This is a genomic window from Microbulbifer halophilus (genome assembly GCF_026183675.1).
Classification (GTDB): Bacteria; Pseudomonadota; Gammaproteobacteria; order Pseudomonadales; family Cellvibrionaceae; genus Microbulbifer; species Microbulbifer halophilus.
In genome coordinates this window covers 1-57671 of the sequence record NZ_JAPIVK010000016.1, presented here as the reverse complement: position 1 = coordinate 57671, position 57671 = coordinate 1, and the positions used below count along the sequence as shown (strand labels likewise).

General features: G+C 63.3%; 50 protein-coding genes and 1 riboswitch (1 of these 51 running past the window's edge). Of the genes, 33 read left to right on the top strand and 17 right to left on the bottom strand.

What is annotated here, in order from left to right:
* A protein-coding gene (locus tag OQE62_RS10245; RefSeq protein WP_265721936.1) for a TonB-dependent receptor crosses the window boundary here: on the bottom strand, window positions 1-243 show its beginning. The gene continues 2667 nt to the left of window position 1, outside the view; only the first 243 of its 2910 coding nucleotides appear in the window; the start codon lies at window positions 241-243; its stop codon lies off the left edge, out of view.
* Window positions 244-610: 367 nt separating this feature from the next.
* Here OQE62_RS10245 and OQE62_RS10240 point away from each other — a divergent pair, with 367 nt between their 5' ends.
* The 5 genes from OQE62_RS10240 (at window position 611) to OQE62_RS10220 (ending at window position 4963) form a co-directional block, all read left to right on the top strand.
* A complete protein-coding gene (locus OQE62_RS10240) occupies window positions 611-1180 on the top strand; it encodes an RNA polymerase sigma factor (RefSeq protein WP_265721935.1) in 570 nt (189 codons plus the stop codon).
* Complete coding sequence (locus OQE62_RS10235; protein WP_265721934.1) at window positions 1177-2160, top strand: FecR family protein; 984 nt, start codon at window positions 1177-1179, stop codon at window positions 2158-2160. The genes OQE62_RS10240 and OQE62_RS10235 overlap by 4 nt, the downstream gene beginning before the upstream one ends.
* Window positions 2161-2344: 184 nt before the next feature.
* Window positions 2345-3115 (top strand): SDR family oxidoreductase, encoded by a 771-nt coding sequence (locus tag OQE62_RS10230; RefSeq protein ID WP_265721933.1) that lies wholly within the window; start codon window positions 2345-2347, stop codon window positions 3113-3115.
* 25 nt (window positions 3116-3140) lie between these two features.
* Entirely contained in the window at window positions 3141-4220 is a 1080-nt protein-coding gene (gene ada / locus OQE62_RS10225; RefSeq protein WP_265721932.1) for a bifunctional DNA-binding transcriptional regulator/O6-methylguanine-DNA methyltransferase Ada, read from the top strand.
* Window positions 4217-4963: a 2OG-Fe(II) oxygenase gene (locus OQE62_RS10220; RefSeq protein WP_265721931.1), complete on the top strand. Its 747-nt coding sequence runs from the start codon at window positions 4217-4219 to the stop codon at window positions 4961-4963. The genes ada and OQE62_RS10220 overlap by 4 nt, the downstream gene beginning before the upstream one ends.
* A 65-nt stretch (window positions 4964-5028) precedes the next feature.
* Here OQE62_RS10220 and OQE62_RS10215 read toward each other — a convergent pair whose 3' ends face one another.
* The 6 genes from OQE62_RS10215 to OQE62_RS10190 form a co-directional block, all read right to left on the bottom strand.
* Window positions 5029-5451 carry a GNAT family N-acetyltransferase gene (locus OQE62_RS10215; RefSeq protein ID WP_265721930.1) on the bottom strand — a complete coding sequence of 141 codons (423 nt, stop codon included), beginning with the start codon at window positions 5449-5451 and terminating at the stop codon, window positions 5029-5031.
* Window positions 5452-5468: 17 nt separating this feature from the next.
* Window positions 5469-6020, bottom strand: coding sequence for a DinB family protein (locus OQE62_RS10210; protein ID WP_265721929.1), 552 nt, complete (start codon window positions 6018-6020; stop codon window positions 5469-5471).
* Window positions 6021-6044: 24 nt separating this feature from the next.
* Window positions 6045-6653, bottom strand: a complete 609-nt coding sequence (locus OQE62_RS10205; protein WP_265721928.1) for a DNA-3-methyladenine glycosylase I — start codon at window positions 6651-6653, stop codon at window positions 6045-6047.
* A 30-nt stretch (window positions 6654-6683) separates the two neighbouring features.
* Entirely contained in the window at window positions 6684-6971 is a 288-nt protein-coding gene (locus tag OQE62_RS10200) for a YciI family protein (RefSeq protein WP_265721927.1), read from the bottom strand.
* Window positions 6972-6986: 15 nt separating this feature from the next.
* On the bottom strand, window positions 6987-7556 hold the full coding sequence (locus OQE62_RS10195) for a TetR/AcrR family transcriptional regulator (RefSeq protein WP_265721926.1): 570 nt from the start codon (window positions 7554-7556) through the stop codon (window positions 6987-6989).
* Window positions 7557-7702: 146 nt separating this feature from the next.
* Window positions 7703-10306 (bottom strand): TonB-dependent receptor, encoded by a 2604-nt coding sequence (locus tag OQE62_RS10190; protein ID WP_265721925.1) that lies wholly within the window; start codon window positions 10304-10306, stop codon window positions 7703-7705.
* Between the two features lie 326 nt (window positions 10307-10632).
* On the opposite strand from OQE62_RS10190, the gene OQE62_RS10185 reads away from it, so the two are divergent.
* The 6 genes from OQE62_RS10185 to OQE62_RS10160 all read left to right on the top strand — a co-directional run bounded on the left by OQE62_RS10185 (window position 10633) and on the right by OQE62_RS10160 (window position 19518).
* Window positions 10633-11331: an FMN-binding negative transcriptional regulator gene (locus OQE62_RS10185; protein ID WP_265721924.1), complete on the top strand. Its 699-nt coding sequence runs from the start codon at window positions 10633-10635 to the stop codon at window positions 11329-11331.
* A gap of 131 nt (window positions 11332-11462) precedes the next feature.
* Window positions 11463-12455 carry a LysR substrate-binding domain-containing protein gene (locus OQE62_RS10180; RefSeq protein ID WP_265721923.1) on the top strand — a complete coding sequence of 331 codons (993 nt, stop codon included), beginning with the start codon at window positions 11463-11465 and terminating at the stop codon, window positions 12453-12455.
* Window positions 12456-12642: 187 nt separating this feature from the next.
* Window positions 12643-14073, top strand: a complete 1431-nt coding sequence (locus OQE62_RS10175; protein WP_265721922.1) for a P1 family peptidase — start codon at window positions 12643-12645, stop codon at window positions 14071-14073.
* 261 nt (window positions 14074-14334) lie between these two features.
* Window positions 14335-16665, top strand: a complete 2331-nt coding sequence (locus OQE62_RS10170; protein WP_265721921.1) for a TonB-dependent receptor — start codon at window positions 14335-14337, stop codon at window positions 16663-16665.
* 86 nt (window positions 16666-16751) lie between these two features.
* Window positions 16752-17891 carry a serine hydrolase domain-containing protein gene (locus OQE62_RS10165; protein ID WP_265721920.1) on the top strand — a complete coding sequence of 380 codons (1140 nt, stop codon included), beginning with the start codon at window positions 16752-16754 and terminating at the stop codon, window positions 17889-17891.
* 199 nt (window positions 17892-18090) lie between these two features.
* Entirely contained in the window at window positions 18091-19518 is a 1428-nt protein-coding gene (locus OQE62_RS10160) for a peptide MFS transporter (protein ID WP_265721919.1), read from the top strand.
* A 68-nt stretch (window positions 19519-19586) separates the two neighbouring features.
* Here OQE62_RS10160 and ppa read toward each other — a convergent pair whose 3' ends face one another.
* A complete protein-coding gene (ppa, locus tag OQE62_RS10155; protein WP_265721918.1) occupies window positions 19587-20123 on the bottom strand; it encodes an inorganic diphosphatase in 537 nt (178 codons plus the stop codon).
* 209 nt (window positions 20124-20332) lie between these two features.
* Between ppa and OQE62_RS10150 the strand changes: the two genes are divergently transcribed.
* Window positions 20333-21718 carry an aldehyde dehydrogenase family protein gene (locus tag OQE62_RS10150; protein WP_265721917.1) on the top strand — a complete coding sequence of 462 codons (1386 nt, stop codon included), beginning with the start codon at window positions 20333-20335 and terminating at the stop codon, window positions 21716-21718.
* Here the strand turns inward: OQE62_RS10150 and OQE62_RS10145 are convergent.
* Together OQE62_RS10145 and OQE62_RS10140 are read right to left on the bottom strand one after the other, a co-directional pair.
* Entirely contained in the window at window positions 21700-24087 is a 2388-nt protein-coding gene (locus OQE62_RS10145; RefSeq protein WP_265721916.1) for a GH36-type glycosyl hydrolase domain-containing protein, read from the bottom strand. The genes OQE62_RS10150 and OQE62_RS10145 overlap by 19 nt on opposite strands.
* 53 nt (window positions 24088-24140) lie before the next feature.
* Window positions 24141-25835 carry an MFS transporter gene (locus OQE62_RS10140; RefSeq protein WP_265721915.1) on the bottom strand — a complete coding sequence of 565 codons (1695 nt, stop codon included), beginning with the start codon at window positions 25833-25835 and terminating at the stop codon, window positions 24141-24143.
* Between the two features lie 494 nt (window positions 25836-26329).
* Here OQE62_RS10140 and OQE62_RS10135 point away from each other — a divergent pair, with 494 nt between their 5' ends.
* Window positions 26330-29203, top strand: a complete 2874-nt coding sequence (locus OQE62_RS10135; RefSeq protein WP_265721914.1) for an ExeM/NucH family extracellular endonuclease — start codon at window positions 26330-26332, stop codon at window positions 29201-29203.
* Window positions 29204-29453: 250 nt separating this feature from the next.
* On the top strand, window positions 29454-30050 hold the full coding sequence (locus OQE62_RS10130; protein WP_265721913.1) for a hypothetical protein: 597 nt from the start codon (window positions 29454-29456) through the stop codon (window positions 30048-30050).
* 294 nt (window positions 30051-30344) lie between these two features.
* Here OQE62_RS10130 and OQE62_RS10125 read toward each other — a convergent pair whose 3' ends face one another.
* The 4 genes from OQE62_RS10125 to OQE62_RS10110 all read right to left on the bottom strand — a co-directional run bounded on the left by OQE62_RS10125 (window position 30345) and on the right by OQE62_RS10110 (window position 34404).
* Window positions 30345-31229 carry a choline kinase family protein gene (locus OQE62_RS10125; RefSeq protein ID WP_265721912.1) on the bottom strand — a complete coding sequence of 295 codons (885 nt, stop codon included), beginning with the start codon at window positions 31227-31229 and terminating at the stop codon, window positions 30345-30347.
* Window positions 31226-31882, bottom strand: coding sequence for a nicotinamide riboside transporter PnuC (gene pnuC / locus OQE62_RS10120; RefSeq protein WP_265721911.1), 657 nt, complete (start codon window positions 31880-31882; stop codon window positions 31226-31228). Before pnuC ends, OQE62_RS10125 begins: the two co-directional genes overlap by 4 nt.
* The gene (locus OQE62_RS10115; protein ID WP_265721910.1) at window positions 31875-32138 is read right to left on the bottom strand and encodes a YkoF family thiamine/hydroxymethylpyrimidine-binding protein; all 264 of its coding nucleotides are present in this window, start codon (window positions 32136-32138) and stop codon (window positions 31875-31877) included. Before OQE62_RS10115 ends, pnuC begins: the two co-directional genes overlap by 8 nt.
* 121 nt (window positions 32139-32259) lie before the next feature.
* Entirely contained in the window at window positions 32260-34404 is a 2145-nt protein-coding gene (locus OQE62_RS10110; RefSeq protein ID WP_265721909.1) for a TonB-dependent receptor, read from the bottom strand.
* Between the two features lie 53 nt (window positions 34405-34457).
* Window positions 34458-34574: riboswitch (TPP riboswitch) on the bottom strand.
* A 184-nt stretch (window positions 34575-34758) separates the two neighbouring features.
* On the opposite strand from OQE62_RS10110, the gene OQE62_RS10105 reads away from it, so the two are divergent.
* Entirely contained in the window at window positions 34759-35757 is a 999-nt protein-coding gene (locus OQE62_RS10105) for an LLM class flavin-dependent oxidoreductase (protein WP_265721908.1), read from the top strand.
* Window positions 35758-36047: 290 nt separating this feature from the next.
* Window positions 36048-36686 carry an RpiB/LacA/LacB family sugar-phosphate isomerase gene (locus OQE62_RS10100; protein WP_265721907.1) on the top strand — a complete coding sequence of 213 codons (639 nt, stop codon included), beginning with the start codon at window positions 36048-36050 and terminating at the stop codon, window positions 36684-36686.
* A 125-nt stretch (window positions 36687-36811) separates the two neighbouring features.
* Here OQE62_RS10100 and OQE62_RS10095 read toward each other — a convergent pair whose 3' ends face one another.
* Entirely contained in the window at window positions 36812-38074 is a 1263-nt protein-coding gene (locus OQE62_RS10095; protein WP_265721906.1) for a 6-phosphofructokinase, read from the bottom strand.
* 295 nt (window positions 38075-38369) lie between these two features.
* Between OQE62_RS10095 and mpl the strand changes: the two genes are divergently transcribed.
* The 4 genes from mpl (at window position 38370) to OQE62_RS10075 (ending at window position 43511) form a co-directional block, all read left to right on the top strand.
* Window positions 38370-39755 carry a UDP-N-acetylmuramate:L-alanyl-gamma-D-glutamyl-meso-diaminopimelate ligase gene (gene mpl / locus OQE62_RS10090; RefSeq protein WP_265721905.1) on the top strand — a complete coding sequence of 462 codons (1386 nt, stop codon included), beginning with the start codon at window positions 38370-38372 and terminating at the stop codon, window positions 39753-39755.
* Between the two features lie 17 nt (window positions 39756-39772).
* Entirely contained in the window at window positions 39773-40393 is a 621-nt protein-coding gene (locus OQE62_RS10085) for a flavin prenyltransferase UbiX (protein ID WP_377535659.1), read from the top strand.
* 30 nt (window positions 40394-40423) lie between these two features.
* Window positions 40424-40705 carry a SelT/SelW/SelH family protein gene (locus OQE62_RS10080; RefSeq protein ID WP_265721904.1) on the top strand — a complete coding sequence of 94 codons (282 nt, stop codon included), beginning with the start codon at window positions 40424-40426 and terminating at the stop codon, window positions 40703-40705.
* Between the two features lie 199 nt (window positions 40706-40904).
* Window positions 40905-43511: an efflux RND transporter permease subunit gene (locus OQE62_RS10075; RefSeq protein ID WP_265721903.1), complete on the top strand. Its 2607-nt coding sequence runs from the start codon at window positions 40905-40907 to the stop codon at window positions 43509-43511.
* Between the two features lie 87 nt (window positions 43512-43598).
* On the opposite strand, the gene OQE62_RS10070 is transcribed toward OQE62_RS10075, so the two are convergent.
* Window positions 43599-43880: a peptidylprolyl isomerase gene (locus tag OQE62_RS10070; protein WP_265721902.1), complete on the bottom strand. Its 282-nt coding sequence runs from the start codon at window positions 43878-43880 to the stop codon at window positions 43599-43601.
* A 181-nt stretch (window positions 43881-44061) separates the two neighbouring features.
* Window positions 44062-44943, bottom strand: a complete 882-nt coding sequence (gene ypfJ / locus OQE62_RS10065) for a KPN_02809 family neutral zinc metallopeptidase (protein WP_265721901.1) — start codon at window positions 44941-44943, stop codon at window positions 44062-44064.
* A gap of 302 nt (window positions 44944-45245) precedes the next feature.
* On the opposite strand from ypfJ, the gene OQE62_RS10060 reads away from it, so the two are divergent.
* From OQE62_RS10060 to lipA, 13 genes are all read left to right on the top strand, one after another.
* Window positions 45246-45821 (top strand): LON peptidase substrate-binding domain-containing protein, encoded by a 576-nt coding sequence (locus OQE62_RS10060; protein WP_265721900.1) that lies wholly within the window; start codon window positions 45246-45248, stop codon window positions 45819-45821.
* Between the two features lie 98 nt (window positions 45822-45919).
* Window positions 45920-47209 (top strand): glutamate-5-semialdehyde dehydrogenase, encoded by a 1290-nt coding sequence (locus tag OQE62_RS10055; protein ID WP_265721899.1) that lies wholly within the window; start codon window positions 45920-45922, stop codon window positions 47207-47209.
* Between the two features lie 113 nt (window positions 47210-47322).
* On the top strand, window positions 47323-48009 hold the full coding sequence (gene nadD, locus OQE62_RS10050; protein WP_265721898.1) for a nicotinate-nucleotide adenylyltransferase: 687 nt from the start codon (window positions 47323-47325) through the stop codon (window positions 48007-48009).
* An 8-nt stretch (window positions 48010-48017) separates the two neighbouring features.
* A complete protein-coding gene (gene rsfS / locus OQE62_RS10045; protein WP_265721897.1) occupies window positions 48018-48380 on the top strand; it encodes a ribosome silencing factor in 363 nt (120 codons plus the stop codon).
* Between the two features lie 22 nt (window positions 48381-48402).
* Window positions 48403-48879, top strand: a complete 477-nt coding sequence (gene rlmH, locus OQE62_RS10040; protein WP_265721896.1) for a 23S rRNA (pseudouridine(1915)-N(3))-methyltransferase RlmH — start codon at window positions 48403-48405, stop codon at window positions 48877-48879.
* 107 nt (window positions 48880-48986) lie between these two features.
* Window positions 48987-50882: a penicillin-binding protein 2 gene (gene mrdA, locus OQE62_RS10035; RefSeq protein ID WP_265721895.1), complete on the top strand. Its 1896-nt coding sequence runs from the start codon at window positions 48987-48989 to the stop codon at window positions 50880-50882.
* Entirely contained in the window at window positions 50875-52020 is a 1146-nt protein-coding gene (gene rodA / locus OQE62_RS10030) for a rod shape-determining protein RodA (protein WP_265721894.1), read from the top strand. Before mrdA ends, rodA begins: the two co-directional genes overlap by 8 nt.
* A 60-nt stretch (window positions 52021-52080) precedes the next feature.
* Window positions 52081-53070: a lytic murein transglycosylase B gene (gene mltB, locus OQE62_RS10025; protein ID WP_265721893.1), complete on the top strand. Its 990-nt coding sequence runs from the start codon at window positions 52081-52083 to the stop codon at window positions 53068-53070.
* A gap of 249 nt (window positions 53071-53319) precedes the next feature.
* Window positions 53320-54186, top strand: coding sequence for a septal ring lytic transglycosylase RlpA family protein (locus tag OQE62_RS10020; RefSeq protein ID WP_265721892.1), 867 nt, complete (start codon window positions 53320-53322; stop codon window positions 54184-54186).
* Between the two features lie 57 nt (window positions 54187-54243).
* On the top strand, window positions 54244-55389 hold the full coding sequence (locus OQE62_RS10015; RefSeq protein ID WP_265721891.1) for a D-alanyl-D-alanine carboxypeptidase family protein: 1146 nt from the start codon (window positions 54244-54246) through the stop codon (window positions 55387-55389).
* Between the two features lie 238 nt (window positions 55390-55627).
* The gene (locus tag OQE62_RS10010) at window positions 55628-55912 is read left to right on the top strand and encodes an HP0495 family protein (RefSeq protein WP_265721890.1); all 285 of its coding nucleotides are present in this window, start codon (window positions 55628-55630) and stop codon (window positions 55910-55912) included.
* Window positions 55909-56601, top strand: coding sequence for a lipoyl(octanoyl) transferase LipB (gene lipB, locus OQE62_RS10005; RefSeq protein WP_265721889.1), 693 nt, complete (start codon window positions 55909-55911; stop codon window positions 56599-56601). Before OQE62_RS10010 ends, lipB begins: the two co-directional genes overlap by 4 nt.
* Entirely contained in the window at window positions 56601-57584 is a 984-nt protein-coding gene (gene lipA / locus OQE62_RS10000; protein ID WP_265721888.1) for a lipoyl synthase, read from the top strand. Before lipB ends, lipA begins: the two co-directional genes overlap by 1 nt.
* The last annotated feature ends 87 nt before the right edge of the window (window positions 57585-57671 follow it).

Genomic DNA, 57671 nt, shown 5'->3' with positions numbered 1-57671 from the left:
GGGCGGCAATATATCGGTGCGATAGAAAATCTGCAGGTCCGCCTGTTCGGCGAACTGTCGCAGGGCGCGGTCGAGTGGCCGCGCGTCGATATCGAATGCGACCGGCGCCTGTGCGAACGCCGGCGGCTTCCGGTCCGCAGACGCAAGGGCGCCGTCCGCGTCGGCGAGCAACAGTGCGAGCAGGGTACCGCACGCGACTGCGCGGCGGATCGCCCCGGGGGCTGGAGTGGGGGTTTCGGTCATTATTATCGTTCGAATGAAGTGCCCCGGGCTGCGGGCGCATCGGAACAGAAAATACTCGATAGCAGTGCGGGCCGGCAAGCGAATGGCGCCGGCCGGGCGCGAATAACTCAAGTTTCGGGGTTCAGTTCAGGGAGCTGGAGCGGGGTGCGCCTTTCTGGGACCGTCTGCGAGAGGGACCTCGCAGACAAGCCTACAGGGATGTATACACGGCGTGTCCCAGAAAGGCGTACCCCGCTCCAGCTTGTGCTCCCCCCAGGCACCACGAACTCCGAAACTTGAGATAAAAATAATCGGGGGAAACTGTCGGGAAAATGTTGTCGCTGTCGTTTACGCGGTTTACGGGAGAGCATTTTCCGACAGAAGGCCAATGGCAATATCCAAAGCAAACCTGCGCCTGGTAAGCAATAACCCGGATCCTGCGGATACCGGCGATCGGGCCTGTGTAGAGGCACTGTACAGCGCCCACCGCAGCGCCCTGTGCCGTTATATCGCGCGTATGCTGCCGGGTGGCCGCCAGGATGTGGAAGTGATCCTGCATGAAACCTATATCAGGCTGCTGCGCCAGGACAGCCTGCAGCACCTGCGGCAGAATCCGCGGGCCTATATCTACACCGTTGCCACCAACCTGGTCCGCGACAGCCTGCGCCGCCAGTCGCGCCGCTGTAGCGAACAGCACCACAGCTACGATGACAGCGAACACGAGAGCCGCGAGATCACGCCCCAAGGGGCCGCCGAGTGGCAGCAGAGTCTGGGTCGGCTGAAACAGTCCCTGCGCGGGTTGAAACCGGTGGTGCGCCGGGTGTTCCTGTTGAGCCGCTTCGAGCAGATGACCTACCCGGAAATTGCGGAGGCGCTGTCGATCAGCACGCGCAGCGTCGAGCGGCATATGCGCAAAGCGATTGAGCACTTGCAGAGAGAATTGAGCGATATTCTATGAAGCGCGTCGAGCGAGTGACGGACGAATCGATCGAGCGGGCGGCCGCGGACTGGCTGGCCCGCGAGGAGGGCGGCGCGCTGGGCCCGGCGGAGCGGCGCAGGCTCGATCACTGGCTGCGTCGGGACGAGCGCCACCGGCTCGCCTACGCCAACTGCCGGCAACTGTGCCTGATGACCGATTTTCTCGCCGGCGACGAAGAACTGCAGGCGGAGATCGCCGGTGCACGCCGGCCGGCCCGGCAGCGCGCCTTCGGCTGGAAGACGCTGCTGCAGCTGGCCGCGGTGATGCTGCTGGCGCTGGGTGCCGTGTGGCTGCAGCAGTATTTTGCCGTGGACTACTACCAGACGCAGATCGGCGAACAGCGGGTGGTGCACCTGCGGGACGGCTCCACCCTGATGCTGAATACCGACAGCCGCGTGGGGGTGCGCTATACCCGCGGGCAGCGCTCACTGTTCCTGGAGCGGGGCGAGGCTTTCTTTATGGTGGCCGGCAATCCCCAGCGCCCGTTTGTGGTGGATGTGCAGGGCAGTGAGGTGCGCGCCCTGGGCACCGCCTTCAATGTGGCCCTGCGGGCCGGCGACGCGCGTGTGGCGGTGACCCAGGGCGTGGTGGAAGTGCGGGCGGCCGGCGCCGGGCAGCGCCGTCTCGCCCGGATGCTGCCGGGAGAAGGGTTTCATTACAGCCCGGAGCAGCCGCGGCAGAACAGCGGCGTGGGGAAAGTGAACCTGGAAAAAGTCACCGCCTGGCAGACCGACAGGATTTATTTCGACAACGACCGCCTCGAGGATGCGGTGGCCGAATACAATCGCTATACCACTCGCAAGATGGTGCTGGTGGGTGACCAGCTGGCCGGGAAACGGATCAGTGGCGTATTCAATATCGGCGACGCCGACGCGCTGGCGTTTGCCCTGAAAGAGAGCTTCGGGGCGCGGATCAACAAAAGCGATCAGCGGATCCTGGTATTGCCGGGCCGGGATTGATGCCGGCTCCGCGGGAGCCTGTTCCCACTGGAGCGAGAGAATGGGCAGATATTCTCCGGGGTCGCGGGGACGCTCGTCGCGGCCATCGGAGAGTCGAATTTGACAGCAGGAACCGGATAGCGGATTTTCCCCACCGGAGGCAGATTAGATCCAACCCCATACGAAGTGAAGCAAGGAGTTGGAGATGAAATCGCTTTCCGGAAAAATTGCCATTGTCACCGGTGCCAGTTCCGGTATCGGCCGTGCCACGGCGAAGCTCTTCGCCGAAAAGGGGGCCCGGCTCGTGGTGGCCGCCCGCGGCCGATCCGCGCTGGATGGCCTGGTGGAGGAGATTGCGGCTGGCGGCGCCGAGGCCGTGGCGCTGGCCGGGGACGTGGCCGACGAGGCGTTTGCGCGGCGGCTGGTGGAGACGGCCGTGGACCGCTTCGGCGGTCTCGATATCGCCTTCAACAACGCCGGCGCGCTCGGCGAGATGGCGCCCGTGCGGGATCTGTCTCCGGGCGGCTGGAACGAGACCCTCGCCACCAACCTCACGGGCGCCTTCCTCGGCGCCAAGTATCAGATCCCGGCCATGGTGGAGCGAGGCGGCGGCTCGCTGGTCTTTACCTCGTCGTTCGTGGGTTGTGGCGTCGGCCTGCCCAACGTGGCCGCCTACGCGGCGAGCAAGGCCGGTCTCCTGGGCCTCGTGCAGGTGCTGGCCGCCGAGCTCGGTGAGCAGGGGATTCGCGCCAACGCGATTCTGCCGGGCGGTACCGACACGCCGTTGAACATGGCAAACTTCCCGGGCGCCGGCCCGGAAGTGCGGGATTTCGTCAATGGCCTCCACGCCCTGAAGCGGATGGCGACCCCCGGGGAGATCGCCCGGTCGGTGCTGTATCTCGCCTCCGACGACTCGAGTTTTGTGACGGGCGAGGCCCATCGGGTCGATGGCGGCGCATCGGTCAGCCGGACCTGAGCATCAGATGGTGGAGAATGCACCCATGAAGGCACCATCGAACACCACCCGGCGCCCGGAGTCCGGCGCCGCCGATCCCCGCTGGGCGGCGGTGGTCGCGCGCGACCCGGAAGCCGACGGCCGTTTCTACTACGCGGTGATCACCACCGGTGTCTACTGCCGGCCCTCCTGCCCGACGCGACTCGCGCGCGCGGAGCATGTGCGCTTCCACCCTACGCGGGAAAGCGCGGAGCGGGCCGGTTTTCGCCCCTGCAAGCGCTGCCGGCCGGATGAGCCTTCGCTGGCGGAGAAGCGCGTGTCTGCGATCGCCGCGGCCTGCCGGACCATCGAGGCGTCGGAGACACCGCCCGGCGTCGACGCGCTCGCGCGGGAAGCCGGTATGAGCAGCTCCCATTTCCACCGCGTCTTCCGCGAGCTCATCGGCCTGACGCCGCGGCAGTACGCTGCCGCCCGCCGCGACCGCCGGCTGCGCGACGGGCTCCGCGGCGCGAGGCGGGTCACCGACGCCATATTCGATTCGGGCTTCAATACCCTCAGCCGCTTCTACGAGCGTGCCGACGAGGTGCTCGGCATGGCGCCGGACCGCTACCGCAAGGGCGGGGCGAGCGCGATCATCCGCTTCGCCGTGGGCGAGTGCTCCCTCGGCTCCATCCTCGTTGCGGAGAGCGAGCGCGGTGTCTGCGCCATTCTCCTGGGCGACGACCCCGACGCCCTGGCCCGCGAACTGCAGGACCAGTTTCCCAATGCCACGCTGGCCGGTGGCGACCGGGCCTTCGAAGCGCTGGTGGCGACGGTGGTGGGGTTTGTCGAGGCGCCCCGCACCGGCCTGGACCTGCCCCTGGACGTGCGCGGCACTGCTTTCCAGCAGCGGGTCTGGCGGGCCCTGCGGGAAATTCCCGCCGGCGAGACGGCGAGCTATGCCGAGATCGCGCAGCGCATCGGCGCCCCCAGGGCGGTGCGGGCCGTCGCCGGGGCCTGCGCCAACAACCCGCTTGCGGTGGCCATCCCCTGCCATCGCGTAGTGCGGAAGGACGCCGGCCTGTCCGGTTATCGCTGGGGCGTGGAGCGCAAGCGCGCCCTGCTGGAGCGGGAGGCGGGCCAATGAGCGAACCGATGGAGAGTGTGGTGACGACGGCCCCGCCGGACGTTGCCGAGCGCGTCGAGGCGGTGAACTGGGCGCGCGTGACCGCCGAGCTCGATGCCCGGGGCTGTGCGACCATCGAGAATCTGCTCACCGACGATGAGTGCCGGTCGATCGCTGGGCTCTACAGTGAGCGCAGCGCGTTTCGCAGCCGGGTGGTCATGTCCTCCCACGGTTTCGGCAGCGGCGAATACCAGTATTTCGACTACCCGCAGCCCGGCCTCGTGGCCGGGCTGCGCACGGCGATCTATCCGTACCTGGTGTCAATCGCGAACCGCTGGCACGAGTCAATGCGCTTCGACACGCGCTTTCCGGCAACCCACGCCGAATACCTCGAACGCTGTCACAACGCCGGTCAGCGACGCGCCACGCCGCTGTTGTTGAGCTATGGGCCGGGTGATTACAACTGCCTGCATCAGGATCTCTACGGCGACCATGTCTTTCCCCTCCAGCTCGCGGTACTGCTCTCGGAGCCGGGGCGCGATTTTGCCGGCGGCGAGTTCGTGATGACCGAGCAGCGCCCGCGCCGGCAATCGCGGGCGGAGGTGGTGCCCCTGAGGCGCGGCGACGCCGTTGTCTTTGCCGTGCGCCACCGGCCGGTGCGGGGCAAACGCGGTTGCTACCGCGTGAACCTGCGCCACGGCGTAAGCCGTGTGCGTTCGGGGCAGCGCAGGGCGCTGGGGGTCATCTTCCACGACGCGTCCTGATTGCGGCCCCCCGGCACTTTCTCGCGGGGCTGGCGGCGGGCGCTCCCGAGCTCCGCGGTCCCGGGTTAAAGCCGGCTGGTGGAAAAGTGGTGGCTGGCGATATCGAAGCCCTCGCGCAGGTAGAAGCGGTCGGCGGAAAAGCGCTGTACACCGGAATCCAGGTGTATCTGCTTGCAGCCGATTTCCCTGGCGTAGTCTTTCAACCAGTCGATCAGGAAACGGCCGGCGCCGGTGGAGCGGTGGCTTTCGTCGGTCACCAGATCGTCGATATAGAGGTGCCTTCCCCAGGCCAGCTTTTCACCGACCACGAATCCGGCAACGCAGAGTATTCCATTGTTATCGGAGACGTAGGCCAGTTGATAGCCGTTCTGTCGCTGCTTGTGGATCCGGGCCTTGATACTCGCCAGGTGGTACTGCGGACGGAGCTGCAAGAGCACCGTCGCGATTGCATCGAGGTCCTGTTCCGGAGTGAATAGCTGGGCCTGCATCTTCCTGCTCCCGAATATTATTGATGGTCGGGGTCTTCAGTGTCTGGTATCAATGCCAGCAGGTCGGTAACGCCAATATCCTTCCCCGCCTGCATAAGAAGCGTGGAAACCTGGCCCCGGTGGTGGGTCTGATGGTTGAAAAAGTGCAGTACCAGGTTCGAGAGCCGTTTGCTGCCGGATATGCCTTTGATGGTGCGGTAATTCAGAACCTGTGCAAAATCCGGCTCCGAGAGGCCGTCGATCCATTCGATAATCCTGTTGTCGAGCCACTGGCGATGCGCTCGCAACTCTTCGATATCGCTGTAGATGATCTGGTCCAGGCTCCGTGGCCCGGGCAGCGCCGCGATTTCCCGCAGGCTGTGGCGGCAGGCGGGAAGTGTGGCGAAGCGCTGCAGCCAGATGGTGTCGCCGACGGCGATATGGTTCAGGGTACCGAGGATGGAGCCAAAAAAAGCGCCCCGATCCTTCTGGATTTCCATCTCGCTCAGCCCGCAGGCAGATTCGTAGACCTTTTCATTGATCCACTGGTTGTATGATGCCAGCAGTTTGAAGTGTTGTTGCAGTTCCATGGCAGCAGCTACCCTCACTCTCTGTTATCGGGGACGTTTGAAGTTTCGGCGCCGGCGCTCGGCCTCGGCGCGGCTCACACATTCCTCGGCGTGGTCGTTGATCAGTCCCATCGCCTGCATGAAGGCGTAGACGGTGGTGGGGCCAACGAATTTCCAGCCGCGTTTCTTCAGGTCCTTGGACAGGGCGATGGATGCGGGGGAGGTGGAGGCCGTCTGCGGCGGCGCCAGTTCGTCCGCTTTGGGTTCGTAGCGCCAGACGTAGGCGGCCAGGGAGCCCTCCTGTTGCACCAGTTCCCGGGCGCGCCTGGCGTTGTTGATCACCGCCTCGATTTTGCCCCGGTGGCGGATGATACCCTTGTCCTGCAGTAGCCGCTCCACATCCTTTTCGGTAAATTTTGCCATCCTGTCGAAATCGAACTGTCGGAAGGCTTTGCGGAAGTTCTCCCGCTTCGCCAGGATGGTGCGCCAGCTGAGGCCGGACTGGAAACTCTCCAGGCACAGCTTTTCGAACAGGCGCCGGTCATCGTCGACGGGAAAGCCCCATTCGTTGTCGTGGTAGTCGAAGAAATCCGGGGTGACGGTGCACCAGCCGCAGCGGGGCCTGCCGTCCGGGCCGGGGATGGCATTGCTCATTGTTACGCTCCCTGTTGAATTTGTATGGGCTCAGTCGAGCAGGAAGGCCAGCCGCTCATCGGTTTTCGCGGGGCTGATCTCCAGAATTTCGGCGGTGACAATCTTCTCGGCTACAAAAGGATCCCTGTCGACAAAGGCCTCGAGATTCCCGCGGTCAATATTGTGGGCCAGTATGCCACCGCCGAGCCCGGGCTGCAGGCTGCCGATCATCAGGAAGACGCCGTCGTCCAGGCCCTGTTTGGCCCAGGCCTTGTGCGCCTGCATAAACTCGCCCAGGCGCTCGCGGTCGTCGGTAAACTTCAACAATACGATAAACACGGTTTTCTCTCCCTGTCAGTGATCGATGACATCGTCCAGCCAGGCGCACATCTGTTGCACCTCGCGCTTGACGAATTTTTCTTCCTGAAAAGCGTTGAACAGCGTGGCCACGCCCTGGCTGCGGGCCAGCAGGTGCGCCGCCAGCTGGTCCGCATCGCGCCTGTGGCCGAGCTTTACAAACTGGGATTTGAGCCACCTGTGGAACAGGGTGAACAGCTCCCGGGCCTCCCCCTGAGCGGTGTGGTTCAGCTTGGCCAGTTCGCTGCTCAGGGTGCCCAGCGGGCAGCCGTAGTGCTTTATCTTGTCGCCATTGGTCAACAGGATCTGGATAAAGCAGCGGATTCTGTCCCGCGGTGTTTCCCCCCGGGCCTCCCAGCTCTCCAGGGTCTGTCGGGTACTGGCCAGGCGGTGGCGGATTACAGCCGAGAGAATCTCGTCCTTGGATTTGAAGTGGTAATAGAAATTGCCCCGGGATATCTGTACCGCATCGGCGATATGGGCGAAGGAGGTGTGTTCAAAGCCCTGCCGATAGAAAAGCCGGTCCGCGGCCTCGACAATCTGTTCCCGGGTCGGCTTTCCGCTCACTGGCCGGTCTCCTGCTGTGTTTATCGTGTAGGTCAAATGTCCTAGATGCTAGGTCGATTGTCCTACAGTGTCAACAATTGCCGGATGCGGATACAAAAAAGGCGCCCGAAGGGCGCCGAAGAGGGGGAAATAGCGATGGCTGTTGGTCAGAAGGACAGGTGCGCACCCAGGCTGTAGCGCGGGCCGTTTTCGTAGAAGCCCGTGGGAATGCCGTCGGCGGTACGCATGTAGATGATCTCGTTGGTGAGATTGACCGCCGTCAGGAAAACGTCGACATTCTCGGTGGCGGTCCAGTTGGCGGTGGCATCCCACTGGTCGTACTTCTCGGTGACCAGTTGCGAACCGGAGGTGAGGCCGCCGTAGGATTTGGAGCGCATGTTGTAGGACAGGCGCACACTGAAGGTGTCGTTTTCGTAGTAGGCGGAGGCATTGAACTGGTCGCGGGAGTTGCCTGGCAGTTCCAGCCTGGTGCCGTCCTCGTTGGCCGGCGCCTCGGCGTCTGTCCAGGTGTAGTTGGTGAGGGCGCCGAAGCCGCTACCGAAATCGTGCTGTACCTGGAGCTCGATCCCCTGGATATCCGCGCCCCTGTCGGCGTTGTAGGGGCGGGTGACGTTGATGCTCTCGCCGTCGATCTCCTCAACCTGGGTATCCTGGAACACGAAGGTACTCAGGTCCTTGTTGAAGTAGGTGGCGGCCAGCAGGCTGGCGTCGCCGAAATACCACTCGGCGCCGAACTCGAACTGGTCGGCAAACATCGGGTCCAGCTGCGGGTTGCCGGCGGTGGCGGTGCCGCTGGTGGCATTGATGACGATATTCGAGCTCAGGTTCTGGAAGGTGGGGCGGGCCATGGCGCGGGAGGCGGCGGCGCGCAGTATGATGTCCTCACCGAGATCGTAGATCGCGTTCACACTCGGCAGGGCCTCGCGATAGCTGCGGCCGACGGAGCCGCGCTCGCCGTCGATATAGGCGTTGGAGGTCTGGTCGGTTTCCACCAGGCGTACCCCGAAATTGCCGTGCAGCCGGCCCCGCTCGAATTCCGCCTGTACATAACCTGCGGTGATTTCCTCGTCGATTTTGTAATAGGCCCTTGTGTCCTCGTCATAGGTCATGACACCGCTGTCTAAAATGCTGTCGATTTTCTGTCGCGCCAGGCCGACATCCATAAAGGCGTATCGGGTCAGCGATTCCGCGCTGGCACTCTCGCCGTGCAGTTCCGGGCTGGGCCCGCTGGAGACATCCGCCAGGGTGATGGCATTCAGGGTCGCCACCTGATCGGCAATCTCGGGATTGGCGACATCCACGGAACCGTCCTGGCGATTGTTCTCGATGGTGTGGTCGCGGAGTTTGAGGCCGGTGCGGATGCCGGTGATGAATCCCAGTTCCAGATCGAAGCTGCCGTCCACCTGGAAGTAGCTTTCGTCGTCTTCCATGACCCGCACCCAGTCGCGCAGGTTGGCGGCATTCAGGTGCAGGGCGGTGCCGTCGAGGGGATCGATACCGGGGAAGTTGAATTCGTTGGTATCGGGGCCGAAATTCAGTTCCTCGGCGCCGTTGCCCTCGAACCAGTAGTTGCGGTCCTTGGTGCTGCCACCCTCGGCACTGGTCGTGCCCGCCTGCAGGTGCAGTTGCCAGCCGTCGCCCTCGTAGTCGGCGGCCAGGTCCAGCACTTCGGATTCGATAAAGGATTCGCGCACGATCGGCTCGTCGGCCACGCCGATGCTGTCGGGGTTCTCGATGGTACCGCCCACCAGGGCCCGGTTGCCGTCGCTGGTGGGGATAAACACCGGGTCGGTGACTGTATCGCCGTTGGGAATCTTGTAGCCGCCGGCGACGAACAGGTAGTTCTGGTTACTGTTGTCCATCTCCATATCGGAGGCGACATAGTTCAGTGTGGTGTCCCAGCGATCGGTGGGTCGGAACTGCAGGGTGATATTGGCGGTATCGCGCTGGCGGTCCTGGTTGAAAATGGCCGAGCCGCCGCCCCAGGGTACATAGACATTTTCCGTGGTATTGCCGTTCTGGTCGGTGACCGTGTACAGGTCGTTGGTGGGGAAAACCTCCAGGCCGTCGCGGCGCATGGTGCGGCCCTGGCTGTTGAAGGAGGCCAGTACGCCGAAGGTCTCGGTGTCGTTTTTCCAGCTCAACAGGCCGGACACCTGTGGATCCCATTCGCCCGGCAGGTCGCTGTAGACACCCTCGGTGGACAGGTTGACGGTCAGCGGGTCCAGGTCCATCGGCTTGCGGGTGCGCACATTCACCATGCCGCCGATACTGCCCTCATCGTGGCGCGCTTCCGGGCTCTTGTAGACCTCCAGGGAGGAAACCAGCTCGGAGGCGAGAATCGAATAGTTGAAACCGCGACTGGGGTTGTCGTTGGCCCACCAGTAGGCGGAGGCGACGTTCTGTCCGTTCATCAGGGTGCGGTTCAGGGTGCTGTCGGTGCCGCGCACAAAAATGTCCCGGCCCTCGCCCCAGATACGGTCGACGGAAATACCCGGCACCCGCTGCAGGGAATCGGCGACGTTCTTGTCCGGAAATTTGCCGATATCCTCGGAGTTGATGGCGTCGACAATAGAGGTGGCATCGCGCTTGACGTCCAGCGACTGCTGCAGGCTGCCGCGGATGCCGGTGACCATGACTTCCTCGAGTGTGTCGCTGTCCTGCGCCTGGACATTGACGGACAGCAGGGTCACTGCGGTTGCGAGCAGGGTTTTGTGAAATCGTTGCGATGGATTGTGCGAACTGTACATCGGGTTTCTCCAGTCTGTTTTTATTGAAATCGGCTGGAAGCTGTCTCGCAGCGCCGCGTATGCGTCGTACGGAACAGCTTTCAATATTCCTGATTGTCTTGGTGCAGGCACGGGGACCTACATGGGGGTAAACGCCGGCTCGCGACAAATCCCGACAGCGGCCGGTCAACTTTCTGCGTAACCGGTTTTGCCGCTGCGCCCGGCCCGGTGCTCTGGATGCACCGGGGATGCCGGTGAAGGCATCTCCCCGCTCACCGGGGATTGCCTTAATCTCTGGAGTGGAAATGGGCCCGCACGGCGCAGTACAGCAGCAGACAGGAGAGGCAATGTCGGACGACGAAAAGAAAAACCGCACGGGCCACTGGCGGGATGTGGGGGAGAATCTGTTTGTACCGGCGCACTACGGTTTTTCCGAGCGGGAATCGCAACTGGAATTTATTGCGCAGCAACCCTTTGCCCAGCTGGTTTCCCTCGCCGGCGGGGACCTGCGTATTACCGCCACGCCCCTGTTTCGCGACCCGGAAGCCGGCGGGCTCAACTTTATCGGCCATATCGCCCGCCGCAACGCTCACTGCGCGGCAATCGAGGAGGGCGAGCGCGCGGTGGCGCTCTTCTGCGGCCCGGATGCCTATATTTCCCCGCGCTGGTTCCGGGAGGAGCCGGGGGTACCGACATGGAGCTACCTGTCGGTGCAGTTGCGCGGGCGTTTCCGCGCGGTCCGCGGTCGGGACGAAACGCTCTCGATACTGCGGCGCAGCATCCGTGCCATGGAGGCGCTGGCCCACAGCGGCCCCCGGGTTCAGCCTTGGACGCTGGAAGAGGTGCCGGCTTCGCTGGTGGATCGCCTGAGCGAGGGAGTACTGGCTTTCCACTTTGCGGGAGAGAGCATTGAGGGAGTGCGCCGGCTCAACCAGGACAAGGGCGAGGGCGATTGGGAGGGGATCAGGGCGGGTCTGGCGGACTCTCCACAGCGCGGTGCCGCGGCGATTTCCGAGCTGATGTCGGCGGCCGGCCGGGCGCGGTGACAGCCACTGCCGGGGATTTCCGGAAGCGGCCAGTTCCCTTTTCCTTGACAGGTTAAAAAGTGCTGTGGCAGCCTCGAGTACAGTTGTCGGCCCCCTGTCCCGGGTAGAGGCTGTGTGCAGGAGGAATGAAAATGTCAGAAGAGGGCCTTCGTCCCGCATCGGCTACCTCCCACCTGCCGTCCCGCAAAGCTCTGCCCCCCTTCGAGGCACTGCGCGCTTTCGATATCGTCGCCCGACTCGGTGGCGTGCGCAAGGCGGCCCAGTACCTGTGCCGTGATCACGCGGTGATCAGCCGCCACCTGCGTACCATTGAAGACCGGGTGGGCTGTCGCCTGATCGAGCGTACGCCGGCGGGCGCGCTGCTGACCGAAGACGGTGCCCGCTATCACAAGCAGGTATCGGCGGCGATCGACGCCATTGCCAATGCCACCATTGATCTGATGAAGCGCAACGACGATCACCTGCTTTATGCCTGGTGCATGCCCGGCTTTGCACTGCAGTGGCTGGTGGGGCGCCTGGAGGCCTTCGAGACAGCCAATCCGGTGCTGGATATCGAGCTGCGCCCGGCGGATACGATTCCGGATTTCGATCGCTATGAGGCGGATGTGGATATCCGCTTTGCCCCGGCCTATGGATCACAATTGCAGCTTCCTCCCAGTGTACGTACCGCCGAAATAGCGCGGCCGCCGATCGTGCCGGTGGCGAGCCCCAAGTACCTGGCCCGCAGCCCGGAGATTGAACAGCCGCGGGACCTGCTGTACCACCAGCTGCTGCACGAGGAGAGTTACGATAGCTGGCAGGCCTGGCTCGAGGCCCACGGCCTCGGCAGTGACCTGGAGCTCTCCGGACCGAGGCTCTGGCACGGCCACCTGACCCTGGACGCAGCCCGGCGCGGGCGCGGCATCGCACTGACCAACCACTTCGTCGCCGCCGAGGATCTCGAATCCGGGCAGTTGGTGGAGGTGGGGGCCGGTGTGGCCGGCTTCGAACGGGTGCCGCTCGGCGCCTACCTCTTCATGGCCAGGACCGATCGCTGGAATGCGCTGCCGGTGCAGCGCTTTCGCGAGTGGTTGCTGAAGACCATTGCCTCAGAGTCACCAGCCGATCAAAATGTGGTCGCCTGAGTAATCCACGCTGCGCGCGTCGCTATTTCCCGCCCAGTTTGTCCTAATAATTCCTGGTCTTTGAGTATATGTTCATGGTCGGTGCTTTTTGCGCACCGCACTATGCGCATTTGTCATCTTCTGCCAACCCGCTGCCTGGCCCTATGATCGAAACATAAATCGATAAAACAACAACAGTGAGGTTTGTATGCGAATCCCCGTTCAACCGATGGCGGAGAAGAAGAGGCTCGGGGCACTGGGGCGACAGCTCGCCGCCGCCTCACTGGTATCCGCCGCGCTCCTGTCCCCCGCCATCCAGGCCGACCAGTCCGGGCTGGATATGGAGATCAATAAACACGGCGAGAAAACCCTCGAATTCGACTGGCCGATACTGCACGTGGGGACCGGAGAGTACCCGGCCGGCCCTACCGGTGTGACCGTATTCCACTTCCAGCGCAAGGTACTGGCCGCGGTGGATGTCAGCGGCGGTGCGCCGGGCACCGTCAACGCGGAATTCCTGAAGTTGGGGTACGACCTGCCGGAGCTGGACTCGGTGGTGTTCTCCGGCGGATCCTGGTACGGACTGGAAACGGCCACCGCCGTGGCCACCGCACTCAAGGACGACGGCATCCGCGACGGCTACGCCTTCGGCGAAAACCCCAATATCGCCCTGTCGGTGGGTTCGATCGTCTACGACTTCGGTTCGCGGCGGCTCAACGAAATCTATCCAGACAAGCGCCTGGCCCAGGCGGCCTTCCGCGCGGCAGAACCCGGCTGGTTTCCCCAGGGGGCCGCCGGTGCCGGACGCATGACCCTGAGCGGGGTTTTCTTCGGTTGCAATGCCCATTCCGGGCAGGGCGGCGCCTTCCGACAGTTGGGCGACCTCAAGGTTGCCGTCTTTACAGTGGTCAATTCCCTCGGCGTGATCACCGATCGCGAGGGCAACACCGTGGCCTGCTACCCCGGGGAGAACTGGCCCGAAGATCTGCGCACTGCGGACCTGATGCAGGATTTTCCGAGCAGCCGCGCCGAGGGGTGGGCCGGCGTCTCCGCCGATGATCGCAACAAAAACCACAACACTACCGTGAGCCTGGTAGTGGTCAACCAGAAGCTTCCCCACGCGCAGCTGGAACGGCTCGCCAAGCAGGTGCACGCGTCCATGTCGCGGGGGATCCAGCCGTTTGCCACCCAGTTTGACGGAGACGTGCTCTACGCCGTGTCCACCGGAGAGCTGGAGGCGACCGCCGACGACGCCATGTCGTCCGCCGACCTGGGAGCGGTGGCGTCCGAGGTGATGTGGGACGCGATCCTGTCCTCGGTGCCGGAGCAGCCGCAGGTGGTGCCGGCCGCGGAGGATGTCGCCGTATCCGCAAAAGACCTGCGCCGTTACAGCGGCGATTACCGCTTCAGCCGCTTTGTGACCCTGCGCGTGGAGCGTCGGGGCGATCGGCTGTTCGCGCGCTCGATCGGCGAGCGCGACACCTACAGTATCGGCCGCGACAAGGCAGTGGAGCTGCAGCCGGTCTCGCCCACGCGCTTTACCGTGCCCGGCCGCTTCCCGCTGGTACTGGATTTTTCCCGCGAGGACCAACTGCTGGCGAATCCCGGCAAGTGGCAGCAACTCGGCAGCAAAATCTAACGGCAACGTAATTTACAGGGACTGTCAGTTTGTATACCCCAAGGTAGTACCTGTGGCAGGCCGGGTACGCTGTTTCGCCCGGCCTTTTTTTACTGACTAACTCCCGAATTTCCGGGACAGATAACAATAAATTCCACATCAGTGGTGGTGACCCAGAGTCAACAAGATGCGCGGATTTCGCAACTGGCTGGGTGCGGCCGCGCTGCCCTATAGTCGAAAAACCAATTCGCCATCAATCAATAATAAGTTAGGAAGAGCGACATGAAACACCATCAGTCCGGAGCCAGAAAACTCGCCTGCCTGTCCGCGCTGCTGACGCCGATCAGCTGTGCCATCAGTGCCCAGGTGGCCGCGCAGGTCGAGGAGGGCGCGAGCAATTACTCGATCGAGGAAATCATCGTTACCGCCAGCCGGCGTGAGGAGGCCCTCAGCAATGTCGCCGCCAGTGTCGCGGTCATGAGCCAGGAAAAAATGGATGTCCAGGGCATCCAGTCGGTCGAGGACGTGGCGCGGCTGACACCAGGGCTGAATTTCTCCCGCCAGAGTTATTTCTCCGGTGCCAATACCGAGATTTCCATCCGCGGCATTTCCTCCGGCGTCGGCGCGGCCACCACCGCGGTCTATATCGACGACGTGCCCATCCAGTCCCGCTCCCTGAGCTTCTCCTCCGCCAACGTCTACCCGCGCACTTTCGACCTGCAGCGGGTGGAGGTGCTGCGCGGTCCCCAGGGCACCCTGTTCGGTGCCAGCGCCCAAGGCGGTGCGGTGCGCTTTATCACGCCGCAGCCGAGCCTGACGGAATCGTCGGTCTACAGCCGCTCGGAAGTGGCCTTTACCGACGGCGGCGACGCCAGTTACGAGACAGGTATCGCCGGCGGTGCGCCGCTGGTGGAAGACGTACTGGGTATCCGCGCCAGTGCCTGGTACCGCCGCGACGGCGGTTGGGTGGATCGTGTCAGCCATGCCGACGGCAGCGGGGAGGAAAATGCCAACGGCGAGGACGCGCGCGCGGCCAAGGTGGCGGTGACCTGGGCGCCGGTGCCGGAACTGCGTATCACGCCCTCCATCTACTACCAGAAGAGCGAAGTGGAAGATACCAGCGGATACTGGGAATCCCTGTCGGACCCGGACGGGGGCAAGTTTATAAACGGCCAGGTCCAGGCCCAGCCGGTGGATGACGAGTATATGCTGTCTTCCGTGGGGCTAACTTACGACTTCCCCGATATGACCCTGATTTCCAACACCTCCTATTTCGATCGCGACCTGCAGCAGGTGCGCGACTACACCGGATTCGATTCCGCACTGCTGAACCCGACCCAGCCTTACGTCACCATCGACGGCCAGATCGCCACCGGCTATTTCTCCGACAAGCAGGAGAATTTCACCCAGGAAGTCCGCCTGCAGTCCCTGGACAGTGCCAAGCTTGAATGGGTGCTGGGCTACTACTATAGCGACGAACAGCAATCGGCTCGACAGCGCAACCAGGACTATTTCTACGAGCAATTGCTGGGCAACTTCTTTGGCCTGGATTTCGATGCGATGGGCTGGTCCTACCTTCCGGATGGGGGTATCTACGATACCTCTTTCGACAGCCGCACCAAGCAGCAGGCGCTGTTCGGACAGATGGATATCGCGTTGACCGATCGGCTGACTTTCACTCTGGGTGCGCGTGCGGCGGAGTTCGATGTCGAGCACTTCCAGACTGGTACCGGCCCCTGGTCCGGCGGCGACTTCACCACCGACGAGGAGTCTTCGGAAACGGCGGTGACACCGAAGGTCGGTCTTTCGTATCAGTACGATGATAACAATATGTACTATGTCACGGCCGCCGAGGGTTTCCGTCCGGGCGGCGCCCAGACCCAGGTGGCGGTAAGCACCGATGCCTGCCGCGCGGAGTTGGCGGCGCTGGGCCTGGAGGAGACCCCCAGCCAGTATGATTCCGACAACGTCTGGTCCTACGAGATCGGTTCCAAGAACTACCTGTTCGGTGGTCGTATGCAGGTGGATGCCAACGCCTACTGGATCGACTGGAAAGACATGCAAACTTCGATCTGGATGAACAGTTGTGGTAGCAGCTTTATCGACAACACCGGCGAGGCCACCAGCAAGGGTATCGACCTGGCCCTGCAGGGCCAGGTTACCGATACCCTGAATATGACCCTGAGTGTCGGCTATACCGATGCCACCTACGACGAAAGCATTTCCGGTGGCGGTGTGATCATCGCCGAAGAGGGCGATGCGGTCTTCGATGGCCCGCAATTGATGGCGACTCTCTCCGCCCAGCAGGATTTCACCTTCGCCGGGCGCGATGCCTTCCTGCGCGTGGACTACTCGTATGCCGGCGAGGGAGAGGACGATAATCCGGACGTGTACGGCTACGATCCGCAACTGCCGCCGGTACCGGAAACGAAACTGGTCAACGCGCGCCTGGGGATGGATATGAACGACTGGAACCTGTCCCTGTTTGTGGACAACGTGACCAACGCGAGCGATGGTCTGAGTCGTTTCCACCATTTCGAGGAATCGCCGCTGTATACCAACACCAGTTTCCGGCCGCGTACCGTGGGCTTTACCACCACCTATCGCTATTGATTGCGGATGGCATAAAAACGGGGCAGGGATGCCCCGCGCAAGACCACCGGCCATTTCGGGCTACTGTAAAGCGACGCGACAAAACTATGAATACACAGCAGGTTTCTCCAAAACTGATCCGCGATATGTACTCCGGGCGACAGTTTCCCGACGTCCAGGCAGAGACTTTTCGCAATACGGACCTGCTGTTTCCGACACGCCGAATAGCGCGCGGTGACAGTGTTGCGCCGCTGGAACACCGCGATGTGGAGTTCCCGCAGCTGCAGATTCGTTCCCGGGGCTGCACTTTCGACCTGTACGACTATCTGTCGCGCAACCGGGTGGCGGGGCTGTTGGTAATGCAGGATGGCGCGATCCTGCTGGAGAACTACCAGATGGGCAACAGGGATCACAGTCGCTGGCTGTCCATGTCCGTGGCCAAGTCCATAAGCTCGACCCTTGCCGGCGCAGCCATTCACGACGGTGCCATTGACAGCCTGGATGATTGTCTGTGCCGCTATCTGCCGCAACTCGTCGGCAGCGTCTACGGCGACGTCACTGTCGCGCAACTGTTGCGGATGTGTTCCGGGGTAGGCTGGAACGAGTCGCCGACGGATCCCGATTCCGACCGCCGCCGTATGCTGGAGCTGCAGATCGCCCAGGAGCCCGGTGCCATCCTGGGCCTGATGGCGAGCCTGCCGCGCGCCGGTGAGCCCGGCAGTGTCTGGAACTACAGCACCGGCGAGACCCATGTGCTGGGCGCGCTGCTGCGCGCCGCCACCGGTCGCCCGCTGGCGGACTACCTGTCGGAAAAGATCTGGTCGAAAATGGGCGCCGAGGCGGATGCCCACTGGTGGCTGGAATCCCCCGACGGGTTGGAAGTGGCCGGCAGCGGTATCTGCGCGACCCTGCGTGACTACGGCCGATTCGGGCTTTTTGTTGCCAACGACGGCGTTATCGGCGGTCAACGCGTGCTGCCCGAGGGCTGGTTTGACCTGGCCGGCGCGCCGGCCGAAGTGAACGGCGAGAAGGTCAACTACGGCTTTATGTGGTGGCCAATTCCGGCCGTGGGCAATTCGCCCAACCGCGGTGCCTTTGGCGCGCGCGGCCTGTTCGGCCAGCACATCATGATCAACCGCCGCGAAAAAATCGTCGCGGTGGTGTTGAGTGCGCGCTCCAAGCCGTTGGGTGCCGAGGCAATCGAGGATAATGATTTCTTCGACGCCCTGGTGGAGGCGCTGGTCTAGTGGGCTGTAGGTAAAGTCAGGTAACAATTCGCATCGCCAGAGCACCCGGAACTGTGTTGAGCAAGTTTGCAATAGAGCTACTGTCTTTGCGCTTTCCGGCCCTGGCCTGAACCGAACACGGACCACTGGCCGGCACCGGACGAAATACAAAATTCATAAAACTGTCAGGCGTGGCCCCCGGCTGCGATCGGTATTCGATATGACTTCTGAAGTTGCAGCCACCGCTGATTCCAATCACCCACCGCACAATTCGCGCTCTTTCCTCGGGCATCCCGCGGGGCTCGGCTATATCGTGTTCACCGAGGCCTGGGAGCGGTTTTCCTTTTACGGTATGCAGGCGTTGTTGGTGCTGTATATGGCCAACTACCTGTTGCACCCCGGCGCGGTGGAACAGGTGGCCGCCTTCGCCGGCTTTCGCGCCCTGCTGGAAGGTGTGTTGGGCCCGCTGTCCACCCAGGCGCTGGCGACGCAGATTTTCGGTATCTATGGGGGGCTGATTTACCTGGCGCCGATCTTCGGCGGCCTGCTCGGCGACCGGGTGCTGGGACAGCGGCGCGCGGTGGTGCTGGGAGCGGTGATCATGTCGCTCGGGCATTTTCTGATGGCGTTGGAGTCCGCCTTCCTGTTCGCGCTGCTGGCGCTGGTGCTGGGTTGTGGGTTGCTCAAGGGCAACCTGGCCGCCCAGGTGGGGCGCCTGTATGAAAAAAACGACCAGCGCCGCGACGCGGCCTATTCCATTTACTATGCGTCGATCAATATCGGCGCCTTTATTGCGCCGTTGATCTGCGGCACCCTGGGTGAGATTTACGGCTGGCATTACGGTTTCGGCGTCGCCGGGCTGGGGATGCTGGTCGGTACCGCTATTTATCTGGCTGGACGTGACCGGTTGCCGCCGGACAACCTGGTCAGGCGCGGTAGCGGCGATGCCCTGAAACCCGGGGAGGGACGCGTGATCGCGGGGCTGCTGATGGTACTGGCGGTCACCGCACTCTTCTGGACAGCACAGTTCCAGGTCTGGAACGCCTATGTGCTGTGGATCCGGGACCGCGTCGATCGGGTGTTGTTCGAGACGACTGTGCCGGTCACCTGGTTCCCGTCACTCGATTCCCTGGCGGTATTGCTACTGGCGCCGGCAATCATCGCTTTCTGGCGGTGGCAGAACCGGCGGCGCCGGGAGCCCGGCGACCTGGATAAAATCGGCATCGGTTGCGGTATCTTCGCCTTGGCCTGCGCCTGGCTGGCCCTCGCCGACATGCTCTCTGCCGGGGGCGCCGTGGCCATCTGGTGGCCGGCGGTATTCCACTTTATCTGCGCCTGCGGCTATCTCTATGTGGCTCCCACTGCACTGTCACTTTTCTCCCGGGCGGCACCGCCGTCGATCAACGCGATGATGGTGGGAGTCTACTATCTGGGGTTGTTTTTCGGTTCCGTGTTCAGCGGTTTTCTCGGTCGTTTCTACGAGATCCTGCCGGCGGGCGGTTTCTGGTTCCTGCATGCGGCGATTGCCGGTAGTGGCGCGGTGCTGGTGTGGTTGTTGCGCCGGCCGTTATTGCGTCTGTTGGAAGTGCCGGGGAGTGGACGACAGGGGCAGGAGAGGCATGACCACTCGCAGGAAGCGACCGTGTAAAATGCAAAAAGCCCCGCGGTGCGGGGCTTTTCTCTGCCGGGACGGTTGCCCGGCGGGAGGAGATAAAATCAGCCTTCCTCTTTCAGGTAGCGCTCGCGGGAGGCCATCACTTCTTTGCGAGCGGCTTCGGCGTCGGCCCAGCCGTCCACCTTCACCCACTTGCCGGCTTCCAGCGCCTTGTAGTTCTCGAAGTAGTGCTCGATCTGCTTGATCAGCAGCTCCGGCAGGTCGCCGGCTTCCTGGACGTGATCGTACAGCTTGGTCAGCTTGCTGTGCGGTACCGCCAGCAGTTTGGCGTCGACACCGGACTCATCGGTCATGTTCAGTACGCCGACCACGCGGGAGCGGATCACGGAGCCCACCATGACCGGGTAGGGGGCTACCACCAGCACGTCCAGCGGGTCGCCGTCTTCGGACAGGGTCTGCGGGACATAGCCGTAGTTGGCCGGGTAGAACATCGGGGTGGCTACGAAACGATCCACGAATACCGCGTCCGAGTCCTTGTCCACTTCGTATTTGATCGGGTCGTGGTTGGCCGGGATTTCGATGATGACGTTGATATCGCTGGGCAGGTCCTTACCTGCGGGGATCTTGTCGAAGCTCATTGCGGTTCCTGTTTAAAAAGTGGACGAAAAATGCGAGCGCGGATTATAAACCCTGGGCCGGGGGGCGCAAAGCCGTGGATGGCGGCGCCTGCGGGCGCAATCCCGGCCGAAGTGGCCGCCATACCTGCGCCGGCCGCCTGCCGCTGCCGGCCCGCCGGGGGCTATGCTCATTTCATACCCGCGATTTGGCAATCAACGGCGACCGCCGCATGCAAAGACTTCAGTGCATCTCCCCGATCGACGATTCCGTCTACGTCGAAAGGCCCCTGGCGACTCACGACGAAATCCGGTCGGCCCTGGCCGCCGCCAGCGGTGCCCAGCCCGCCTGGCGGCGCACGCGGCTGGCGGAGCGGGTGGCGATAGTGCGCCGGGCGATCCGCCTATTTACCGACCGCAAGCAACAGCTCGGTGAAGAGCTCTGCTGGATGATGGGCCGGCCGATCCGCTTCGCCTCCGGGGAAATTCTCGGCTTTGCCGAGCGGGCCGCCTACATGGCGGATATCGCCGAATCGGCGCTCGCCGATATCCAGTTGCCGGACAAGCCCGGCTTTACCCGCTTTATCCGCCGAGAACCGCTGGGGGGCTCGCTGGTGATCGCGCCCTGGAATTATCCCTATTTCACCGCCGTCAGCGCCGTGGTGCCATCGTTGCTGGCCGGCAATACCGTGTTGCTGAAACACTCGGCGCAGACACCGCTGTGCGCCGAGCAGATGGTGGAAACCTTTGCCGAGGCCGGGCTGCCGGTGGGGGTTTTCCAGTACCTGCACCTGGATCACGGCGATGTGGAACAACTGGTGCGCGCACCGGAAATCGACCATGTCGCTTTTACCGGATCGGTGGATGGCGGCACCGCAGTGGAGCGCGCGGCCGCGGGGCGTTTTATCCCGGTGGGGCTGGAGCTCGGCGGTGTCGACCCGGCCTATGTGCGCGCCGACGCCGATCTGGAGCAGGCGGTGGCCAGCGTCGTCGACGGCGCCTTCCTGAATTCCGGCCAGTCCTGCTGTGGCATCGAGCGCGCCTATGTGCACGAGTCGCTGTTCGACGAATTTGTCGCGCGCGCCACGGCGCTGGTGCGCGCCTACCGACTGGGCCGCCCGGACGATCCCGATACGAATCTGGGGCCGCTTGTGCGCGCCGAGGCGGCGGATTTTGTGCGCGGCCAGATCGACGAGGCGATCGCCGCCGGCGCCAGTGCCCATATCGATACCGGCGAATTTCCGATGGACCGGCGCGGCACGCCCTATATGGCGCCGCAACTACTGACCGGTGTGGACGGCGGCATGCGCGTGATGCGCGAGGCATCCTTCGGCCCGGTACTCGGTGTACAGAAGGTGCGCGACGACAGCGAGGCGCTGGCGCTGATCAACGACAGCTGCTTCGGTCTCACCGCCGCGATCTACAGCCGCGACCAGCGGGCGGCAATGGCCCTGGCCGACGCTATCGAAACCGGCACCGTATTCCTGAACCGCTGTGATTACCTGGACCCGGCGCTGGCCTGGACCGGCATCAAAAACTCCGGCCGCGGCTGCACCCTGTCCGGTGTGGGGTACGAGTACGTCACCCGCCCCAAATCCTTTCACTTCAAGCGTGTCTGATCGGGCAGCAATACGCGTACGCGGTAATTTTTTCCCGCCTCTATCCTGTCGATACGATGCCGCTTCAGGGCGATACCATCGACTTCAACCTGCGGGGTATCCACCTGCGGCGAACGCTCGCAGGTCACGGTAAAGCTGGCGCCGCGAAAGCGGCGCTCCGCCGTCGCCCGGGGCCAGTGGCGGGGCAGCATCGGCCGGATCAGCAGGCCGTCTCTGTCCCCCCTGAGACCGAAGAGATCCTCGATCACCGAGCGGTACATCCAGGCGCCGGTGCCGGTATTGAACAGCTGGCTCGAGCGCCCGGCGGTGCGCGGGAACTGGTAGCAGGCGCCGCGGTAATAATTGGGCACGAACACCGGCATCTGTCCGCGCTGCAGATAGTCTTCTTCGCCGGGGCCCGCCAGCATCTTGCGCATCAGCCGAAAGGCGCTGTCCGCCTCGCCGATGCGGTAGAGCGCGTGCACATAAAAAATGCCCGCGTGGTTGTAGATGGAACCGTTTTCCGCAGAGCCGGGAAACTTCTGTGTCACCCGGCCCACATCCTCGCGCATGGCGGTGTAGGCCGGTGCCAGCATCATGGCCCCGTAGGGAGTTTCCAGTTGCTCTTCCACCGCCTGCAGTATCTCGCGCTGCTGGTCCCGGTCGGCGGTGCCGGCGAGCAGCGCCCAGCTCTGCGGGTTGAGGTAGATGCGCCCCTCGGGATCGCCGTCGATGCCGAAGGGCACATCGTCGTCGGTGATGCCGCGTCCGTACCAGCGCCCGTCCCACAGGTGCCGGTTCATGGCGCGGTTCATCAGTTGGGCATACTCGTGAAATTCACAGGAGAGTTCGCCCTCCCCCCGCTCCGCGACGATGTCCGCCCAGGTCCGGCAGGCGTGGGCAGTGGCCACCGTCAGCCAGCCGGACACGCCGCGCCCCCGGTAGCCGACCATATTCATCGGGTCGCACCAGTCGCCCTGGCCGATATAGCTCAGGTCGCGCCCGTCGCGGGCGGAGAAAAGCCAGCGCAGGGCGCGGGTGATGCGTTGGCAAACGGTGTGGTCTTCGCCGTCGGTGGCATTGCGGACCGGTTCCTCCAGTACGGAATAATCGCCGGTTTCATCCAGGTAGGCCCGCAGGCACACGGGCAGCCACACGCAGTGATCGGTATGGGGCACTTGGTTGATATATTTCAGTTCCGCGGATTCCTCCAGCAGAATGCCGTCGGGCATGGAGCCGTCGGCCTTCTGCTGGGAGAGGGCCAACAGGAAGGCCGAGCGGGCGACCTCCGGGCGGATATAGCTCATGCCCATGTTGTCCTGCAGGTAGTTGCGGGTCTGCGGGTCGGTGGTCAGGCGATTGACGTCGCCGTGGTAGAACACCTGGCGCGGCAGCCAGTGATTGACGAAGCTGTCGAAGTGGCTGTCCGGGGTCCGGATGCGAATGGTTTCGGCGGGACCATCCTGTTGCGGATTTGCGGCGGTGTTTTTACCGGCAACGGCGGTCGCGCCCTCTCCGGGGAGATGGGTCCGGCGCAGGTGCGCGATTTCCGCGTCGTCGGTTGCCGGGCCGGCCAGGAAGCGGAAGTTTTCACTGGCACCCGGCGCCAGGGTCAGACGGTATTGCAGCGCGGCCACCGGCGTCTCGTAGAGGGCCTCGCCATTTCCCATGGCGGGGCCCTGCAGGGCGTCGGGGTTGTGCAGTCCGCCCTCGCCCTCGAAAACCTCGCGGATGGTCTCGAAGGCACAGGGTGGGCGGTCGTGCAGTACGAAGGTTTTGTCCTTGTTGCCGAGTTTTTTGAAATACTCCTCCACCTTCTGGTAGGGCGCGATACAGGAGGCCACCACGCCGCCGAGATCCTCGTGATACTGCGCCGACTGGTTCATCCAGCTCATATAGCCGATGGGAAAATAGAGATAGAGACTCAGCTTTCTCTCGCGCGGGGAATCGTTGCCGATATTCAGGTTCCAGATCTCCAGCGGGTCCTCCGCGGGCAGGCTGAGCTGCAGTTCGGTGCTGAGATCCAGGTGCCGGACCCGCCACTGGATATCCGACTTTCCGGCGGAGAAGCAGAAGCTGTCCGGCAGCCGGCGCACCGGTTCGTAGGGAATCGAGAAGAGCTCGCCGCTGGTCTCGTCCTTGATATAAAAGAAACGCCCGGGGTGGTGCGCGTAGTAGGGGTGCTCCGGCTGCATGAAGGTTTTCGCTTCGATATTGGGGCCGTGCATATACTTGGCCGAATCCGGTTGCATAAACTGCGCAGCGGCAAAGCCCCGGCAGTTGACCTGTATCATCATTCTCCGGTTCCACAGAAAGGCGGAGGCCCGGGGCATTTTTGTCGGGCTCCACAGCTCGAACCGGTCGCCTGCGGCATTTTCCTTCAAAAACATGATCGGTTTTCCAGTCTTTTTCGGTTTTGAATTCCGGGGGACGGAACGGTTTCTCACGGGGCTATTCCTTCGGCGTCCCCGCTGTCTTTTGCCATCTCGCTGGCACCGGCACTGCGGTCGTCGCGCTGTTGCAGCTCCCGCTGTATCTGCGCCAGCTTCTTGCCGCCAAGGCCGTAGAATCGCAACACCGCGATGGATGCAAAGGCAAAAAATGCCGGTACCAGCGTCTGCAGCCAGACGATCGAGGTCAGTGAGGCGTCTTCCTGCATGGCGTTGGCCTTATAGCCGAACAGTGCCAGTACCCACAGGATTCCGGCGGAACCCAGGGCGCCGCCGAGTTTCTGGGAAAAGGTGGCGGCGGAAAACGTCATCGCCGTGGCGCGGCGGCCGGTTTTCCACTCGTTGTAGTCGGCGGCATCGGCGTACATGGACCAGGCGATGGGGGATTTGGGCCCCAGCGCCAGGCTGATCAGGATATTGAGCAGGAACATGGCGATGATTTCCGCCGGCCAGTCGGCGCTGTCGCGAATCACCGCACCCTGCCCGTCCAGCAGCGACACGCTGAAGATCCGTTCCCCGTCCGATGCTTCTTCCGCGGCCCCGATCGACAGGCTGGGGCCACCGGTCTCCAGTGTCTTCGTTTCGCGGTTGAACCAGAAGGCGCCGGGCAGGTGTTCCACCCAGCGGTAACCCCCTGCCTCAGTTTCCGTTCCGCCGAGCAGGTCGGCGGCGCGCAGGGTCCGTTCGCCCTGTGTGGAAACGGTGACCACGCCGGTGTTGGCCGGTTTGGGAATAAACGCAAAGGCCACGCTCAGTGCGCCGACAATACCCATCAACAGCATCAGCAGCCGCGCCTTGTCCGGCAGCAGCCGCGTCAGCCAGGGGGAGAGCAGGCAGCCCACCGCATAGGCGGCCATCTGTACGCCGATATAGGGCCCCATCAGGTCCGGGCGCTCGACAAAGTACTTGAAGTAGTAGGTGGCGGAGCTGCCGCGGAAGACGATGGTCATCATGATGATCATTGCGATCGCGAACAGCACCAGCCAGGGGCCGTTGCCGATCAGGTCGCGAATGTCCTCCAGCGGCCGGGACTGCTGTTCCGGTGCCGGCTGTATCCGCTCCCGGGTGGTAAAGAACACGGTGAGAAAACAGCCGCAGGCGACGGCGCTGTAGAGCGCCATGGTCACCTGCCAGCCCAGGGCGTCGTTGCCGTCGCCGAAATAGTCGGCCAGGCCCGGCGTGAGCGCGCCCACCAGGATACCGGTGCTGTAGGCAAAGAAAAAACGCAGCCCGAAAACCGAGTTGCGCTCGGCGGCATCGGCGGTGAGGACTCCGGCCAGGGAGGAGTAGGGGGTACTCAGGATGGTGTAGCAGAGCATCATCACCGTGTAGGTACCGTAGGCCCACAGCACCTTGCCGTTTTCGTCCAGGTCCGGTGTGGTCATGGTCAGCACCGCGGCGCCGGCCATCGGCAGTGCGCCGAACAGCAGGTAGGGGCGGAAGCGGCCCCAGCGGCTGCGCGTGCGGTCGGCGACGGCGCCCATCACCGGGTCGGTACAGGCGTCCACGATCTTGGTCACCAGGAACATGGTGCCGGCCGCAGCGGCGGGAATACCGAAGATATCGGTATAAAAATAGGAAAGATAGGACCCGATAATGATCCAGTAAAAGTTGAAGCCCGCATCGCCCACGGCGTAGCCGAGCTTCTCTCCGGCGCCCAGACTGGCGTTGCGTTGATACGCTGACATCGAGAGCTCCCCGTTTTATGGAGGGCACAGCCGCAAGTGGATTGCCGGGGCGGGCCCCGCGGCCACTATCGGATTCTGTGCCCGGTTCTTTTTGCTCAAGTTTCGGAGTTCGGGGGCACAAGCTGGAGCGGGGTGTGCCTTTCTGGGACTGTCTGCGAGAGGGACCTCGCAGACAAGCCTACAGGGACGTATTCACGGCGTGTCCCAGAAAGGCGCACCCCGCTCCAGCTTCCTGAAGTGAACCCCGAAACTTGAGTTTTAATCCCGGGTGGTGCGAGCTGTTGATGCAATGGACATCATTATTCTTTATCGGGCGATTCTGTCATAAAGCCGCCGTTGACGCACCCACGAAATACGGGTGTTGGGAAAGGGTGGCAACAAAACTGCCGCAAATTCTTCATATCCCTGTAACCGGCCTTTAGGAATTCCCCGGCAGACTGTGCCGCGAAACTATACCGACCGCTATTCACGGACCGGAAACCGGGGGAAAAATAATGAATCGTTTCAAGTGGTTGTCGTTGCCGGCGCTGTGCCTGTCGGCGCTGGCCAGTACCCATGCAATGGCCGATCTGCTGATTTCGGAATATATCGAGGGCAGCAGCAACAACAAGGCACTGGAAATCTACAACGGCACCGGCGCGCCGGTGGACCTGGCCGACTACGCCGTGCAGGTCTATTTCAACGGCTCCACCAGCGCCGGGGCGGATATCGCCCTGAGTGGCGGACTCGCGGATGGCGGGGTATTTGTGCTCGCTCACGGCAGCGCCGCCGGTGAGATTCTCGCGCAGGCGGACCAGACCTACGGCGGTGGCCTGTTCAATGGCGACGACGCGGTGGCCCTGGTGCGCGAGGGCCAGCCGGTGGACGTAATCGGCCAGATCGGCTTCGACCCGGGCAGCCTGTGGGGCGATGCCACACTCGGCACCCAGAACCAGACGCTGCGGCGCAACGGCGATATCCTCGACGGCCGCAGCGACGGCAGTGGGGCCTTCGATCCGGCGCTGGAGTGGACCAGCGCCGGTCGCGACAACTTCGATGATCTCGGTCGCTACCGGGATAGCGGCGATGGCGGCGGCAACGATGACGGCGGTGGCGACGGCGGCGATATCGCCCTGGGCCAGTGCGGCGACGCCGCCACACGGATCAGCGCCGTCCAGGGCAGTGGTGCCGCCAGCCCGCTGGTGGGTGAGCGGGTGGAAGTGGAAGCGGTGGTCGTCGCCGACTTCCGCGATACCGATTCCGGCCTCGGCGGCTTCTTCGTACAGGAGGAGGATGCCGACCGGGACGCTCTGGAAACCACATCCGAAGGCCTGTTCATCTACGACAACGGCTTCGACGCCGAACTGCAAACGGGCGACCTGGTGCGTGTCGGCGGCGAGGTCACCGAGTACCACGGCCTGACCGAAATCAATCGGGTCGACGGTATCCGCGTCTGCGACAGCGGCCTGAGTGTCAGCGCCGCCGAAATCACCATGCCGTTTGCCGACGCCGAGGTCCCGGAACGTTACGAGGGCATGCTCGCGCACTTCGCGCAGACGCTGACGGTCAGCGGCAACTACAACCTGGCCCGCTACGGTGAGCTGGAACTCTCCGCCGGCCGCCTCTACACACCCACCAATATCGCCGAGCCCGGCCCCGCGGCCCGGGCCCAGCAGAGCGAGAATGCGCGCAACCGGATACTGCTGGACGACGGCTCCACGGTGCAGAACCCGGAGAGGATCCCCTATCCCGCCCCGGGGCTGGATGCCGGCAACAGCCTGCGCACCGGCGCCGCGGTCGATGGCCTGCGCGGGGTAATCACCTACGGTTTTGGCCGCTACCGCGTGCACCCGGTGGAAGCGCCGGCATTCGACGACACCAATCCGCGCGGCGCGGCGCCGGCGCTGCCGGGGGAGGGCAGTCTGCGGGTCGCCAGCCTGAATGTGCTCAACTACTTCAACGGCGATGGCAACGGCGGCGGCTTCCCCACCGCCCGCGGCGCCGATACGTCGGAGGAGTTCCAGCGCCAGCGCGACAAGGTCATCGCCGCCGTACGCGGTACCGGGGCCGATATCGTCGGCCTGATGGAAATCGAAAACGACGGCTACGGTGCGGACAGCGCGATACAGGACCTGGTGGACGGCCTCAACGCCGCCGGCAGCGGGGTCTATTCCTTCGTGAATCCGGGATTGGCGGAGTTGGGCACCGATCAGGTGGCCGTGGGCATCATCTACCGCAGCGACCGGGTGCAACCACAGGGCGATGCCGCCACCCTCTCCGGCTACCCGTTCGACTACGGCAACCGCCAGCCGTTGCTGCAGTCCTTTACCGAACTGGCCACGGGCGAATCCCTGGCGGTGGTGGTCAATCACCTGCGCTCCAAGGGAAGTTGCCCCGACGACGGCAGTCTCAACGACGACCAGGGGGATGGCCAGGGTTGCTGGAACCAGGTCCGCATCCAGGCCGCCGACGCCCTGGCCGGCTGGGTCGCCGGCGATCCGGCGGGCACCGGTGTGGAGCGAGCGCTGCTGATCGGCGACCTGAACAGCTACGCCCGGGAAAACCCCATCAGCACCCTGAAGGAGGCCGGCTACACCGACCTGCTGGCGCAGTTCGCCGGCGACGATGCCTACTCCTACGTCTACGACGCCCAGGCCGGCTATCTGGATCACGCCCTCGCCAGCGCCGAACTGGCCCCGCTGGTGACCGGTGCTGCCACCTGGTCCATCAACGCCGACGAACCACGGGCGCTGGACTACAACACCGAGTACAAGAGCGAGGCGCAGGTCGACAGCCTCTACAGCGCCGATGCCTATCGCGCGTCCGATCACGATCCGGTGGTGGTGGAACTGGACCTGACCGGCGGCAACGCCGCGCCCGACGCAGCCTTCGACATACAAAAACACGGCTTGCGCATCCGCTTTACCGACACCAGTAGCGATAGCGACGGCAATATCACCGGTTGGCACTGGGATTTCGGTGACGGCGAAACCAGCACGGAGCGAAATCCCCAACACCGCTACAGCCAGCCGGGCAATTACACCGTGACCCTGTCGGTGGAAGATGATGAAGGTGCCATCGCGACGGCGGCGCGCCAGCTCTCGGTGATGGACAATGGTTCCGCACCGCAGGCAAAGTTCAGTGTGCGGAAGTTTTTCGGCTGGGTCCGGGTGCAGCACCGCGGCCGCGGCAATGCGAGTGACCGCTGGAGCTACCAGTGGGATTTCGGTGACGGCACCACTGGGAATCACCGCGTGGCCTGGCATCGCTACGACGAGCGCGGACGGTACCAGATCACCCTGCGCGTCAGCGATACCGGCGGGCGTGAAGCCAGCTCGAGCAGGCGTGTCAATGTCGGTGGTTTCTGGTTCTGGCCTTTCCGGCGTTAAAGAACCACTACCTTCCCTTACAAAGCGGGCCCCTGTCGGGGCCCGTTTTGTTATTGTCCCCACAGGATATGGGCGATTGAAGATATGCCGGTCCGGTAAACCCCTTCGCCATTTGGTCGAACCTGTGACAGATCATTGGATTTGGGCACATTGCAGAGGTGGGCGGCATGGTTGTATCGGGAAAAGGCCCCACCTATTATTGGATGTCCCGAGAGAAAATGGAACAGCTGAAAAATGGAAGGGGTTCAGTATGCCAATCAATCACATACACAATAACAGGGTCAAACTAGGTGCTCTTTCAGGAACCTTCACCGATGTGGATTCAGGGCTGATAGGAATTTCGAGAACCGGTAAAACAAAATTCTGGTCGACAGGGTTTTCCGGTTGTGTCGGGGTCGTTATGTCCGGCAGTGGAAATTGGGGAGTGCTCGCTCACCTGAATCAGGCGATTCAGTTTGGGGAGAGAGATCTGGCATTTGCCCTGTCCACCCTGAAGGACTTCGTCTCCCAAAAGGTATTCGCGGAAACCACGGATGTGCTCATTTACTACGGTGATGAAAACACTGAACAAAAGTTGACTGAATCAGAAATCCGGAAGTTGATGGGCTGTGAGCGAGTTATCGACTTACGTAAAACCGGGGAATCCTATAGCTTCGGCTGTGACTTCGTCTATGACCCTGGCGAGAAAGCTGTCTATACCGTCAGTTCCGGGACTGCGCTCGAAGCTTCCAAGTTGTTGGACAACGAACCCCTGAAGCCCATCAAGAATGCATTTACTTACGAGGAAGGTGCCAGAAAGAAATTGGACCCTGGTTTGGGCCACAAGGGGTGGTTCTTTGTTGACTGAGCCATACAGAGCGGCACAGGATACAATCCTTCCCGTTTCTGTACGAAAAGCCTGAAATACCTGTCGTTTTCCCGATTGCCGGACTTTATGAAGTTGCCCGGAAGAGTGGTGACAAGCAGGGAATAGAGCGAATCGCTATGGTCCCGTCACCCGACGGTCATCTGGTTATTAATACGTGCATAAGTAGCCCGACATGAAATTTCAGACACGCTATGAATGCATCCGTGTACGCTCGTAATCGGCATCCATGCCTCATACGGTCCGAAATTCCATGTCGGGCTACTTATACACTCCTTAGTAACCACGGGCGGTAATGGAAATCAGTTCGGATAGAGATTCAATCTGCCCACTGATTTCTTCGCCCATACTGCGGCTCCCCAAGGCGCCACAGGACCACTGCACCGCATACCAGAGTAGCGACAGGTAGCCGTAGATGATCCGCCAGTGATCGAGGCGTTGCCGGTCAATGTCCGAAACCGGGTGCCGGAGGTATTCCGCCAGCAGCTTTTCCCGCTGGTCCCCGTCCAGGCCCTGTCCTTCGCAGATAACCGCCAGGTCGTAAAATGGATCGCCAGTGGCGGCGTATTCCCAGTCGATCGCATAAAGTGTTCCATCGGCGCCGGTGATCAGGTTGTCCGCCAGCAGGTCGTTGTGGCAGAGCACCTTGCCGTTGCCCGACTCGCCGGCTGCGACGACATGCCGCTGTACCGGCTGATGCAGGGATTGCAACGACCGCAACGGCGATTGTCCCGTATCGATCGAGCGCCGGTAATGGTCGATCTTGTCGCCGATATCCAGTTCGGCATCAATGGCCGGCAGCCTGTGAATACCGCGCAACAGGGCGGCGAGTTGTGCAAATGCGCCGGCGTTGTCCGGGCTCCAGCGATCGCCGGGAACATAGCGGGTTACCAGATAACGGTGCTCGGGGTCGCAGTACACCAGCGGCGCGCATAGCCCGGCACTGTCCGCCAGGTGCAGCGCCCGGGCCTCGGTGTCCCGGTTCAGGTCCAGTGCATCGCTGATGACGGAATTCCTGCGCAGCACCAGTTGCTGTTCTCCGGCGGCCAGCAGGAAGCTGCGGTTGGTCAGCCCGTTCGCCAGTGTGCGGATCAACGTGGGTCTGGTGCGGCTCCAGCGCGGCCAGTCGTCCGGAATGATATCCGCGGCGGCGACCGTCATGGTGCAACGCCGCTTTCCGCCATCAATGGTGGATTGCTCTCGCGGGCCTGCTGCCTGTACAGGGCCAGCCAATTGAAAAATCCGATGATGACGATGATCACGTACAGTACGAACAGTACCGCGGTCAGGTACAGTTCCCGGTCTATATACAGGTAGATGGCTGCACCGTCGACGACCACCCAGTAGAGCCAGTTCTCCAGTACCTTGCGTGTCACCATGTAAGTGGTGACCACCGCGCCCCAGGTGGTAAAGGAATCGAGGTAGGGCATTGCAGCGTCGGTATATCGCTGCAACCCGTAGCCGCATACCAGGGTCAACAGGGCCACGGTGGCAATGGCCGCGAGGTGGACTGTCGGTGACCAGCGGTGAATATGCAGCGACTGTTGGCCGCCGTTTCTGTTTTTCCACTGCCGCCATCCGTAAACCGCAATCAGCAGATAAAATACCTGCAGGGCGGACTCCATCAACAGGCTGACATCCCAGAACAGCACCAGGTAGATCGCCGTGCTGGAAAAAGCGGCATACCAGCAGAGAATTTTCTCCCGCATTGCCAGCAGCAGGTACGCCAGCGCCAGCACTACGGCAGCCAGCTCCCACAGGGACATGGCCGCAAATGAGGTGGCGATGGCATCGCGGACTTCCGGGCTAATCATTGGCGCTATCCGGGCTCAGGTCGCCCTCGATAAATTTGCAGACGAAAATGGCGCGGCCGAATCGCTCGTAGGACGCGCGCATTTCTGCTTTCAATGTGTCCATCAGCAGGTCGTAGTCGCCGAATACCCGGGTGCTCATGGTATTGGTGATGACCTGTAGCGCCGGGTGCCTGTCCAGGCGCTCGATAAAATCCCGGATTGCGGGGATGTACTCGTCTTTCAACGGGTACATGCTGATTTCTACGGATAGTTTCATGGTGCTGATCCAGTCTGGTTTTGTCTGAAAGCCGGCTGATGGGCACGTCGCTGCGCTCCTTTGCCCATCCTACGGAAGCGGACAGTGCCCGGAGCCCCCGACCTGAACCCCGAAACTTGAGTTAAAAGGTATAGCTGCCGGATATCCCCGCAATGCGCGGCTCGCCCAACTGGTAGTAGGCCTCCGGCGCGTAACCGTTGGCCGGATTGTTGCCGAACTGGTTGCTGAAGTAGAAACCGCGGGTGTAATAGACCTCGTCGGTCAGGTTACGGCCCCACAGCGACAGGTCCCAGTTGTCGCCGCTGTAGGTCAGGCGCGCGTTGAGCAGTTCGTAGGCGGTGGACTTCTCGTTGTGGCTGTTGGAAAAATAGAAGTCGTCCTTGCCTTCCACCTCCAGCCGCAGGGCCAGGTTCGCCGCCAGTGCGTACTCGGCACCGGTAAAGAACTGGTAGTTGGGCGCATGGGCCAGGTCGCGCCCATCCAGGTCCAGCGGCGATACGGCGCCGGTGTAATCGTTGCGCGCATCCACATGGGAGGAACTGGCAAAGTCCTGGAACTCCGCATTCAACCAGCCCGCCGCGGCGAACAGGCGCAGCTTTTCAGTGGCCAGGTAGTTGGCCTCGGCTTCCACACCGGTGGTCTGTCCGCCGGCGGCGTTGGCGAGGAAGTCATCGAAGGAGAAGTCGTCGGGATTGAAGATCGACTGCTTGGCCTGGACGTCGCTGCGGTCCTGGTAAAAGGCGGCCACCTGCGCCTGCAGGCGGTTGTCCAGCCAGGCGCCCTTGAGGCCCAGCTCGTAGTTGAGCATCTGCTCGGTGTCGAACTCGAAGACGTCGCTGCCGATCTGCGGGTTGCCGGCGGAAGCGGAGATGATGCGGCCGTTGACGCCGCCGGCCTTGTAACCCCGGGAGAGAGTGGCGTAAACCAGCGTATTCTCAGAGCGGTTGTATTCCAGGGTGATGTTGCCGCCCCAGAGGTTTTCATCGGTCTTTCTGGCCACCGACAGGGAATCGGCGTAATCCGCCTCGCGCTGTTCCAGCCGCAGGCCGGTCACCAGGTTGAAACGGTCGCCGAGGGCCGCGGTCAACTGGCCGTAGAGCGCGGCGTTGTCGGTATCGAACTGGCTGCGGAAACTGGCATTGCGCACCAGTGACTCTTCTTCCCGGCGCAGATAGACACCGGCAACCCAGCCGGTGCTGTCGCGAAACAGGCGGGACTCTTCGGTGGAAACGAAGCGGATATCGGCACTCAGGTTGTCCCTGTCGCGCCGGTAGTTGTCGGTGGAGCTGTACTCGTCCGGGTGGAAGCCCACGTAGGTCCAGTCTTCGTCGTAGCCGTATTCGGTGTCCGAATCGGCCGCACTGAAAACCGATTCGAGGGTAAACAGGTCGCTGCCGGTCCAGCGGCTGCTGAGGGCGCCGGCGAGGGTTTTCTGGGTATCCCGGCCCGGCTGGTCGGAGAGGGTGTGGCGGGAGTTGTCCAGCGAGAAGGCGTCGTAGCCATTGTCCATATCGAAATGCAGCAGGGTAAAATCCAGTTGCAGGTCGTCGCTCGCCCGGTAGCGCAGCTTCCCGCGCAGTGTGGATTCGTCGATATTCTGGGTGTCGTCGCGGCCCAGGTAGCGGTTCTCGACATAGCCGTCGGACTGCCGGTTCTGCGCGGCGATCCGGTAGCCCAGTCTGTCGGTCAGCGGGCCGCTGGTGACGGCGGAAAGCGCATGGCTGCCGTACTGGGCGGCTTCCGCGGACACTTTCGCCACGGGTTCGGCCGAGGGGGCATTGCTGGTCATGGTGATCAGGCCGGCCAGGGCGTTGGCGCCGTAGACAGTGCCCTGCGGCCCGCGCAGGATTTCCACCCGATCCATGTCCAGTGTGTCGGCCGCCAGGCCCAGGCCGGTAAAGTCGATGCCGTCGATGATCAGGCCCACGGACGGATTCACCGGATCGATAAACTGGCTGCGCTCGCCGATCCCGCGGATCTGCACAAAGCGGCCGCGGGAGGCACCGGTGGAAAAGTTCACGTTGGGGGCCAGGTTGAGCAGTTGCTCCAGGTGGCCGGCACCGCGGGCCCGCATTGCCTTTTCGTCGAAGACGCTGATACTGGTGGGTGTTTCCAGTTGCACGCTGTCGCGAAACTGGCTGGTGACAACGACTTCTTCGAGCCCTGCGGACTGGGGGCCTGTCGCGGCGATCGCCGACCCGGTGGCGACGCAGCCCGCGAGGCCGATCCAGCGGTGGAGGGGGTTTGTTCTGGTTGCTTGATTCATGGCTCTCTCTCGGGGACGTGGAGTGAAAGAGACCCGGTGTGCGACGCGAAGAGGAGGGAATGGGTACCTATTCCTACGCCGGTATTAACCGGATCAGGTTCAAGGGTTCGCCGGGTGGAATCCTGCGAATCCACCGGCATCTCAGGCCGAAGCCACCCCTCAGGTTTTGCGGGCGCGATGTTAGCAGATTTTGGGGCTGGGGCGGAAAACGGCATCGCCGGGCCGATGGCGATAGGCCGGCATTTTGCAGGATTCGGCTACCGCCGGGTGGGCGGCTGCGCTAACCTGCGCTCCGTTGTTTCCCCGATTGCGTACCGCCCCCGGGGCCGCGCTTTCCCGCGATAAGGAGTTGTTATGCGCACCTATTCCCTGCTCGATCTCTCCCCGATTACCGACGACGGCGACGCCCGGCGGGCGCTGTTGAATTCGCGGGATCTGGCGCAGAATGCGGAGGCCTGGGGCTACAAGCGCTTCTGGATGGCCGAGCACCACAATATGGCGGGCGTGGCCAGTGCGGCCACGGCGGTGGCGCTGGGGTTTATCGCCTCTGGGACGGAGCACATCCGCGTCGCCGCCGGCGGTGTCATGTTGCCCAATCACGCGCCGCTGGTGATTGCCGAGCAGTTCGGCACCCTGGCGTCGCTGTATCCCGACCGGGTGGACCTGGGCTTGGGGCGGGCGCCGGGCACCGACGGTTCCACCATGATGGCGCTGCGCCGCGATCCGCGCCACGCCGCCGACCAGTTCCCGGAGGATGTGCGGGAGCTGCTGCACTATTTTGAGCCGCAGAAGCCCGGTCAGCGCGTAATGGCCGTGCCGGGTGTGGGGCTGGAGGTGCCCATCTGGCTGTTGGGGTCGAGCCTCTACAGCGCCCAGCTGGCCGCGGCGCTGGGGCTGCCGTTCGCGTTTGCCTCGCACTTCGCGCCACAGATGCTGGGCCAGGCCCTGCGCCTCTACCGCGAAAACTTCGAGCCGTCCGCCTATCTCGAGCGACCCTACGCCGCAGCGGGTATCAACGTGTTCGCTGCGGACAGCGACGAGCGGGGGCGCTACCTGATGACTTCACTGGAGCAGCAGTTTATCGCCCTGCGCCGGGGCCGGCCCGGGCCGCTGCAGCCGCCGGTGGAGGATATGGATACCGTCGCCTCGCTGTCGGAGCGCCAGCAGGTACAGCAGGCGCTGGCGGAAACCGCGGTGGGGTCCCGGGACACGGTGGCGGCCTGGATAGATCGCTTCCTGGAGCGGAATCCGGTGGACGAGCTGATCGTCACCGGGCCCATCCACGACCACGCCGCGCGCCTCGAGTCTTTCCACATTGCCGCCGATATCCTGCGCGAGCGGGCCGATGGCTGATGGGGCCGGATTCCCGGTGCTCGACTGGTAACCGGGTATTCAAAATTGGTCATCCATTGGCGGGGACCGGATCGATCATCATTGCCAGTGGCTGGATCGAAACTTGTGCAAAGTACGATCAATAGGGTGGTTTTTGTCGGCTTGTGCGGTAGGTAGAGCGGTTTTCCTGCCTGACCAATTTTAATTTTTTGCCAGATCTCTATAATCGCCCACCGGGTTGCGCCGTCGGCGGGCACCTCCAACTCCGAACCCCGGGGAAGAAGAGAACGGATACAAAGGAGATCGAGCGAATGAAAATTGCATTGATGAACGAATTCAGCCAGGCATCCAAGAACGCCATTGCGCTGAAAGAGCTGGAGGATGTCGCGGGTGAGCTCGGCCATACCGTTTACAACACCGGTATGTGCGATGACAACGACCACTACCTGACCTATATCCACCTGGGTATCATGGGCAGCCTGCTACTGAACTCGAAAGCGGTGGATTTTGTCGTCAGCGGCTGCGGCACCGGGCAGGGCGCGCTGATGTCGCTGAATGCCTACCCGGGTGTCAACTGCGGCTACTGCATCGACCCGGCGGATGCCTTCCTGTTTGCACAGATCAACAACGGCAACGCGCTGTCGATCCCGTTTGCCAAAGGCTTCGGTTGGGGCGCGGAGCTGAATATCCGCTACATCTTCGAAAAGGCCTTCACCGGCACCAGGGGCCAGGGCTATCCGCCGGAGCGCAAGGAGTCCCAGGTGCGCAACGCCGGCATTCTCGACCATATCAAGGAAGCCACCTGCAAAAACTATCTCGACGGGCTCAAGGCCATCGATCCGGAGCTGGTCAAAGTTGCGGTGACTGGTGAGCGTTTCCAGGCGTGTTTCTTTGAAAACTGCCGGGATCAGGAGTTGGCGGACTTTGTGCGTGGAGTACTGGATTCCTGAATCCGGCCAGGATCAATCGCAGGGTGCGCGCGGCGCACCCTAATCTCCATATCGATAGTAAATGCATGAAAAAATCCGCCCCAAGTTGAGGCGGGGTTCTTTGATCAGTGGTTCGCCGCTTGTCGTTAAACGTCGAAACCCTCCTTCAGTTTCTTCTCCACCAACACCTTCTTCAGCTTCGCATACTGTGGCACACCGTTATGATAGGGCGGGTAGTCCTCGCCCTGGATCAGCGGCAGCAGGTAGTCGCGCCCGGCCGCAGTGATGCCGAAACCGTCCTCGCTGATAAATTCTTTCGGCATCATCTTCTCGACGTTGGCGATCTCGTTCAGCGGCGCCTCGCCCACGGACCAGTCGTAATCCGGGCCGGGCGCGCGCTCGATGGTCGGCATGATGGCGTTCTTGCCGGCCGCCGCCATCTCCACCGCGGCGCGGCCCACGGCGTAGGCCTGCTCCACGTCGGTGGCGGAGGCGATATGGCGTGCGGCGCGCTGCAGGTAGTCCGCCAGGGCCCAGTGGTATTTCAGGCCCAGTTCGCTTTTCACCATATTGGCGAGGGTGGGGGCCACACCGCCGAGCTGCTTGTGGCCGAAGGCATCGACGCTGCCGGCGTCGGCTAGGAAGGTGCCGTCTTCATACTGGGCGCCCTCGGAGGCGACGATCACGCAGTAGCCTTTCTCCTCCACGGTTTTCTGCACCCGGGCGAGGAACTTCTCCTTGTCGAAGGCCACTTCCGGGAAGAGGATGACATGCGGTGCGTCGCCCTCGGTTTCCTGGGCCAGGGCACCGGCGGCGGCGATCCAGCCGGCGTGGCGGCCCATCACTTCGAGGATAAAAACCTTGGTGGAGGTGTCGCACATAGAGGCCACGTCCAGCGCCGCCTCTTTGGTGGAGACGGCCACGTATTTGGCCACCGAGCCGAATCCCGGGCAGTTGTCGGTAATGGGCAGGTCGTTGTCGACGGTCTTGGGGATGTGGATGGCCCGGATCGGGTAGCCCATCTTTTCGGAAAGCTGGGAGACCTTGAGGCAAGTGTCGGCGGAATCGCCACCGCCGTTATAGAAGAAGTAGCCGATATCGTGGGCCTTGAACACCTCGATCAGGCGTTCGTACTCGGCGCGGTTCTGCTCCAGGCTCTTGAGCTTGTAGCGGCAGGAGCCGAAGGCGCCGGAGGGGGTGTGGCGCAGTGCGGCGATGCTGTCCACACTCTCCTGGCTGACGTCGATCAGTTCCTCGCGCAGCGCGCCGACGATGCCGTTCAGTCCCGCGTAGACCCGGTCGATTCTGTCGTCATGCTCCCGCGCGGCTTCGATTACACCGCAGGCGGAGGCGTTGATCACGGCGGTTACACCGCCGGATTGGGCGTAGAAGGCATTCTTCTTCGGCATGGTCATCCTGTTTCGTCATCTGCTAGCTGAGTGCGCATGCGGGTGTTTCACCCTGCAAATAAGGGCGCCCCGGCGGCCGGCGTGCCGGAGGGCTCGCAGGCTGTCGGGGCGCTGGTGGTGCCGATGGCCCTTTTCGGGCTCTAGTCCCCCGCGGGGGCGGAGGCCGGCAAATTTTGGGGGCGGAGTCTAATGGAACGGCGCTGCAAATGCACCGGAAATGGGGGATTTGGCAATTCCCCGCCACAATGGGCGTGATAAGCTTGCGCCGCAATCTGCAGGAGTACAAATTTTCGCCATGCATATTCATATTCTAGGTATCTGCGGCACCTTTATGGGGAGCCTGGCCCAGTTGGCCGTGGCCGAGGGGCACCGGGTCACCGGCAGTGACGCCAATGTCTATCCGCCCATGAGCACCCAGTTGCAGCAGGCCGGTATCCAGCTCACCGAGGGCTACGATCCGGCCCAGCTGGAGCCGGCGCCGGACCTGGTCATCATCGGCAATGCCCTGTCCCGCGGCAATCCGGCGGTGGAGGCGGTGCTGGAGCAGGGCCTGCCCTATACCTCCGGCGCCCAGTGGCTCTGCGACCACTTCCTGGGCAACCGCTGGGTGCTGGCGGTGTCCGGTACCCACGGCAAGACCACCACCTCGGCGATGCTGGCGTGGATTCTGGAAAAGGCGGATATGCATCCCGGCTTCCTGATCGGCGGTGTGCCCGGCAACTTCGGCGTGTCCGCACGCCTGGGGGAGACGCCGTTTTTCGTGGTGGAGGCGGACGAGTACGACACCGCCTTCTTCGACAAGCGCTCCAAGTTCGTCCACTACCGACCGCGCACCCTGGTGATCAACAACCTGGAATTCGACCACGCGGACATCTTCGACGATCTGGGGGACATCCAGCGCCAGTTCCACCACCTGGTACGCACCGTGCCCGGCAATGGCCTGATCGTGTCCGCGGCCGACGAGCCGGTGGAGGCGGTGCTGGAGCGGGGTTGCTGGAGCGAGGTACAGCGCTTTTCCATCGACGGCGACGACAGCGTGCGCCTGGGCGACTGGCGCGCGGTGGATATCGCTGCGGACGGCGGCAGTTTTGCGGTGAACTTCCGCGATGCCGAGGTAGCCCGGGTGGAGTGGGACCTGACCGGCATGCACAATGTGCGCAATGGTCTCGCCGCCATGGCAGCCGCGCGCCACGTGGGTGTGTCGCCCGATCTCTCCGCCCGTTCGCTGGGCAGTTTCGAGGGGGTCAAGCGCCGCATGGAGTGCCTGGGCGAGGTGGCCGGTATCAGCGTCTACGACGACTTCGCCCATCACCCGACCGCGATCGAGTCCACCCTGAACGGCCTGCGCGCCAAAGTGGGGGACGGCAAAATCATCGCCCTGATCGAACCGCGCTCCAACACCATGCGGATGGGCTGTCACCAGCACCGGCTGGCCCAGGCCTGCACCGGCGCGGATATGGTGCTCTGGTACCAGCCGGAGGGGATGGACTGGTCCCTGGGTGAAGTGGTTCACCACTCCACTGTGCCGGCAAAGATTTTCGACAATATCGCCGCCGGTGTAGAATCCGCGATCAATCTGGCCGAGACCGGAACGCACATAGTGGTCATGAGCAACGGCGGCTTCGGCGGCATCCACCAGCGCTTGCTGGGGGCGCTGGAACAGAAACACGGCCGCGCCTGAGGCAAGGGGGCTTCATTTTGGATCAAACCGCGTTCAGCAAAACCGTCACCCTCGCCATTACCGGCGCCTCCGGTGCCCAGTATGGCCTGCGCCTGCTGCAGTGCCTGCTGGCCGCGGACGTGCGAGTGTGGCTGTTGATGTCCGATGCAGCCCGGGTGGTGATCGGGACCGAGACCGACTGCCAACTGCCGGAGGGCGACAATGCCGAGGTGGAGGCCTTCCTGCGCGACCGCTTCGGCGCGCGCGAGGGCCAGTTGAAGCTGTTTGCCAAGACCGACTGGTTCTCGCCGGTGGCCTCCGGCACCGGCGCGCCCGCCAGCATGGTGATCTGCCCGGCCAGCGGCGGCACCCTGTCGGCGATCAGTTGCGGGGCCTCCAATAACCTGATCGAGCGGGCCGCGGATGTGGCCCTGAAGGAGCGTCGCCAACTGGTGCTGGTGCCGCGCGAGGCGCCCTATTCGGAGATTCATCTGGAGAATATGCTCAAGCTGACCCGCATGGGCGCGACCGTGCTGCCGGCCAGCCCCGGTTTCTACCAGCGCCCGCAGAGCCTGGAGGACCTGGTGGATTTTATCGTCGCGCGGCTGCTGGACCAACTGGGTGTGGAACAGGAACTGCTGCCCCGTTGGGGCGAATAGACCCCGATGTATCGGGAGAAAGGGAGGGGGATGTCGGTGAAACCGAGTGTGACCATTCACTACTGCGTCCAGTGCAACTGGATGCTGCGCGCCACCTGGATGGCCCAGGAGCTGCTCTACACCTTTGCCGGGGATCTCGAGCAGGTGGCGCTGCGGCCCGGCAGCGGCGGCGTGTTCGAGATACGCGCCGGCGATGCGCTGCTGTGGGAGCGCAAGCGCGACGGCGGCTTCCCGGGCCCGAAGGAGCTCAAGCAACGGGTGCGCGACCTGTTGTTCCCGGAGCGGGATCTGGGACATATCGACAAGCCCTGAACAGGAATCGGTAGAGCTACCGCTATCAATACCTTATTAGTCGACATTTTATCGAGCCGTCATACCGGCTTAACGAGTCGTCATACCGGCGAAGGCCGGTATCCAGATTGGTGGCACTGGATTCCGGCCTTCGCCGGTATGACGAAAGAATACCAGTAGGGGCGGAGCATTCCGGCCTTTCCCAGTTAAGCGAAAACCTATGCTGTCAGCTTTCAAGACCTGCTACGAAAACCTCGTCACCCGGCGCCCGAAACTGGTGCTGCTGTTTGTGGCCCTGATTACCCTGGGTGCGGCACTGGGGCTGCCGCGCTTCAAACTGGATGCGTCGGCGGACTCCCTGACCCTGGAGGCCGACGAGGCGCTCGACTACTACCGCGAAATCGCCGAGCGCTACGCCAGCGGGGATTTTCTCGTGGTGACCTACCGCTATAAGGATGGCGACCTGTTCAGCGACCAGTCGCTGGCCACCCTGCGCGAGCTGCGCGACGAACTGGCGCAGGTGGACGGTGTCAGCAGTGTGCAGTCGATCCTCGACGTGCCGCTGCTGTACAGCCCCAAGCTCGCCATCAGCGATGTGGCCGATGGTATCCGCACCCTGTCCACGCCGGGCACCGACAAAAAACTGGCGCGGCAGGAGTTCCTCTCCAGCCCCATCTACCGCGATCTGATCCTGAGCCCGGACGGCCAGACCACCGCTGTGCTGGTCAATCTGGAGCTGGACAGCCGCGGTATCGAGCTGGTGCGCGAGCGCGATGCCCTGCGGCGCAAACGCAGTGAAGAGGGCCTGTCCGCCGGGGAGGCCGCGCGCCTGGAGGAAGTGGGTCGGACCTATCTGCAGCACCGCACGTCCCGGGAGCAGGCGTCGCGGGCGCGGGTCGAGACAGTGCGCGGCATTATCGATGGCTACCGCGATGAGGCCGAACTGTTCCTCGGTGGTGTGTCCATGATCACCGCGGATATGGTTTCGTTCATCAAGAGCGACCTGGTGGTGTTCGGCACGGGTATCCTGATCTTTATCGTCGCGACCCTGCTGATCATCTTCCGCCAGCTGCGCTGGGTGCTGCTGCCGCTGTCCACCTGTGTGATTGCCGCGGTGACCATGCTGGGGCTGCTGAGCTGGCTCGACTGGCGCCTGACGGTGATCTCCGCCAACTTCGTGGCGCTGCTGCTGATCATCACCCTGGCGATCACCATCCACCTGGCGGTGCGCTACCGCGAGCTCGCCGCCCGCAACCCGGAGTGGACGCGCGAGGAGCTGGCGCTGGCGGTGGTGCGCTTTATGGCCAGGCCCTGCCTGTACACGGCGCTGACCACCATCGTCGCCTTCGTATCGCTGGTGGCCAGCGGTATCCGCCCGGTGATCGATTTCGGCTGGATGATGACCATCGGGGTCACCCTGGCGCTGGCCCTGTCCTTCCTGATCATTCCGTCCGCGCTGATGCTGTTGTCGAAGCGCACCGACGGCAGCGGTGAGGATAGCGCCGGCGGCAAGGAGAGCGACAGCGCCTTTACGCTGCTCTTCTCCCGCTTCGCCGAGCGGCGCCGCGCTGTGGTGCTCGGTGTATCGCTGCTGGCGGCGGTGGCCAGCGCCGTGGGGATTTCCCAGCTCAAGGTGGAAAACCGTTTTATCGACTACTTCGACGACTCCACCGAGATCTACCAGGGTATGCTGGTAATCGACCGCCGCCTGGGCGGCACCGTGACGCTGGATATCATTCTCGACCAGCCGGAGCGGGAGGAGTCGGCGTTCGCGGGCGAGGAGGATCCCTTCGCGGCGGATGCCGGCGCAGAAGAGGATCCGTTTGCCACGGGCGACCCCTTCGCCGCCGGCGAGGATCCCTTCGGCGGCGGGGGCGAAGCGGTGGAAGACAGCTACTGGTTCACCGTCGCCGGCCTGTCCAAGATCGAGCAGCTGCACGACTTTCTCGAGCAGCAGCCGGAAATCGGCAAGGTGCAATCCCTGGCGACCCTCTACAAGGTGGCGCGGGACCTGAACGACGGCCCGCTGAACGACTTCGAGCTGGCGGTGGCACGCACCAGTCTCCCGGAACAGATCAACGATGTGCTGGTGGATCCCTATCTGTCCATCGAGCACAACCAGGCGCGCATCACCCTGCGGGCCATGGAAACGGACCCGAACCTGCACCGCGAAGAGCTGATCAACCGCATCTACCGTTACGCCGAAGACGAAATGGGCGTGGCACCCGAGAATATCCACCAGACGGGCCTGCTAGTGCTCTACAACAATATGCTGCAGAGCCTGTTCAAGTCCCAGATCCTGACCCTGGGGGCGGTGTTCGTGGGTATCCTGCTGATGTTCCTGGTGCTGTTCCGCTCCCTGTGGCTGGCGGTGATCGCCCTGGTGCCGAATATGCTCGCCGCCTGCGTGGTGCTCGGGGGGATGGGCCTGGCCGGTATTCCGCTGGACATGATGACCATCACCATCGCCGCGATCACCGTCGGGATCGGCGTGGACCACGCCATCCACTACCTGTACCGCTTTCGCGCCGAGTTCGCGAAGGACGGCGACTATGTGGCCACCATGCACCGCAGCCACGCCACCATCGGGCGGGCCATGTTCTACACGGCCATTACCATCATCGCCGGCTTCTCGATCCTGGCGCTGTCCAAGTTCGTGCCATCCATCTACTTCGGGCTGCTGACCGCGCTGGCCATGACCGCGGCGCTGCTGGGCTCGCTGACACTGCTGCCGCTGTTGCTGTTGCTGATCAAGCCGCTGCCCGCGCCGGAGGGGCCGGGAAAGCCGCAGGAGACTGAGGAGAGGGCCGCCGAAGCGGTCTCCTGACGGCTGGATTTTTCAAAGGCTGAAGCAAAAAAGCCGGACGCGATTTCGCGCCCGGCTTTTTTATTGCTGCTTGTTCATCGGCGATGGTCAATCGCTGCGGTCGGTGACCTCCAGCAGGTGGTAGCCGAACTGGGTCTTGATCGGCCCCTGTACCTTGTTCAACTCGCCGGAAAATACCGCCTCGTCGAACTCGGGCACCATCTGGCCCTGGCTGAATTCCCCCAGGCTGCCGCCGGAGCGGCCCGATGGGCACAGGGAGTGTTCCTCGGCCAGGATGCCGAAATCGGCGCCGTCGTCGAGTTGCTTTTTCAGGTCGTTACATTTTTCTTCGCTGTCCACCAGGATATGGCGGGCTGTGGCTTTGGGCATAGGGGTTCTCCTTGGGACTGTTTGTGCAGAGCTTAGCAGTATTCTGCCGCCGGCTGGGCATCCAGTAGTGGGCCGTGTGGTTAATTTTCATTAGTAATAATCGGCCAAACGCGTTGAGATCATCATCAATGCAGTCAGTCGAGCCAACACAGTTAACAATGCGAATTAACCAGTCAGCACACTAGTCGTCCAGCCCGGCGAAGGTATTGCACTGGTTGACGTCGCCGCTCTCGAAGCCGCGGCCGAACCAGTGACTGCGCTGCCTGGCGCTGCCGTGGGTAAAGGCGTCCGGGGACACGGTGCGGCCGGAGCGCTGTTGCAGCCGGTCGTCGCCCACCGCCGCCGCGGCCGCCAGCCCCTCTTCCAGGTCGCCGGGTTCCAGCAGCTGCCGGTCGCGGTGGGCGTAGAAGGCCCAGACGCCGGCGAAGCAGTCCGCCTGCAGCTCCAGCATCACCGACAGCCGGTTGGCGGTGACCTTGTCCGACTGCGCGCGCGCCTGCTGCACCTTCTCCGATACGCCCATCAGGTTCTGCACATGGTGGCCCACTTCGTGTGCGATCACATAGGCGAAAGCGAAATCGCCGGGGGCCCCCAACTGTTGGAGATCGTTGAGAAAGCGCAGGTCCAGGTAGACCCTGCTGTCCATCGGGCAGTAGAAAGGGCCCACGGCGGCGCTGTTCATACCGCAGGCGGAGCGCACCATCTCTTCGTAGAGCACCAGCTTGGGCGGCGTATACTGTGAGCCGGCGGCCCGGAACAGCTCGCTCCAGGTATCCTCGGTATCCGCCAGTACCACCGACACGAACTCCGCCACTTCGTCGCCTGGCGCGCCGGGCTGCCCGGAATCCACCGAAGCCGGCTGCGGCGGGCCGTCCTGGAACAGTTGATTGCCGTCGAAGAAAAAGTAAAAGACGGCGAGGGCGGCCAGGATCAGCCAGCCCTTCTTGCTGCGCAACAGCAGGGGCGCCAGCGCCAGCAGGTTGCCCAGGCCGCCGCCCATGCCCGATGAATCGCCGCGGCGATCCTCCACGTTGCTACTTCTGCGACCCTTGCGCCAGCGCATTGGTTTTTCCCACCACAACGATTGCTTAAGGTTTCCGGTTTCAGTTCTGGGAGCCGGGGCGGGGTGAGCCTTTTCGGACTGTCTGCGAGAGGGACCTCGCAGACAAGTCTACAGGGACGTATACACGACGTGTCCCGGAAAGGCTCACCCCGCCCCGGCTTGTTCCATCGGCAGGCACCTCCGCTCCGGAACCCGACTGACTTAAAGCTTAGTCCAGTGGGCACGGAATTCTTTGTGCGATCCGGTGGGAGCAGATGTTATCTTTGTGAATTATCGGTCCCGCAAGATGAGAAGAGGGCGCTTTGCCAGAAATCCCCCTGTTTCCACTGAGTGTGGCGCTGTATCCCGGCGTGACGCTGCCGCTGCGCATTTTCGAACAGCGCTACCTGCGCCTGGTGAGCGAATCGCTGAAGGCGGATACCGGCTTCGGCGTGGCGCTGATCCGCGAGGGCGGCGAGGTGGGGCGCGCTTCCGTGTGGCCACTGGGGCTGCATGTGAATATCGTCGACTGGAGCCAGGGCGAGGAGGGGCTGCTGCACGTGCAGGTCGAAGGGGATCGCCGTTTCCGCATCACCGGCACCAGCCGCGCCGACGACGGCCTGCTGCTCGGCGACGTGGAGTGGCTGCCGGAGCCGGATCCACAGCCGGTGCCGGAGGAGTGCGACGGCCTGCTGGCGGTGCTGGACGAGCTCAAGGAGCACGCCTCCGGGCTACCGCTCAGATTCGCGCCGGTGGATTCCGCCGATGCGCTGTCCTGGCAGTTGGCGCAGCTGCTGCCGCTGGAAGACAAGGCGCGCGTGGAGCTGCTGGCCATCGACGACCCGCTGGTGCGGTTGGCGGATATCGCCTCCAGCCTGGATGAATGGTCGAAAGCGTAGTTCCCCGGTTTTTTCGTTCCCTCCGACGGCGGCCACCATAAAAGATCCCGCTGGGTTATACTGCGCGGCCCTGTCGAATGCAGCCATGGAGAGCCACAGTGAACAGTTCCGTCGTTGATTCCGCCGATCGGCAATCCACCCGCGCCCGGCTGGAAGCCATGGGCCGGGCCGCGCGCGCGGCCGCCCGCGCTGTTGCGCGCGCCGATACCGGCACCAAGAACCGCGCCCTCAGGGCCATTGCCGCGCACCTGGATGCGCAGCGCGCGCAGATCGCGGAGGCCAATGGCAGGGACATGCAGGCCGGGCGCGATAACGGCCTGGACGCGGCGCTGCTGGACCGGCTGGAGCTGACCGACGCGCGCATCGACGGCATGATCGATGGGCTGGCGCAGATCGCCGAACTGCCGGACCCGGTGGGCGAGATCGAGGATCTCAAATACCGCCCCAGCGGTATCCAGGTGGGCAAGATGCGCGTGCCGCTTGGCGTGGTGGGCATCATCTACGAATCCCGCCCCAATGTGACCATCGACGCCGCCAGCCTGTGCCTGAAATCCGGCAATGCCACGATTCTGCGCGGCGGCAGCGAGGCCCTGCACTCCAACGGCGCCATCGCCGCCTGTATCGCCGCCGGCCTGAAGGAAGCCGGGCTGCCGGAGGAGGCGGTGCAGGTGGTGGACACCACCGACCGCGAGGCCGTGGCGGCGATGATCGGCATGCCGGAATACGTGGACGTGATCGTGCCCCGCGGCGGCACCGGCCTGATCGAGCGCGTCAGCCGCGACGCGCGCGTGCCGGTGATCAAGCACCTGCACGGGGTCTGCCACGTCTATCTCGACGACCGCGCGGACCGGGACAAGGCGTTCAATATCGCCCTGAATGCCAAGACCCACCGCTACGGCGTCTGCAACGCGATGGAAACCCTGCTGGTGGCGGAAGGCATCGCCGACGAAATCCTGCCGCGCCTGGCCGCGGCCTACCGCGAAAAGGGCGTGGAGTTGCGCGGCTGCGAGCGCACGCAGAAGATTCTCAGCGACTGTGTCGCCGCCGGCGAAGACGACTGGAGCGAGGAATACCTGGCGCCGGTGCTGTCGATTCGCGTGCTGGTGGACCTGGACGCGGCCATGGACCACATCGCCCGCTACGGCTCCGGCCACACCGAATCCGTCGTCACCGAGGACTACACCCGCGCGCGCCGCTTCCTCAGCGAAGTGGACTCCAGCTCGGTCATCGTCAACGCCTCCACCCGCTTCGCCGACGGCGCCGAATACGGCCTGGGGGCGGAGATCGGCATCAGCACCGACAAGATCCACGCCCGCGGCCCGGTGGGCCTCGAGGGGCTGACGTCGCAGAAGTGGATCGTACTCGGCGATGGGCATATCCGTGAGTAATTGGCTGGCTCTGGCCGTAGGGTGGGCAAAGCGCAGCGTGCCCATCAGTGATGGGTACGTCGCTGCGCTCCCTTTGCCCATCCTACGCTCTTGTCCGGCAGTGAATGGACCTGATGGCTAGCAAACGGCGCACCATCGCCCTCTTCGGCGGTACCTTCGACCCGGTGCACTTCGGCCACCTGCGCATGGCGCTGGAACTGCGCCAGGCGCTGGGGTTCGGAGAGATGCGCCTGTTGCCCAGCCACCGGCCGCGCCACCGCGAGAGCCCCGGCGTGTCCGCTGTACACAGGCGAGAGATGCTGTCGCTGGCGCTGCGGGGCTGCGACGAGCTGTCGATGGACGACCGCGAGCTGGTGCGCGGCGGCGATACCTATACCGTGGATACGCTGGAGCAACTGCGCGGCGAACTGGGAGACGGCGTCTCGGTCAGCTTCTGCATGGGGCTGGATTCGCTGCTGACGCTGCCCGCCTGGCACCGCTGGGAGCGGCTGCTGGAGCTGGCGCACCTGGTGGTGGTGGCGCGACCCGGCTGGCGGATGCCGCGGAAGGGCGACGGCGGTGCCGAAGCGGAAGTGGCGGAATTGCTGGCGCGGCGTGCCGGCGAGGTGGAGCATCTGCACAGCGAGCCGGGCGGGCGGCTGGTGGTTCGGGAGCAGACGCTGCTGCCGATATCCGCCACCGATATCCGCAACCTGATCTCTGGCGGACAGTCGCCGCGCTTCCTGCTGCCGGCGGCGGTGCTGCAATATATTGAAGACAATCAACTCTATCGACAGGCCGCCCCGGCGGCCGGTAAATGAAAGGTGTTATGGCAAGTTTCAAAGAAATCGCCGTAGAGGCGCTGGAAGACCTGAAGGGCCAGGATATTGTTGCCCTGGATGTATCGGAACTTTCCGATGTGATGGAGACTCTGGTTATCTGTACCGGTACCTCCAACCGCCAGGTGAAGTCCCTGGCCGACAACGTGGTGGACGAACTCAAGCAGGTCGGCGAGCGACCCATCGGTGTCGAGGGCACCGAGCAGGGTGAGTGGGTGCTGGTGGACTACGGCGATCTGGTGGTACATGTGATGCTGGCGGATGTGCGCAGCTTCTACGACCTGGAAAAACTCTGGTCCATGATGCCGAATACCCGCGAGGATGCGGACGGCAGCGACCCGCACCGGGATTGAGCACTGACTGCCAGTCGCAACCATGAAGATCCGAATTATCGCCGCCGGCGGCAAGATGCCGGGCTGGGTTCAGGAAGGCTACGCCGAATACGCCAGGCGCCTGCCGCGGGAGCTGGCGCTGGAGATGGTGGAGATTCCGCTCGGCAACCGCGGCCGCAAGAATTCGCCGGCGCTGGCGGAGAAGGCCCGCCGGAAAGAGGGCGAGGCGGTGCTCGCGGCCCTGACGCCGCGCGACCATGTGGTCGCGCTGGATGTGCAGGGCAAGCCTTGGAGCACCGGGCAGCTGTCGCAACAGCTGGAGAACTGGCAGATGCAGGGCGACAATGTGGCCCTGCTGATCGGCGGCCCCGATGGCCTGTCGGCGGACTGCCTGGCGCGGGCGAAACAGCGCTGGTCCCTGTCGCCGTTGACCCTGCCGCACCCGCTGGTGCGGGTGCTGCTGGCGGAACAGCTCTACCGGGCCTGGACGCTGCTGGCGGGGCACCCGTACCACAAATGATGAACAGCCTGCGAACCTGGCAATTTCACATCATTCATCGTTCATCATTCATCATTAAATCTGTACACTCAGTAGTCAATTAAATACGCGCCAGTCACCGATCGCCCATGCCCCAGGACCTGCATCTCAAAGACCACCACAACGAACTGCGGCTGTTTCGCAACCGCATGCTGGTGGCGCTGGCCGGGGTGTCGGTGTTGCTGGGGGTGCTGGTGGTGCGCTTCTACAACCTGCAGGTGGTCAACTACGACGACTACCGAACCCAGTCCGACGAGAACCGTATCCAGGTGCGCCCGGTACCGCCCACCCGCGGCCTGATCTACGATCGCAACGGCACCCTGCTGGCGGACAATCGTCCCAGCTACAACCTGTCCCTCGTGCTTGAGCGGGTGCAGGATATGGATGCAACCCTGGAGCTGATCGGCCGGCTGATCCAGCTCGACGACGCAGACGTGAAGAAATTCCGCCAGCGTACGGAGCGCCGGCGCCCCTTCGAGCCGATACCGCTGCGCTTTCGTCTCAATGAAGAAGAGATCGCCCGCATCAGCGTGAACGAATTCCGCCTGCCCGGCGTCTCGGTGGAGGCGGAGCTGGTGCGCTACTATCCGCTGGAAGAATTGTTCGCCCACAGTGTCGGCTATGTGGGCCGTATCAACGACCGCGAACTGGCGCGCTTCACCGACGAGGACGTGCGTCGTTACCGGGGCACCCAGAGTATCGGCAAGGTGGGACTGGAACGTTCCTACGAGGACCCGCTGCTGGGTGAAGTCGGCTACGAGAATGTAGAAACCAACGCCCGAGGCCGGGTGCTCAAGGTGCTGGAGCGCCACGACCCCAAACCCGGCCAGGAACTGACCCTGAACCTGGATGCGCGCCTGCAGAAAGTCGCTTCCGAAGCGCTGGGCGACAACCGCGGTGCCGTGGTGGCCATCGATGTGAAGACCGGCGGTGTCTTGTCGTTCGTCAGCAGGCCCTCCTTCGACCCCAACCTGTTCGTCACCGGGATCAGTTTCGAGGACTACCGCGCGCTGTCCGATTCCCTCGATGTGCCACTGTTCAACCGCGCCGTGCAGGGCCAGTACCCGGCCGGCTCGACACTGAAACCGATGATGGCCCTGGGCGGCCTGTCCGACGGCGTGATCGACGCCGAACACACGGTCGACGATCCCGGCTATTACGTCCTGCCCAACGACGACCGCCGCTACCGAGACTGGAAACGCTGGGGGCACGGCGACGATGTGGACCTGATCCAGGCGCTGACGGAGAGCTGTGATGTCTATTTCTACGATATGGCGGCGCGCTGGAATATCGACCAGATGCACGATATCGCCACCCGCTTCGGCCTGGGCGAAAAAACCGGCATCGACCTGCCGGTGGAAAGTTCCGGTATCTTCCCGTCGCGGGAGTGGAAGCGCGGCGCCCGCGGCCTGCCCTGGTTTCCCGGCGACAACCTGAACGCGGTGCTGGGCCAGGGCTTCGTGCTGGCCACGCCACTGCAACTGGCGGTGATGACTGCCACCATCGCCAATCGCGGCACCCACTACCGGCCGCAGATGGTGAGGGCGGTGGACGGCCGGGAGTTGCCACCGGAGATGTTGCATCACGTGGAAGCCAAACCCGAGTACTGGGACCTGATCTTCAAGGGCATGGAGGAAGTGGTCTACAACGTGCATGGCACCGGCAAGCGCGCCGGCCAGGGGCTGGATTTCAAGGTCGCCGGCAAATCCGGTACCGCCCAGGTGGTGGGTATTGCCCAGGGCGCGCAGTATGACTCCGAGGCGCTCAAGGAGCGCCACCGCGATCACGCCCTGTTTGTGGCCTTCGCACCTTTGGACGATCCGCAGATAGCCGTATCGGTGCTGGTGGAAAACGGCGAGGGCGGCGGCCGTGTGGCCGCGCCGGTGGCGCGGGAGGTCTTCCGCGACTGGCTGTCCCGCCCGCTGGAGGAAACTGCCGACGCAGGTGCGGTGGAAAGAACAGAGGGGGAGGAGACACGTGGCTAGCCGCGATTACATGCACCGCCTGCCGGATTCCCACGGCGGTCTCGGCCGCCCGGTGAGTTTCTCGCGCCGCTGGCATATCGACGTGCCGCTGCTGGTATTGCTGCTGGTGCTGGCCAGTGTGGGCCTGGTGGTACTCTACAGCGCCTCCGGCGGCGAAGTGCACTATGTGCGCCGCCAGTCGGTGTTCCTGGGCATGGCGTTGGCGGTGATGGTGGTGGCCGCACAGATACCGCTGGATATGTACCGGCGCTGGTCGCCCTGGCTCTACGTGGGTGGCTGCGGGCTGTTGGCGGCAGTGCTGTTTTTTGGTGTCGGCGCCAAGGGGGCACAGCGCTGGCTGGAAATCGCCGGTTTCCGCTTTCAGCCGTCGGAGGCGCTGAAACTGGCGGTGCCGATGTCGGTGGCGGCTTTTCTGCATCGGCGCAACCTGCCGCCGTCTTTCCTGACCGTGCTCGGTGCGCTGGTGATCGTGGCGGTGCCGGCGGCCTTGATCGTGCGCCAGCCGGATCTCGGCACCGCCATCCTGATTGCCGCCTCGGGCCTTTTTGCCCTCTATCTGGCCGGCCTCAGCTGGAAGCTGATCGTCGGCGCTTTCCTGATGCTGGCGGCGGCCTCCTACCCGATCTGGGAGTGGGGCCTGCGTGAATATCAGCGCCAGCGCATCCTGACCCTGTTCAACCCGGATGTGGACCGGCTCGGCGCCGGCTGGAATATCTTCCAGTCCAAGGCGGCGATCGGCTCCGGCGGCCTCTACGGCAAGGGGTTCATGCAGGGCACCCAGTCGCAACTGGACTTTTTGCCCGAAAGTCACACGGATTTTATTATCGCGGTGCTGTCGGAAGAGTGGGGGATGCGCGGTGCGCTGCTGCTATTGCTGCTGTACGTCCTGATCATCGCCCGGGGCATCTATATTAGTTTTATGGCCCAGGATGTCTTCGGCCGGCTGTTGGCGGGGAGTATTACACTGACATTTTTTGTCTATGTGTTTGTGAATATCGGAATGGTTACCGGCTTACTGCCGGTGGTGGGGGTACCCTTGCCCCTGGTCAGTCACGGCGGTACCGCCATGATTACGCTGATGGCGGGTTTCGGGGTGCTGATGGCCATAGGGACCGAGCGGCGTAGGGTTTCTTTCTAGCCGGCGGCAAACATAAAAATCGGGATGTAGAGCAGTAATATGGGAACAGGAGCGGTTGTTTTGAAGTGGACCACAGGACTATTGGCTGGAATGGGCATGATGCTCGCCGCCTGCGCTCAGGAATCCGGCCACGGCGACAACGCCAATGCCAGGATCTTCGTCGACTACATGGTGGAGAAACACGACTTCGACCGCGATGAAATGGTAGAGCTGATGCGCGAGGCCAAGCGCAAGGACGCCATTCTCAAGGCGATCAAGCGCCCCGCCGAGAAGGCCAAGCCCTGGTACGAGTACCGCAACCTGTTCGTGACCCCGGCCAGTGTCGCCGGCGGCGTGGATTTCTGGGACAAAAATGCCCAGGTCCTGACAGAGGCTTCGGAAAAGTACGGCGTGCCGGCGGAGATGATCGTCGCCATTATCGGCATCGAGACCCGTTACGGCGGCAATATGGGCGGCTACCGGGTGCTGGATGCGCTGGCGACCCTGGCCTTCAACTATCCGCGACGCTCCAAGTTCTTCACCAAGGAGCTGGAGAACTACCTGCTACTGACCCGCGACCAGGAGGTCGATCCCGCCACATTGAAAGGCTCCTACGCCGGCGCCATGGGATTCGGCCAGTTCATGCCGTCGAGCTACCGCGCCTATGCAGTGGACTTCAACGGCGACGGTCATGTGGATATCTGGGAGGATACCGAGGACGCCATTGGCAGTGTTGCCAACTACTTTGCCGAGCACGGCTGGGAACGCGGCGAGCCGGTGGCGGTACTGGCGACGCCCCGCCCCAATGCGGACATGACCGTCGTCAACGATTCCCTCGACCCCAAGTGGACGGTCGGCGAGCTGGCGGAAAAGGGCTTTACCACCACGGCCCAGGTGGAGCCGGATATGCCCGCCAACGTTTTTTCCCTGCAGACAGAGAACGGGAAACAGTACTGGATCGGCCTGAACAATTTCTCGGTCATCACCCGCTACAATCGCAGCCGCCTCTACGCCATGGCTGCCTACGACTTGGCGCAGGATATCGTCAAGGCGCGCGGGGGGCGGTCGTAAGCCGGGACTGGGCCACGGAGCCCGAAAGAATAACGCCCCTCTCCCGCGGGACACATTTGGGCGCCGAAGGCGCCCGCGCAGCCGGTGAGCGCCATGGATGGCGCGAATCAGTGGGGCCGGGGGAGAGGGCGGTCGAAGCGCCCGGGAACCAAAAACAAAACCACCAATCGAACTGATTCAAATTAAGTGAACATTTTCGAATAATAGCGACCAGGGAGCGGCAGTATCGACCGCACGCCGGGGGGAATCATGTTTCAGTGCAAAGCGCAACTGGGAGTGGCATTGGCTGCTCTGGTACTGGCGGCCTGTAGCGGTCAGCCGGGCAAACCGAAAAAAGAACAGCCGGATCCGGTCCAGGACAGCGGCCCGCTGCAACCGGTGGATATGCTGGCTGCGCCGGAACCGACACCGGTGCGCGAACCCATCGGCAAGGCCGGCAATAAATCCCCCTACCGGGTCAACGGTGTCACCTACCGGGTGCGCACCGGCGTCAAGGGCTACCGCGAGCGCGGCCACGCCTCCTGGTATGGCACCAAATTCCATGGCAAGCGTACGGCCAATGGTGAGGTCTACAATATGTACGCCATGTCGGCTGCGCACAAAAGCCTGCCACTGCCCAGTTACGCCAAGGTGACCAATCTGGAGAACGGTCACAGTGTGATCGTGCGTGTCAACGATCGCGGTCCCTTCGTGCCCGGGCGTATCATCGACCTGAGTTATACTGCCGCGCAGAAACTGGGCTATACCGAAAAGGGTGTGGCGCGGGTCGAAGTCGTCGCGCTGGACCCGGATTCGCTGCCGGCCGCCGGGGAAACCCTGGCGCTGGAAAAAGATGTTGCCGCGCGCGAGGTGTTGGCGCAGGATGCGAGCTTCAAATTGCCCGACAACACCTACCTACAGGTTGGCGCCTACGGCAGCCCCGACAAGGCCGAGCGGGTGCGCGCGCGGGTTGCGGCGGCCGTCGACTATCCTGTGTCCGTCAGTCCCGTTGATCGCAGTGGCAAGAAACTCTACCGCGTGCGGATAGGGCCACTCAGCCAGCAGCGCGCGCTGGTCGCGGCGCGCGAATCGGTGGAGGAAAACCGCCTGGGCGAGCCGCAGGTGGTTTACGAGTAACCAGAAAGAATCCGCTGTCAGGATATTGAAGAACACGAGGAATAGAGACGTTCTCCCATGATCAAACGCATCGCTGCCTGCTTAATCCTGTTATTCGGTGCCGTCCAGGCACACGCCGACAAACCGCTGATTCCGGCGCCGCCGGAGCTGGCTGCCGACGCCTATCTGCTGCTGGATGCGCACACCGGCCAGATACTGGTGCAACACAACATCGACAAGCAGATTCCGCCCGCGAGCCTGACCAAGATGATGACCGCTTATATCGTCTCCGAGGAGATCGAGAAAGGCGCCATCAAGGAAAGCGATCCGGTGCGCATTTCGGAAAAAGCCTGGAAGAAGGGCGGTTCCAAGATGTTCGTCAAGGTCGGTGACAAGGTGCCGGTAATCGACCTGCTGCGCGGCGTGATCGTACAGTCCGGCAACGATGCCAGCATCGCCCTGGCGGAGTATGTGTCCGGCAGCGAAGAGGTTTTCGCCGAGGTCATGAACCAGCAGGCGGAACTGCTGGGCATGGAGGATACCCATTTCGTCAACGCCACCGGCTGGCCGGCGGACGGGCACCTGACCACCGCGCGCGACCTGGGCACGCTCGCCCGTGCGCTGATTGCCGATCACCCGGATCACTACGATATCTATTCCGAGAAGTACTTCAACTACGCCGGTATCAACCAGCCCAACCGCAACCGCCTGCTGTGGCGGGATCCGGCTGTAGACGGCATCAAGACCGGCCACACCGAGGCCGCCGGCTACTGCCTGGTGGCCTCGGCGGTCAAGCGCGGTATGCGCCTGATCTCCGTCGTGGTCGGTACCGACAGTGACGAACAGCGCGCCGCCGAATCCCAGAAACTGCTGGCCTACGGTTTCCGCTACTACCAGACCCACAAGGTCTACAGCAGCAGCGACGTGCTGCAGACCGAGCGTATCTGGGGTGGTGTGGCACCGGAAGTGGGTATCGCCGTGGCCGAGGACGTCTTCGCCACCATCCCCCGCGGCGGCGAGGACAGCATCAAGGCGGACCTGATCGTCGACGGCGAGCTGGAAGCGCCGCTGGAGAAGGGCGAGCCGGTGGGCAAGGTGGTCGTGACCCTGGACGGCGAAACCATCGCCGACGTCGAGGCCGTCGCCGCCGAGGACGTAGAGAAGGCCGGCTTCTTCAAGCGCATCTGGGATGCCCTGAAGCGCTTTGTCATGAGTTTCTTCTAGTTCGGGATCGCGGAGCTCGGGAGCGCCCGCCGCCAGCTCCGCAAAGCGGCGGACGCAAGCCCCCTCTGGGAACGCCGAGCTCTAGCTCGGCCAGCGGACCGCAGGCCCGCCCGGGCGAGCACCAGATTCGCCCTTACGACTGATCCCGCCCCTCCCTGTCCACAAAACGCGCACCACTGTATAATCGCGCCCCGGCCGCAGCCCGATCATCTCCATCCGCGCGGCCCCGGAGAGTGGTATGAGTAGAGATCCCAGCCAGCAACAGCCCCCCAAAATCGAATTCCCCTGTGAAGACTACATGGTCAAGGTGGTCCGCGACGCCGATGGTGAGGCACACGAATTCGTGCTGGAAGTGATGCGCCGCCACGCCCCGGACCTGGACGAGGAGCGCATCTCACTGCGCGATAGCCGCAACGGCCGCTTCATCTCCATGACCTTCTACATCGTCGCCACCGGCGAACCGCAGCTGCGGGCGCTGTTCGAGGAGTTGAAGGCGCACCCCTCCGTGCATATGGTGATGTGATCGTGGCAGTCGTCAGGAACCTGGGCCGCCGCGACTACGAATCCGTCTGGCACGCCATGGCCCACTACACCGATACCCGCGACGGGGACAGCCGGGACCAGATCTGGTGCGTGGAACACGAACCGGTGTTCACCCAGGGCCAGGCGGGCAGGGCCGAGCACCTGTTGAATACCGGCGATATCCCGGTGGTACAGGTGGATCGCGGCGGCCAGGTGACCTATCACGGCCCCGGCCAATTGGTCGTCTACCCGCTGCTGGATTTGCGGCGTTGCAAAGTGGGCGTGCGGGGCCTGGTCACGGCGCTGGAAATCGCTACCGTGGAAATGCTGAAGGAATACGGCATCGCCGCCGCACCGCGACCCGATGCCCCCGGCGTCTACCTGAGTGAGGGATCGCGGGCCGGCAACAAGATCGCCTCCATCGGCCTGCGCGTACGCCGCGGCTGCAGTTTCCACGGTATCGCGATCAATATCGATATGGACCTGGCGCCCTTCCTGCGCATCAATCCCTGCGGCTATGCGGGCATGCAGATGGTGCAAATGGCAGAGCTGCTGGAATCGACGCCGCCGTGGCTGTCGGTGGCGGAAATTTTCGTGCGCGAACTACAGCGCGCGCTCGCATTGCCCGAGTCCAACTGGCAACCCCTGGACGAAAACCTGTTTTCCCGATTGGCGCAAAGGAACGATTAATGGCTGAAAAACCCGACCTGGTACCGGTAAAACGTACCCGCCGCCTGCAGCAGGGCGAAAAGCTCCGCGACGGCGAGAAGGTGGAACGCATTCCGGTCAAGGTGATTGCCAGCGACAATGTGCTGCGCAAGCCGGACTGGATTCGCGTCAAGGTGCCCGCTTCCAAGGAAGTGGACCGCATCAAGAAAATCCTGCGCTCGCAGAAACTGTCCACCGTGTGCGAGGAGGCCAGCTGCCCGAATCTGCACGAATGCTTCAGCGGCGGTACCGCCACCTTCATGATCATGGGGGAGATCTGCACCCGCCGCTGCCCCTTCTGCGACGTGGGCCATGGCAAGCCGCTGCCGCTGGACCCGGAAGAACCGCAGCACCTGGCGGAAGCCATCGCCGCCATGAGCCTGCGCTACGTGGTTATCACCTCGGTGGACCGCGACGACCTGCGTGACGGCGGCGCCGCCCACTTCGCCGACTGTATCCGCACTGCGCGCGAGCACTCGCCGGAGTTGCAGGTGGAAATCCTCACCCCGGACTTCCGCGGCCGTATGGATGTGGCACTGGATATCCTCGAGGCCGAGGCCCCGGACGTCTTCAACCACAACCTGGAGACCGTGCCGCGCCTCTATCGCGAATCCCGTCCCGGCGCCAACTACAAGTGGTCGTTGAAACTGCTGCAGGAATACAAGAAGCGCCGCCCGGACGTGCTGACCAAGTCCGGCCTGATGGTGGGCCTGGGGGAAGAGAAGGAAGAAATCTTCCGCGTGCTGGACGACATGCGCGAGCACGATATCGACATGCTCACCATCGGCCAGTACCTGCAGCCGAGCAAGGAGCACCTGCCGGTGCAGCGCTACGTACACCCGGACGAATTCGAGGAATACCGCCGCTACGCCGAACAGATCGGCTTCAAGCAGGCGGCCTGCGGTCCGCTGGTGCGCTCCTCCTACCACGCCGACAAGCAGGCGCACGGTGAAAAGGTGAGCTGATCTCGTAGGGTGCGCCGCGCGCACCGCAAGACACCGGCGGTAGAACGGTGCGCACGGCGCACCCTTGTATCTGTCCTTGGGCTCTGG

Bases quoted from the DNA above. Each gene is read 5' to 3' on its own strand.
- OQE62_RS10240 (WP_265721935.1), top strand. From the start codon at position 611: ATGGCAATATCCAAAGCAAACCTGCGCCTGGTAAGCAATAACCCGGAT.
- OQE62_RS10235 (WP_265721934.1), top strand. From the start codon at position 1,177: ATGAAGCGCGTCGAGCGAGTGACGGACGAATCGATCGAGCGGGCGGCC.
- OQE62_RS10230 (WP_265721933.1), top strand. From the start codon at position 2,345: ATGAAATCGCTTTCCGGAAAAATTGCCATTGTCACCGGTGCCAGTTCC.
- ada (WP_265721932.1), top strand. From the start codon at position 3,141: ATGAAGGCACCATCGAACACCACCCGGCGCCCGGAGTCCGGCGCCGCC.
- OQE62_RS10220 (WP_265721931.1), top strand. From the start codon at position 4,217: ATGAGCGAACCGATGGAGAGTGTGGTGACGACGGCCCCGCCGGACGTT.
- OQE62_RS10215 (WP_265721930.1), bottom strand. From the start codon at position 5,451: ATGCAGGCCCAGCTATTCACTCCGGAACAGGACCTCGATGCAATCGCG.
- OQE62_RS10210 (WP_265721929.1), bottom strand. From the start codon at position 6,020: ATGGAACTGCAACAACACTTCAAACTGCTGGCATCATACAACCAGTGG.
- OQE62_RS10205 (WP_265721928.1), bottom strand. From the start codon at position 6,653: ATGAGCAATGCCATCCCCGGCCCGGACGGCAGGCCCCGCTGCGGCTGG.
- OQE62_RS10190 (WP_265721925.1), bottom strand. From the start codon at position 10,306: ATGTACAGTTCGCACAATCCATCGCAACGATTTCACAAAACCCTGCTC.
- OQE62_RS10185 (WP_265721924.1), top strand. From the start codon at position 10,633: ATGTCGGACGACGAAAAGAAAAACCGCACGGGCCACTGGCGGGATGTG.
- OQE62_RS10180 (WP_265721923.1), top strand. From the start codon at position 11,463: ATGTCAGAAGAGGGCCTTCGTCCCGCATCGGCTACCTCCCACCTGCCG.
- OQE62_RS10175 (WP_265721922.1), top strand. From the start codon at position 12,643: ATGCGAATCCCCGTTCAACCGATGGCGGAGAAGAAGAGGCTCGGGGCA.
- OQE62_RS10170 (WP_265721921.1), top strand. From the start codon at position 14,335: ATGAAACACCATCAGTCCGGAGCCAGAAAACTCGCCTGCCTGTCCGCG.
- OQE62_RS10165 (WP_265721920.1), top strand. From the start codon at position 16,752: ATGAATACACAGCAGGTTTCTCCAAAACTGATCCGCGATATGTACTCC.
- OQE62_RS10160 (WP_265721919.1), top strand. From the start codon at position 18,091: ATGACTTCTGAAGTTGCAGCCACCGCTGATTCCAATCACCCACCGCAC.
- ppa (WP_265721918.1), bottom strand. From the start codon at position 20,123: ATGAGCTTCGACAAGATCCCCGCAGGTAAGGACCTGCCCAGCGATATC.
- OQE62_RS10150 (WP_265721917.1), top strand. From the start codon at position 20,333: ATGCAAAGACTTCAGTGCATCTCCCCGATCGACGATTCCGTCTACGTC.
- OQE62_RS10145 (WP_265721916.1), bottom strand. From the start codon at position 24,087: ATGTTTTTGAAGGAAAATGCCGCAGGCGACCGGTTCGAGCTGTGGAGC.
- OQE62_RS10140 (WP_265721915.1), bottom strand. From the start codon at position 25,835: ATGTCAGCGTATCAACGCAACGCCAGTCTGGGCGCCGGAGAGAAGCTC.
- OQE62_RS10135 (WP_265721914.1), top strand. From the start codon at position 26,330: ATGAATCGTTTCAAGTGGTTGTCGTTGCCGGCGCTGTGCCTGTCGGCG.
- OQE62_RS10130 (WP_265721913.1), top strand. From the start codon at position 29,454: ATGCCAATCAATCACATACACAATAACAGGGTCAAACTAGGTGCTCTT.
- OQE62_RS10125 (WP_265721912.1), bottom strand. From the start codon at position 31,229: ATGACGGTCGCCGCCGCGGATATCATTCCGGACGACTGGCCGCGCTGG.
- pnuC (WP_265721911.1), bottom strand. From the start codon at position 31,882: ATGATTAGCCCGGAAGTCCGCGATGCCATCGCCACCTCATTTGCGGCC.
- OQE62_RS10115 (WP_265721910.1), bottom strand. From the start codon at position 32,138: ATGAAACTATCCGTAGAAATCAGCATGTACCCGTTGAAAGACGAGTAC.
- OQE62_RS10110 (WP_265721909.1), bottom strand. From the start codon at position 34,404: ATGAATCAAGCAACCAGAACAAACCCCCTCCACCGCTGGATCGGCCTC.
- OQE62_RS10105 (WP_265721908.1), top strand. From the start codon at position 34,759: ATGCGCACCTATTCCCTGCTCGATCTCTCCCCGATTACCGACGACGGC.
- OQE62_RS10100 (WP_265721907.1), top strand. From the start codon at position 36,048: ATGAAAATTGCATTGATGAACGAATTCAGCCAGGCATCCAAGAACGCC.
- OQE62_RS10095 (WP_265721906.1), bottom strand. From the start codon at position 38,074: ATGCCGAAGAAGAATGCCTTCTACGCCCAATCCGGCGGTGTAACCGCC.
- mpl (WP_265721905.1), top strand. From the start codon at position 38,370: ATGCATATTCATATTCTAGGTATCTGCGGCACCTTTATGGGGAGCCTG.
- OQE62_RS10080 (WP_265721904.1), top strand. From the start codon at position 40,424: ATGTCGGTGAAACCGAGTGTGACCATTCACTACTGCGTCCAGTGCAAC.
- OQE62_RS10075 (WP_265721903.1), top strand. From the start codon at position 40,905: ATGCTGTCAGCTTTCAAGACCTGCTACGAAAACCTCGTCACCCGGCGC.
- OQE62_RS10070 (WP_265721902.1), bottom strand. From the start codon at position 43,880: ATGCCCAAAGCCACAGCCCGCCATATCCTGGTGGACAGCGAAGAAAAA.
- ypfJ (WP_265721901.1), bottom strand. From the start codon at position 44,943: ATGCGCTGGCGCAAGGGTCGCAGAAGTAGCAACGTGGAGGATCGCCGC.
- nadD (WP_265721898.1), top strand. From the start codon at position 47,323: ATGGCTAGCAAACGGCGCACCATCGCCCTCTTCGGCGGTACCTTCGAC.
- rsfS (WP_265721897.1), top strand. From the start codon at position 48,018: ATGGCAAGTTTCAAAGAAATCGCCGTAGAGGCGCTGGAAGACCTGAAG.
- rlmH (WP_265721896.1), top strand. From the start codon at position 48,403: ATGAAGATCCGAATTATCGCCGCCGGCGGCAAGATGCCGGGCTGGGTT.
- mrdA (WP_265721895.1), top strand. From the start codon at position 48,987: ATGCCCCAGGACCTGCATCTCAAAGACCACCACAACGAACTGCGGCTG.
- OQE62_RS10020 (WP_265721892.1), top strand. From the start codon at position 53,320: ATGTTTCAGTGCAAAGCGCAACTGGGAGTGGCATTGGCTGCTCTGGTA.
- OQE62_RS10015 (WP_265721891.1), top strand. From the start codon at position 54,244: ATGATCAAACGCATCGCTGCCTGCTTAATCCTGTTATTCGGTGCCGTC.
- OQE62_RS10010 (WP_265721890.1), top strand. From the start codon at position 55,628: ATGAGTAGAGATCCCAGCCAGCAACAGCCCCCCAAAATCGAATTCCCC.
- lipA (WP_265721888.1), top strand. From the start codon at position 56,601: ATGGCTGAAAAACCCGACCTGGTACCGGTAAAACGTACCCGCCGCCTG.